Raw genomic sequence first — 57,671 nt, forward strand, 5'->3', positions numbered from 1 at the left:
AGCTTTTTTCCGCGCCATTCTCGCCAGCCGGGAACTTCCTCCAAATCTGAAATGAATCTAGATATATTTCCCCAGAGTGCGCGCAGCGCTGCATTATTTTCGTCGGCTTTAGCTTCCGAAGACAGATCAGTCGCCGTTTGAACTTTAGCATCGCTTTGTCTAACAGCTATCGGATTCTCTCGCTTACAATCAATTCATAATGATCGGACTAAATATCCAGATTCGCCACGGACAGCGCGTTGTCCTGGATGAAATTCCTGCGCGGTTCGACCTCGTCGCCCATCAGCTGGGCGAAGAGCTGGTCGGCGTCGGTGGCGTCGTTGACGCGGACCTGCAGGAGCGAGCGGGCGTCCGGGTCGAGGGTGGTTTCCCAGAGCTGTTCGGCGTCCATTTCGCCCAGCCCCTTGTAGCGCTGCATGGTGAGGCCCTTGCGGCCGAAGGCGAAGACGAGATCGATTAGCTGCATCGGGCCGGAGACGGTGTCGGCGATCTCCTTGCGGCGCAGCACCGGCGGCTCGGCATAGACCTCCATCAGGCGCGGAGCGAGCTGGTTGAGCGCGCGGGCGTCGGCCGAGGCGACAAGGGCGGCGTCGAGCGTGACGGCTTCCTTGACGCCGCGCACGGTGCGCTCGAAGACATAGCCGCCGGCGCCCTCGTTGGAGGGATTGACCCTGCCTTCCCAGCCGCGCTCTGTCTCCTCGGAGATCATGTCGAGGCGGCGGGCGACTTCGGCGGCGGCTTCGGCCGCGCGGGCCGGATCGGCGAGCACCGCCGGATCGAGCGCGCCGGCGATGGTCGCCTGCTCGACGACCGAGCGGTCGTAGCGGGTGTGCAGGCTGGAGAGCAGCGAACGCATGTGCAGCGCGGCCTCGATGACGGCGCGCAGGTCCTGGCGGGTGCGCACCTCGCCGGTGGAGAGCTCAAGCGCGGTGTCGTCGAGCGACAGGTCGATGAGGTAATCCTCCATCGCCTTCTCGTCCTTGATGTATTGCGAGGTCTTGCCGCGCGTCACCTTGTAGAGCGGCGGCTGGGCGATATAGAGGTAGCCGCGCTCGATCAGCTCCGGCATCTGGCGGAAGAAGAAGGTCAAGAGCAGGGTGCGGATATGGGCGCCGTCGACGTCGGCGTCCGTCATGATGATGATCTTGTGATAGCGCGCCTTGTCGGCGTTGAACTCGTCACTGCCGATGCCGGTGCCGAGCGCGGTGATCAGCGTGCCGATCATGTCGGAGGAGAGCATGCGGTCGAAGCGCGCGCGCTCGACATTGAGGATCTTGCCGCGCAGCGGCAGGATCGCCTGGTTCTTGCGCGAGCGGCCGCCCTTGGCCGAGCCGCCGGCGGAATCACCCTCGACGATGAAGATCTCGGACTTGGCCGGGTCCTTTTCCTGGCAGTCGGCGAGCTTGCCGGGCAGCGAGGATATGTCGAGCACGCCCTTGCGGCGGGTCAGCTCGCGGGCCTTGCGCGCCGCCTCGCGGGCGGCGGCGGCCTCGACCACCTTGCCGACGAGAATCTTGGCCTCGCCGGGATGCTCCTCCAGCCATTCGGCGAGATGCTCGTTGACGAGGCTCTCGACCACGGGGCGAACCTCGGAGGAGACCAGCTTGTCCTTGGTCTGGGAGGAGAATTTCGGGTCCGGCACCTTGACGGAGAGGACGCAGGTGAGGCCCTCGCGGGTGTCGTCGCCGGTGAGCGTGACCTTTTCCTTCTTGGTCAGGCCGGACTTCTCGGCATAGCCGGTGACCTGGCGGGTCAGCGCGCCGCGAAAGCCGGCCAGGTGGGTGCCGCCGTCGCGCTGCGGGATGTTGTTGGTGAAGGCCAGAACGTTCTCGTGGTAGCTATCGTTCCACCACAGCGCGACCTCGACGGTGATGCCGTCCTTCTCGCCGGTGATGTAGACCGGGGCCTCGATCAGCGGCTTCTTGGAGCGGTCGAGGTAACGGACGAACTCCTCCAGCCCGCCCTCGTAGAACAGTTCCGTCTCGCGGGGGTCGGCGTGGCGATGGTCGGTGAGCTTGATGCGGACGCCGGAATTCAGGAAGGCGAGCTCGCGCAGGCGATGCTCCAGCGTGTCGTATTTGAACTCGACATTGGTGAAGGTCTCCTGCGAGGGCGTGAAGGTGACTTCCGTTCCGGTGTAGGACCCGGCATCGCCTGTCACAGCGAGCGGGCCGTCGGCGACGCCGTGGGTGAAGCTCATCTCGTGGAACTTGCCGTTGCGGGCGATCTTCAGCTTGAGCGAGACCGAGAGCGCGTTGACGACCGAGACGCCGACGCCGTGCAGGCCGCCGGAGACCTTGTAGGAGTTCTGGTCGAACTTTCCGCCGGCATGCAGCTGGGTCATGATGACCTCGGCGGCGGAGATGCCCTCGCCGGTGTGGATGTCGGTCGGGATGCCGCGGCCGTTGTCGGTGACGGTCACCGATCCGTCGGCGTTGAGCGTCACGGTGACGAGGTCGGCATGGCCGGCCAGCGCCTCGTCGATGGCGTTGTCCACAACCTCGTAGACCATGTGATGCAGGCCGGAGCCGTCGTCGGTGTCGCCAATATACATGCCCGGGCGCTTGCGCACCGCGTCGAGGCCTTTCAGGACGCGAATCGAGTCGGCGCCGTACTCGGCGGGATCGCGGATGATTTCTTCAGGAATTTCAGGCGTTTCGGTCATATGGTCCGGGTCTTTTCGAAGGCGCGGCGGGCAAACCGGGGAGGCCGGCCGAATCGCGCGCAAGTTCATGACAAACATATAGGATTTCCGGGCCGAAATGCCAAATGCCGCGGGGCGATCAGGCGGCGCCGCCGATGCCGTGCAGGAAGACGTGGATCGCGAGATCGAGGCGGCGGCCGAAATCCTCCTCCAGCCTGGCGCCGGCGCGCGGCGCGATCAGCTTGTCGATGAGATTGTCATAGGCCATGTCGGCCATCAGGCTGGCGGCGGCCGTGGTGTCGGCGATGGCGATCTCGCCGCGCGCGACCGAGCGGTCGAGTTCGGCGCGGACCATGGCGCGCACCGCCTGCGGCCCCTCCTGCAGGAACTCGCGGGCGAGGTCGGGCTGGCGCTCGGCCTCGGCGACGACGGCGCGCAGGATCGCGGTGGGGATATGACCGGGCAATTCGCCGCTCGCCGGCGTCAGCAGCAGGCGCAACCGGTTTTCGAGCGGCAGATCGAGTTCGCCGCCGGACAGCGGTCGGGTGACGGCGTTGCGAATGCGCCGGACGATCGCGGCAAACAGCGCGGAGCGGTTCTCGAAGACGCCGTAAAGGGTGCGCTTCGACATGCCGGCCTCGCGGGCGATGGCCGACATGGAGGCCCGGCCGAGGCCGTCGCGCAGGATCACGGTCTCGGCGGCGTCGAGGATCATCGCCTCGCGCTCGGCCGTGTCGTACTGGCGGGGCCGGCCAGGCCCGCGGCACTCCTCGCCGCATGCATCGTTTTGCGTTTGCGCGATTATTCCGTCCTCCCCTCTTCGCAGTCGCAGCAAAACACTTGCGCGCGCCGCGAAAATCGATTTATAAAACCAACTGGTTTTCATATTAGCCGCCCAGCGCGCCCGTGCCAAGCGGCAAGATCACACAGCCAGGAGAATCCGACATGAGGCATGTGCGCAGCGCACTCCTTACCTGCCTGCTCGCCGCCGGCATCGCCGCGGCGCCGGTCGCCGGCGCGCCGGCGCTGGCGCAGCAACAGGGCCAACGCCCGCCGACGGCGGTGACCGTGGTCACGCTGCACGAGCAGAACGTGACGATCACCGCGACACTGCCGGGGCGCATCGTCGCCTCGGGCGTGGCGGAAGTCCGGCCGCAGGTCAACGGCATCATCACCGAGCGGCTGTTCCAGGAAGGCTCGCGGGTCGAGGCCGGCGACGCGCTCTTCCGGATCGACCCGGCGTCCTACGAGGCGCAGGTGGCGGCGGCCGAGGCAGCGGTCGCGCAGGCGCAGGTGGCGCTCGACTCCGCGAACCGCGAAGCCGACCGCGTCGACGCCCTGCGCACGCGCAGTGTGGTCAGCGAACAATCGGTCGACGAGGCGATCTCGACGCGCGATGCCGCAAAGGCCTCGCTGCAGGTCGCCAAGGCGCAACTGCTGGCGGCAAATATCGATCTCGAGCGCACGACCATCCGGGCGCAGCTTTCCGGCAGGATCGGCCGCACGCTGACGACGCAGGGCTCGCTGGTGACCGCCGGGCAGGCGAGCCCGCTGGCGGTGATCCGCAAGCTCGACCCGGTCTATGTCGACGTCACCCAGTCGGCCGCGGACATCATCCGCTGGAAGCGCGGCGAAACCGGCCTCGACGACTCGGCGGACACCACCGTCAAGCTGACGCTGGCCGACCGGCAGGGATACGAACACACCGGCGAACTGACCGCCGCCGAACCGCATGTCGACGAACAGACCGGCGTCGTGCTCTTACGGCTGCAGTTCCCCAACCCCGAGGAACTGCTGCTGCCGGGCATGTATGTGCAGGTGGAGTTGCCGCAGGGCATCGCGAAGGACGTCGTCCTCGCGCCGCAGGAAGGCGTCTCGCGCGACCGGCGCGGCAATCCGACCGCGCTCGTCGTCAATTCCGACAACGTCGTCGAGCAGCGCAGGCTGACCGTGCTTTCCGACCGCGGTTCGGACTGGATCGTGACCGACGGACTGAAGGAGGGTGACCGGCTGATCGTCGCGGGCTTCCAGAAGATTGCCGCCGGCGCGACCGTCGACCCGCAAGAGCGCCAGGCGGCGCAGAACTGACCCCTTTTCAGCGGAGGCCGCAATGGCACGCTTTTTCATCGACCGGCCGATTTTCGCCTGGGTGATCGCGATCATCATCATGGGCGCCGGGATTCTTTCGATCCTGACGCTTCCGGTGTCGCAATATCCGCAGATCGCGCCACCCTCGATCGCGGTGCGCGCGGCCTATCCGGGCGCGTCGGCCGAGACGGTCGCCAACACGGTGACGCAGGTCATCGAACAGCGGATGACCGGCCTCGACGGGCTGCGCTACTTCTCGTCCAGCTCCACCTCCGCCGGTTCGTCGTCGATCACGCTGACCTTCGAAACCGGTACAGACCCGGACATCGCGCAGGTGCAGGTCCAGAACAAGCTGTCGCAGGCGACGCCGCTGTTGCCGGAAACGGTGCAGCGTCAGGGCGTCACGGTGCAGAAATCGACGGCCAGCTTCCTGATGGTGATCGCACTGATCTCGGATGACGGTTCGCTCGACCAGGCCGACCTGGCCGACTACATGAACAGCAACCTCGTCGACGAATTCAGCCGGATCGAGGGTGTCGGCGAGGTCCAGGTCTTCGGCTCCAAATACGCGATGCGGATCTGGCTCGATCCCTCGAAACTCGCCGCCTACGGGCTGACCCCCAGCGACGTGGTCAGCGCCGTCTCGGCGGAGAACGCGCAGATATCGGCAGGCTCCTTCGGCTCCCTGCCGGCGGTCGAGGGCCAGCAGCTCAACGCCACGATCACGGCCCAGTCGCTCTTGAGCACGCCCGAGGATTTCGAGCAGATCGTCTTGCGCGCCGAAACCGACGGCGGCCTGGTGCTGCTCAAGGACGTGGCGCGCGTCGAGGTCGGCGCGCAGGACTATTCGACGATCGCGCGCTTCAACGACAAGCCATCGGCCGGCATGGCGATCCGGCTCGCATCGGGCGCGAACGCGCTCGACACCGCCGACCGGATCAAGAAGCGCATCGAGGAATATTCGGCGTTCTTCCCGGAGAATGTCAGCTACGTCATTCCCTACGACACGACGCCTTTCGTGCGGCTGTCGATCGAGGAGGTGGTCAAGACGCTGGCCGAAGCAATCGTGCTGGTGTTCCTGGTGATGCTGCTGTTCCTGCAGAATATCCGCGCCACGTTGATCCCGACGCTGGCCGTGCCGGTGGTGCTGCTCGGCACATTCGGCATTCTCGCGGCCGCCGGGTTCTCCATCAACACGCTGACCATGCTGGCCATGGTGCTCGCGATCGGCCTGCTCGTCGACGACGCCATCGTGGTGGTGGAAAATGTCGAGCGCATCATGGAGGAAGAGGATCTCGGGCCTCTCGAGGCGACCCGCAAGTCGATGGGCCAAATTACCGGCGCCCTGATCGGCATCGCGCTGGTGCTGTCGGCGGTGTTCGTGCCGATGGCGTTTTTCGGCGGATCGACCGGCGTGATCTACCAGCAGTTCTCGATCACCATCGTCTCGGCAATGGCGCTGTCGGTCTTCGTCGCGCTGACCCTGACGCCGGCGCTGTGCGCCACGCTCCTGCGCAAGAAGGACGCCCACCACGCCAAGCGCGGCCCGACCGGCTGGTTCAACCGCGGCTTCGACGGCGTAAGCCGCGGCTATAGCGGCACCGTCGGCTGGTTGATCCGGCGGCCGCTGCGCGTCGGCATTGTCTATCTCGCCCTCGTGGGCGGGATGGCCTGGATCTTCACCCAGACGCCGACCGCCTTCCTGCCAGACGAGGACCAGGGCATCCTGCTGACGCTGATCCAGGCGCCGACGGGCGCAACGGCCGAACGCACGCTCGAAGTGGTCAAGAAGGTGGAAAACCACTTCCTCGAAGGCGAGAAGGACAGCGTGGATTCGGCGTTCGGCGTCGTCGGGTTCAGCTTCGCCGGACAGGGCCAGAACATGGGGCTTGCCTTCGTGCGCCTGAAGGACTGGTCGCAGCGTCCGTCGCCGGCGCAAAGCGTGCAGGCGATCGCGGGTCGCGCCTTCGGCGCGCTCAGCCAGATCAAGGATGCGCTGGTGTTCCCGATCGTGCCGCCAGCCGTGCCCGAGCTGGGGATTTTGAGCGGTTTCGACTTCTATCTCGAAGCGCGCAACGGGCAGTCGCACGAAGAGTTGCTGGCCGCCCGCAACCAGATGCTCGGCATGGCGACACAGAGCCCGATGATCAGCTCGATACGTCCGTCCGGCCTCGAGGACGCGGCGCAGTTCCATCTCGATATCGACTGGCGCGCCGCCGGCGCGATGGGGCTTTCGGCGACCGATGTCGGCCGGCTGCTCTCGGTGGCCTGGGCCGGGTCCTACGTCAACGACTATATCGACCGCAACCGCATCAAGCGCGTCTACGTCCAGGGCGAAGCGGATTCACGCGCAACGCCGGAAGACCTGACGAAATGGCGCGTGCGCAACGCCAGCGGCGGCCTCGTGCCGTTCTCCAACTTCGCCGAGGGCCGCTGGACCTTCGGGCCGCAGGGACTGGACCGCTATAACGGCGTGCCGGCGATGCATATCCAGGGCAGTCCGGCGAATGGCGTCACGACCGGCGAGGCGATGAACGAAATCGAACGGCTGGCGGCACAGCTGCCGCCCGGCTTCGACATCGCCTGGACCGGCCTGTCGCTGGAAGAGCGCCAGTCAGGCAATCAGGCGCCGCTGCTCTACGCCTTGTCGCTGGCGGCGGTGTTCCTTTGCCTCGCCGCGCTCTACGAGAGCTGGTCGATCCCGTTCGCCGTCCTGCTGGCGATGCCGATCGGCGTTCTCGGCGCGCTTTTGTGGACATGGCTCGGCGGCTATCAGAACGGCGTGTTCTTCCAGGTCGGGCTTCTGACCGTGATCGGCCTGACCGGCAAGAACGCGATCCTGATCGTCGAATTCGCGCGCGACCGCTACGAGGCCGGCGAATCGCTGTTCGACGCGGTGCGCACGGCGGCGCGGCAGCGCTTCCGCCCGATCATCATGACCTCGATGGCGTTCTCGCTCGGCGTCTTGCCGCTGGTGCTTTCCACCGGCGCGGGATCCGGCGGGCGGACCGCGATCGGCACGAGCGTGCTCGGCGGCACGATCGCGGCCACCGTGTTCGGCATCCTGTTCGTGCCGTCGTTTTTCGTGCTGGTCACCCGCCGGCGCAGGAAGGCGGCGACGGAAGCAGGCGCGAAAGCGGAGACGGCATGAGTTTCAGGCGCGGGTCTGCTTCGCAAGCGCCTCATAAATCTTACGCCAGCGTTTAACGCTTTTGGCGTGCAACGCCTTGACGACGGGGGTGGCTCTCCCCGCCGCAGGCTTTTTATTAACGATACGATTCTTCTTCATGGCTGACAGAATAACATCTATCCCGCCAGCTTGTACTCCGCGAACTGCTCGCGCAGCGTCGTCTTCTTGATCTTGCCGGTGGCGGTGTGGGGGATCTCGTCGACGAAGGCGACGTCGTCGGGCATCCACCAGTCGACGATCTTGCCCTTCATGAAGGCGAGGATGTCGTCCTTTTTCGGCGAGCAGCCTTCCTTGGCGACGACGATCAGCAGCGGGCGCTCGCTCCATTTCGGGTGCGGCACTCCGATCACAGCGGCCTCCGCGACCTCCGGATGGCCGACGGCCAGGTTTTCCAGATCGATCGAGGAGATCCATTCGCCGCCGGACTTGATGACATCCTTGGAGCGGTCGGTGATCTGCATGTAGCCGAATTCGTCAATATGGGCGACGTCGCCGGTGTCGAACCAGCTTTCGTCGTCGAACTGCTCCGAACCGGCGCCGCCGTAATAGGAGGAGGCGACGGCCGGGCCGCGCACTTTGAGGCGGCCGAAGGTCTTGCCGTCCCAGGGCAGTTCGTTGTTGTCGTCGTCGGTGATCTTCATCTCGACGCCGAAGGGCGCGCTGCCCTGTTTCTGCTTGATGTCGAGCAACGCGTCGCCGCTCTTGCCGGCGTGTTCCGGCTTCATGGTGCAGAGCGACCCGAGCGGGCTCATCTCGGTCATGCCCCAGGCATGGATGACCTCGACGCCGTAGACCTTCTCGAACTTCTCGGTGATGGCGCGCGGGCATGCCGCGCCGCCAATGACGACCTTGTTCAGATGCGGCAGCATCTTTCCGGTGGTTTCGAGATAGTGCAGCAGCATCAGCCAGACGGTCGGCACGGCGGCGGAGAAGGTGACCTTCTCGGTGTCGAGCAGTTCGTAGATGGATTCGCCGTCCATCTTGCCGCCGGGCATGACCATCTTGGCGCCGATCATCGGGCAGGTCTGGCCAAGGCCCCAGGCATTGGCGTGGAACATCGGCACGACCGGCAGGACCACGTCCTTCGAGCCGATGCCCATCGCATCGGGCATGGCGGCCATCATGGCGTGGATGACGTTGGAGCGGTGCGAATAAAGCACGCCCTTGGGATCGCCCGTCGTGCCCGAGGTGTAGCACATGCCGCAGGCGGCATCCTCGCCGACATCGTTCCAGACGAAGTCGCCGTCGGCGCCTTTCAGCCATTCCTCGTAGGCGACGACGTTTTCGAGCGCGGTCTCGGGCATGTGGGCGGCGTCGGTCATGACGATGACCTTGCGCAGGGACGGCACATGCGCGGCGAGTTTCTCGACCAGCGGCATGAAGGTGAGATCGACGAAGATCGCGCGGTCGGCCGCGTGGTTCATGATCCAGGCGATCTGCTCGGGGAACAGGCGCGGATTGAGCGTGTGGTAGACGCCGCCCATGCCCATGATGCCGAACCAGGCCTCGAGATGATTGCCCGAGTTCCAGGCGAGCGTCGCGATGCGGTCACCGGGCTCGAAGCCCTCGCGGTCGAGCAGTTGCGCGATCTTCAGCGCTCGGCCGCGGATATCCGCATAGGTCATGCGGACGATCGGACCCTCCACGGAGCGCGACACGACCTCGCGGTGCGGATGCTGACGGGCGGCGAAATCAATGATCTTGTGGCAGACGAGCGGCCATTCCTGCATCAGTCCAAGCATGCGTTTCCTCCCAGAATGCATTTCAAGCGAGTGTGGCGAAACGGGCGCGAATGTCCAGTAGGGGATTTCGCGGAATATGCGGCAAGCGCATCCGCTATGGCTCCGCCCGGCATTGACGCGGATCAATGCGCCGCCGGATCGTGCAACGGAGGGTATGCAGGCACATATCCGCGCGGCAGGGGAGGCGACATCATGAGTAAAGTGCCGCCGCAGGCGCGGCTATTCCATCTGGACAATTTGCGCACGGCCCTCGTGCTGCTCGTCGTGGCGCATCACCTCGCCCTGGTCTACGGGGCTTTTGCGCCGTTCTACTATCAGGAGCCGCCATTCACGGATCCGCTGGCATTCCTGCTTCTCGGCGTCTTCGTGCTGTTCAACCAGGCATGGTTCATGGGCGCGATGTTTTTCCTGGCCGGCTATTTCACGCCGGGTTCCCATGACCGCAAGGGCGGCGGCGCCTTCCTGAGAAGCCGGCTCCTGCGGCTCGGAATTCCGGTCCTGGCGGCGATCTTCCTGATCGAGCCGGTCGCGCGGATCGGCTTTTTCCTGATGCCTTCCAGCCTGACGGGCATCACCGCGCCGCCGACACTGGCAGACTATCCGAAAATGCTCGGCCTCGGACCGCTGTGGTTCGCGCTGATGTTGCTGATCTTCGATGCCGGATACGCGCTGTGGCGCCGGATCGCCGGCGAACACCCGCCGGTGGCGGAAGAGCGGAAGGGCTTTCCCGGCATCGTGGCGGCAATCGGCGCGATCGCGGCCCTGGCGGCGGCGAGTTACCTGTTCCGCATGGCGGTGCCGATCGGCAAGGAAGTGCACCTCGTTCTGCCCTTCCTCAATTTCCCGACCATCGCCTATCTGCCGCAATATCTCGGCCTGTTCGTGCTCGGCGCCATGGCGTGGCGCCACGAATGGCTGCGCGGCCTTCCGGGCTCGGCGGGCGTGGCCGGCGCGATCCTCGCGGCGGCGGCGTCGGTGCTGCTTTTTCCGCTCTCCGTCAGCGGCGAAATGTTCTCAATCCGGTTTTCCGAGGCGGCGGAGTTCACCGGCAACGGGCACTGGCAGTCGGCCGCCTATGCGCTGTGGGATTCGACGATGGCGATCGGCATGATGCTGGGATCGATCGTTCTGTTCAGAAGGGTTTTCACCGGCGGCGGCGCGCTGTCGCGCTTCCTGTCCGGACACAGTTTCACGGTCTATATCATCCACAGCCCGCTTATCGTCTTCATCTGCTACGCGATGCGGGACATCGGGCTGCCGGCGCTGGCGAAATTCGCGCTGGCGGCGATCATCGTCATCCCGGCCTGCTATGCGGTCGCTTACGCGATCCGGAAGCTGCCGGGAGCGAAAAGGGTTCTCTAGCCGGACCCGCCGGAACGCCGGCACCGCGGCTTCTGCGGCCGGGATCGCGCAGCGGCGCCTACAGGTCCTCCAGCACCAATGATCCGTCGACGACGAGGCGGAAGCGGCCGCGGCCGCACTTGTCCATGCGAATGCCGGCGTCGCGCTCGCAGAGACGGCGCTGCAGCAGGACGAGGCGGGCCTCCAGGTTCTCGGCATATTCGGGAAGGCGCAGCGATGGATCGAGGCGCAATTCGCGGTTGGTGAACTCGACGCGGCCTTCGCCGGCGTGTTCCCTGACGAGCTTCCAGAGGATCGCGCCGGCAACGCCCTTGATGAGATAGTCGTGGCCGATAAAGACCGTGTTGTCGGCGGCATAATGGCGGACGCGGATCTTGCGGCCGGTCACCGCGCCGGAGGCGGGCGGCGTGCCGGTTGCTTCCGGGACCTCCTCCTCCTGCAGCAAGGCGATCAGTGCCGAGAGCTGGCCGGTCACAAGCGACAATGCGTCCTCCTCGTCATAGCCGAACTGGTTCGGCTCCGGGCTTTCCGCAAACAGCACGCCAATGGTCTTGCCGCAGCGCAGGATCGGCATGGCAATCTGGCTCTGCGGCGCCGGCAGGCCGGGATAGGGGATGGCGGTGTCGCCCGACCAGTCGAGGCCGGCGGCGCGGGCGCTGCCGAGGACCGCGGTGCCGTAGGAATATTCCGACGCCATGCGGCCGATGCGGATCGGCACCCCCTGCCGGGCGGCGACGCCGATGACGCCCTCGCCAAGGCCGACCTCGGAGCCGATGCCGGACACCGGATAGCCGCGCGAGGCGACAGTGTAGAGCCGGTCCGTCGTCGCGTCGAGCATCAGGACCATCGCGTGCTCGATGCCGAAATGCTGCTGCATGCCGGCAAGCACGGCGTCGAACAGATCGCCGAGTTCGTCGCAGGCAGCGATCCGGTCACAGACGCGCCGCGCGCCCGACAACAGGTTGCAGCCGACCGGCTGCGGCATCGTCAACGAGGGAATCGACTCGATTTCGCGGATGCGGAAAACGTCGGAGCCGAGCAGCCGGAAGACGCCCTGCATGCCGCTATGCGATGCGATGCCTGCGAGCTTGGCGCGCATCGCCTCGAACAACGGGCCGCTGGTCTGCGTCTCGACATAGTCGAGCGCGAGCCGGTACTGGGCGTTGGTTTCGGGATCGACGACGGCGACAGACGCCCGTTTCGTCGCCAACAGGTTGCGCCGGGTCTTGTTGAAGAACTGGTAGGAGAGCGCGACGTGCTCAGGATCGACATACTGGACATGCGAGATCATCGACACATTGGGCGTTCCGTCGGCATCGGCGGTCGCCAGAACCGACGGGACGATGCCCTCCAGGCAGTTGCGGATCGCGGAAAGCGCCGGCGCCGTCATGGCTTCAGTTCCGCGCCCGCTCCGGGACCGGGCGTCTGTACGAAGGCGGCGTCGAGCGTCAGGTCGACGGCGACAATGTCCGCGGCGTCGACGGTGCAATAGGCCGCCGCGAAGGCGGGCGGGTAATCGATCTCGACCAGTTCGCGGCGAAGGCCGTCAATTTGCCGGATGGCGGCCTCGCGATCCTCGCCGGTCGCGGCCGCCACGACGGCGCGCGCGCCCTTCACCTGGATCGAGCGGTGCGTGATCGGCTGGCTGAAGGTGGCGGCGACACCGCCGCCGCGCTGCACGACCGTCAGAAACCGTTCATTGCCCCGACGCATCATCAGGAGCCGAATTCGCCCGCCATGCACAACGCGGCAGCCGCACCCCAACCCGGCGACGGGCGCCTCTCCCGGACCGCAGGCGGCGATCAGGACGCTGACCCCCTGCTGGCAGAAAGTCGCGAGATCGGGCGTCAGCACGACGGGCGCGCCGCCTTCCGCCGCGAAGGCCCGGCGCGCCTCGATATCAATATCGGGCGTGTGCGGTTCAGGGGCGCGGGACATGGTTCATTACCAGGCTCTTATCGCGATCACCGGATCAGGTCAGACTTTTTGACGATCGGCGCAAGAACGCCGCGCGCATTCCTTTAGCATTCTTTTATGATTTCGTGCAGGACCATTTAGCGAGCGGACCAAATCGCTTTGGACTATTGACCCGCCTGTCGACACCGGGCCCGCGACCGGACCCCGGTGCATGCGATTCCAAACCAGAACAGACAGGATCAAAGACATGAAAAACCCCGCTTCCGGGCGCACGATGCCGTTCGCCCGCCTGATGCTCATCACCACCGCCCTCGCCGCCGCCGTGCCGCTCAAGGCCGAAGCCTCGGATGCCGACGTCACCGCCGCCATCGAGGAGATCAAGGCCGCGACGGCCCGCTACGCCGACGTCAATGTCGCGCTCGCCGAGGGCTATATCCAGGACCCGTCCGGCCATTGCGTCAGCGCCGCCGCCGAAGGGCTTCCGGCCGAATGGGGCGCGATGGGCGTGCATTACCTCCGCCCCGACGTCATCGGGATCACCGCGGTCGAGCCGCGCGTCTACGGCACCGGCCTCAACACCGATTTCCTGAAGCCCTCGGTGCTGCTCTACGAGCCGCAGGCGGACGGATCGATGAAGCTGGTCGGCGCCGAGAACGTGGTCTTCGAAAAGGCCTGGAAGGAAGCCGGCTTCCGTGACGGCCCCGCCTCCATGGGCCGCAACTGGGACTACATGGCCGACGACCCGAATACGCCCGGTGACGAGGCGCATGGCTTCGAGCCGCATTACGACCAGCATGTCTGGTTCGTGAACAACCCGCTTGGCCAGCTGATGCCGTTCAACCCGGCGATCACCTGCGAGCATTTCAAACACGCGGCGCACACCAACTGAACCGCACCGACTTCGAGGAAAAGACGATGAACACGAATGATCTGAAACAGGCGATCCGCGGAACGGTTACGACCCGCGCCGACGCCGGATACGAGACGGTCCGCCAGGGGCTGCTGTGGAACGGCCGCAAGCCGGACCGGTTTCCCGAAATCGTCGTCAGGGCGAAGGACGCGGCGGATGTCCGGACCGCCGTGAAGTTCGCCGCCGCGACGGGCCGGCGCGTGTCGCCGCGCGGCGGCGGGCACCAGTTTTCCGGCATTGCGCTGCAGGACTGCGTGGTGATCGACCTTTCGCAGATGAATGCGCTGTCGATCGACGCGGACGCCCGCATCGCCCGCGCCCAGCCCACGGTGACGAACGGCAAGCTCGCCGCCGCACTGGCCGAGCACGGGCTCGCCTTTCCGACCGGGCATTGCGCCAGCGTGCCGCTTTCCGGCTACCTGCTCGGCGGCGGCTTCGGCTGGAACGCCGGCGCCTGGGGCATCGCATGCCACAATGTGGACAGCGTGGAGGTGGTGCTCGCCGACGGTTCGCTGGTCAATGCCAGCGAGACCGAGAACCCGGAGATATTCTGGGCCGTGCGCGGCGCGGGACCGGAGTTCTTCGGCGTGGTGACCGAGTACCGGCTGCGGCTGCACGATCTGCCGCGCGCCATCCGCACCAGCATGTGGACCTACGAGATCGACGAGATCGGGGCGGTCGAACGCTGGATGAGCCGGGCGATGACGCGCGTGCCGCGCAATGTCGAGTTCACCGCCGCGATGTCGTCGGCGCCGCCGCCGCTGGCTGGACACGCGACCAAGACGGTGGCCGGCGTGGCGACGATCTTCGCCGCGTCCGAGGAGGAAGCCGACGAGACGCTGTCGATCATCGCGGAAGACGCGCCGGAGGGTGCGCTCGACGTGCAACTCGGCATGGAGACGCCGTTCGAAGTGCTCTACCTGATCACCGGCCAGTTCTACCCGGAAGGGCGACGCTACGCCGTCGACACGAACTGGTCCGCCGATCCGTCCGCGCTGCTGACGCGGATGGCCGAAGCGGTCAAGGACGCGCCCTCGCCGGAATCCTACGCGATCGGCGTGGTGCTGCCGCCGATGGATGGCGAAACCATGCCCGATACGGCCTTCTCGATGGCCGGCCCGGCCTTCGGTTCCGCCTATGCGATCTGGCAGGACGACGGTGACGACGCGGCGAATTTCGCCTGGCTTCGCGGGATGAGCGCGGACATCGCGCCGATCTCGATGGGCCATTACATCGGCGAGGCCGATCTCGACCTCGCGGAGCGGTCGCCGAATTCGTTTGCGGCTCCGGCCTACGAGCGGCTGCTGCATCTGCAGCGCAAATACGATCCGACCGGCCTGTTTTATCGGCCCGGACAGGTTGCGGAACCGATGCGCAGGGTCAGCTGACGGTCCGCGACCATCCCCGTCCGGCGCGCGCGGCGCCGGGCGGGGCTTTGCGTTACGCGGCCCCGCTTTCCGCGGCGCCGTCGGCGGCGACGGTGACGACGACGCTGCCGGTCTTGTGCCGGGTCTCGACGCGGCGATGGGCGTCGGCGATGCGTTCGAGCGGGTAGCGGCTGTCGATGACCGGTCGGATCGCACCCTTCTCCACGAGCTCCGCGACGTATTCCATGTCTTCGCGCGTGTCGCCGTTGACGCCGATGACGACCCTGCGGCCGCCGGTCACCGAGGTGACGAGCGCCTGCAGGATCTCGCGGGCGCCGAATTCCAGCGGGATGTAGACGCCCTTCGGCGCCAGCGCGCGCTTCACCACGGCGAAGGTCGCGATGCCGGCGGTATCGAAGATCAGGTCGTAGGTCTCCGCGCCATCCGTAACCTCCTGCTTACGATAATCGATGACACGGCCGGCCCCCAGCGACGCGACCAGGCCGACATTCGCCGTACTCGCAACGCCGGTGACCTCGGCGCCGAGATGTTTCGCGATCTGGACGGCGTAAACGCCGACGCCGCCAGAGGCGCCGAGGACGAGCACCTTCCGGCCGGGTTTCAGTTTCGCGAAATCGCGCAGGAAGACGAGCGCGGCGACTGCGCCGAATGGGATCGATGCCGCCTCGTCATAGCCGGTTCCGGCGGGCATCCTCGCGATCGCGGCATTCTCGCCGACCGCCAGATATTGCGCATGCGCTCCGCCATCGGAGAAGCCGAAGACGGCATCGCCGAGCCTGAAGCGGGTGACGTCCTTGCCGCGCGAGACCACCCGGCCGGCGAATTCGTGGCCGAGGACCTTGTTCCTCGGCGCGAAGAGCCCGAACATCATCCGGCCCGGCAGCCACATGATGCCGGGAAATGCCGAGGCGCGGAGCCGCCAGTCGGCGGTGGTGACGGTGGTCGCATGAACCTGCACGAGCACGTCGCCGTCGCCGATTTCGGGTCGCGCCACCTCGTCCACGTGGAGGACATCGGCGGGGCCGTATGTGTCGTATATTGCCGCTTTCATTGTTCCGGTTTCCAGTTGTCTGTTTCGCTGGTAGCGTTATATCCATGCATGATTACTGCATAAATTGACTAATTTCGTCGATTTGATATGCAAATTTGCATGGATTGGCGCTCGGTGAAATTCGACTGGAACCGCGCGCGGGCCTTCCTCGTCACGGCGGAGGAGGGCTCGCTGTCGGCGGCGGCGCGGGCGCTCGGCATGACGCAGCCGACGCTCGGGCGGCAGGTCGACGCGCTGGAGGCGGAACTGGGCGTGGTGCTGTTCGAGCGCGCCGGACGCGGACTGGTGCTGACGCCCGCCGGGCTGGAACTGCTCGACCACGTGCGGGCGATGGGGGACGCGGCCAGCCGCATCTCGCTGGCGGCGTCGGGCCAGGCGCAATCGATCGAGGGATCGATCTCGATCACGGCAAGCGAGATCTACTCGGCCTTCCTGCTGCCGCCGGTCGTCGAAAGACTCCGGCGCGAGGCGCCGGGCATCGAGGTCGAGATCGTCGCCTCGAACGCGACCATCGATCTGCGCCGGCGCGAGGCGGACATCGCCATCCGCTCGTTCCGGCCAACCCAGCCGGACCTGATCGCCAAAAAGATCGGCGATGATGCGGCGCGGCTCTACGGATCGGCCGGCTATCTCGACCGGATCGGCAATCCGCAAACGCCGGAGGAGCTGAGCCGGGCCGATTTCATCGGCTTCGACACGACCGGCGTGATGGTGGAAGGACTCAACAAGCTCGGGCTGAGCCTGACGCGGCGCAATTTCCCGGTGCTGACCAGCAACCACCTCGTGCACTGGGAACTGGTCAAGCAGGGCGTCGGCATCGGCATCGTTCCCGAGGCGATCGGCGACGCCGAGCGAAAAGTCCGGCGCGCCCTGCCCGGCCTCGACCCGATGATCTTTCCGATGTGGCTGACCACGCATCGCGAACTCAACACCAGCCGCCGAATCCGCTATGTGTTCGACCTGCTGGCCGAAGAACTCGGCACCACGACAAGACGGGACCCGCAATGACCGACGACGCCGGACCTCCAAGACGCCCGGAAGGGCGCGTGCCCTCGCCGGCGCATCCGCAAAAACGGCGCGAGGCGCTGCCGTGGTGCGCGCCGAAATCGCAACTCGACGATCCGGACGCGCCGGGACGCGTCGCCGCGATCCAGAACAGCGCAAGCTACAAGCCGGCCATCGAGGACGTTTCCTTCCTGAACCACGACACGGCGCGCGGGCCTCGGCTGGAGCTCGACTATCTGAAAGCGGAAACCCTGCTGGAGGAACACGGCGTCGAACACTCCATCGTGGTGTTCGGCTCGACGCGCATCGCCGAGCCGGCGACGGCCAGGCGCCATGTCGCCGAACTGCGCGAAGCGATCGCACGCGATCCCGGCAACACCGCGCTGAAACAACGGCTCGCTTCCGCCGAGCGGATCGCCGCCAAGAGCCGCTATTACGACGTCGCCCGCGCACTCGGGGAGATCGTCGGCGCGGCGGAAGGGCCGGAAGGCCACCGGCTGGTCGTGGTGACGGGCGGCGGGCCGGGAATCATGGAGGCGGCGAACCGCGGCGCCTGGCAGTCGGGCGCGCGCTCGGTCGGGCTCAACATCACGCTGCCGCACGAGCAGTTCCCCAATCCCTACATCACGCCGGACCTGTGCTTCCAGTTCCATTATTTCGCCATGCGCAAGCTGCATTTCATGATGCGGGCGCGGGCGCTGGTGGTGTTCCCCGGCGGCTTCGGCACGATGGACGAATTGTTCGAGACGCTGACGCTGATCCAGACCCGCAAGATCTCGCCGGTTCCGGTCGTGCTGGTCGGCGAGGAATACTGGCGGCGCGTGTTCGACCCCGACTTTCTCGTCGAGGAAGGCACAATCGATCCGGAGGACCGCGACCTGTTCTGGTTCGCGGAAACGGCCGAGGAGATCTGGGCCGACATATTACACTGGTACAAGCTTGCCGGCCGCCCGCTGACGGGCCAAGGCGAATAGATTTACGGGATCAGGGAGAAACACAGTGCAACTGTCATTCCACGGCGCCGACCAGGGCGTCACCGGCTCATGCCATCTCCTGACCTGCGGCGGCAAAAAGATCCTCGTCGACTGCGGGCTGTTCCAGGGCCGCCACGAAATCCATGAGGACAATGCGGAAACGTTCGGTTTCGAACCGTCTGACATCGACATCCTGCTGCTCACCCATGCGCATCTCGACCATTGCGGGCGCATCCCGCTCCTGGTCAAGCGCGGCTTTTCCGGCGAGATCATCACCACCTCGGCGACGCGCGAACTGGCGCGCCTCGTGATGCTCGATTCGGCGCATCTGCACGAGGAGGAAGCAAGGCGGCGGGCACGCAAATCGCACGACAAGCATGCCGAGGGGCCGCTCTATGACGAACTCGACGCGCTCAACAGCTTCGACTGTTTCGGCCGCACGGCGCAGTATCACAAACCGATCCAGCTGGCGCACGGCATCACCGCGACCTTCTTCGACGCCGGCCACATCCTCGGCTCGGCGAGCGTGCTGCTGGAACTGAGCGAAGGCGAAAGGCACCGGCGGGTGCTGTTTTCCGGCGATATCGGCAATTCCGGCCGACCGCTCCTGCGCGATCCGGAGGTGCCGCCGAATATCGACACGGTCATCATGGAAACGACCTATGGCGACCGCAACCACCGCGACCTGGATGCCTCCGTCGCCGAGTTCTACGACGCGATCACGGATGCGGACGAGCGCGGCGGCAACATCATCATACCGACCTTCGCGCTCGAACGCGCACAGGAACTGCTGTTCTACCTGCACGAGGGCATCCGCCGCAAAAAGATCCCCGAGGGGCTGCGGGTGTTTCTCGATTCGCCGATGGCGATCTCGGCGACCGAGATCTTCAAACGGCACCCGGAGGGTTACCGCCCGGAAATCCAGCGGCTGTTCGGCGACAAGGGCGACCCGTTCGGCCTGCCCGGCCTGCATTTCGTGCGCGACGTCTCGGAATCGATCCGGCTGAACTCGATCCGCTCCGGCGCGATCATCATGGCGGGGTCCGGCATGTGCACCGGCGGGCGGGTGCGGCATCACCTGCGCCACAATCTCGCTCACCACGACTGCAGCGTGATTTTCGTCGGCTTCGCGGCGCAAGGGACGCTGGCGCGCCAGATCGTCGACGGGGCAAGCCATGTGCGGCTGTTCGGCGACGACATCCCGGTGCGGGCGCGCATTCACACGATCAACGGTTTCTCGGCGCATGCCGACCAGAGCGAATTGCTGGACTGGCACGCCAGGACGGGCAATCCGGAAACCACCTTCCTGGTGCATGGCGAGGCGGACACGATGGAACACTTCGCGCGCAAGCTGAAGAACACCAAGGTGGTGATGCCGAAATTCGGCGAGACCCGGGAGTTGTAAGCCGGCAAAACGATTTGCGCCGCGCGCCGCCCACGGGGGTGGTGGGCAGGCGCGCGGCGCAGACGAACCGGCCGAGGGGGAGCCGGTTACTCTTCCCCGAAGAAGCCCTGTTCGGCTCCCCGATGGCAGGCGGCGCAATTGGCCCTGGAGCCAACGCGCGGATTGTCGAAGGCCGCCGGATTGACCTCGCCGTTATGGACGCGCGTCCACCATGTCGTCTCGGTGATGCGCATCGGCGTGTCGCCGCCGTCGGCTGCGTTGGTCATCCAGCGGCTCGGCTGCGCGGCGTTCCCGGTCAGCCAGTCGCGGATCGCGGCGGTCGTCTTGTCGTCAAGCGAGGCGTCCTCGCCGAAATGGTTCGACAGGTCGCCGAGAATGGCGGTCCAAGACGAGGCAGGCAGCATGCCGGCCGAAAACGCCATGTGGCAGGCCGAGCATTCCTGCTTGACCGTCGGGTCGGTGACCGCTCCGAAATAGACGCCCTCACCCTCCTCGGCGGTGGCGGCGGAAGCAAAGCCGGCGGCAAGCGCCAGCGAGAGGGAGGCGGCGCGCAAGCTGCCCGGGAGAATATTGGCCATGGGAATTCCTTTCAAAACTAGAGCGAGGAGAGCCACGTGATCACATCGCCCTTTTCCTTCGCGGAGCACTCGCGGCCGAGAACGGACCTGCAGTTGCGCCCGAACCATTTCTCGACCTTGGCGGGATCGGTGAAGCGCTGCGGATTGGCCGAGACCGCCATCGGCTCGATCACCTTGCCGGCGCGGGTTTTCCCGGGGCCGGTCAGATTGCCGGTGTGACAGGTGGTGCAGGACGGCGTCTCCGGCTTGCCGCCGGTATGCGTTCCGGTGAACAGCGCCTTGCCGGCGGCGGCATCGAACGCCGTCACGCCCGCCTCAGCCGCGTAGCCGGCGAGAATGTCGTCGCGCGGACCGGCCATGACCGCCGTCGCGCCGGCCAGGGCGGCGATCGCGGCCAGGACGGCGAGCTTGCGTTTATGCATCATCGGGTAATCTCCTGTGGAATATCGATGCGTCGGGGATCGAAGCGGCCGGTGGCCGCATCGCGATGACAGGCGGCGCAATTGCCGCGCGCGCCGACGGCCGGGGACTTGAACACCGCATCCGAGATGCCGGCATGCATCCACTTCCAGAACCGCGTCGCGGTGATCTGATAGGGCGCGTCGGCGGCGGTGCGGCGGAAGGCGTTGGCGGGCAGTGTGTCGAAGTCCTCCGCCGCGTTGGCGGTGACATAGGCCTCGAGCTTCGCCACGGTCTCGGGCGGCAGCGTGGCGTCCTCGCCGAAATGGTCGCCGAGGTTGGCGAAGAGCGCCCGCCAGGACGCCGCGGGAAGCAGGCTCGGGTGATAGGCGGTGTGGCAGGCGCCGCATTCGTCGGCATAGACTGCATCGAGCGGCGCCGTCGGCACGCCGAGCGGCGGTCTGGAGGCAAGCGTGGAGACGGATGCGGCGCCGCCGCCGAGAAACACCACGCCGACGGCGAGGCCGAGCATCGGACGGGCGGCAAGGCGCGGCGCGGGATAATCGCCGGGGCGGCGCTGTTTGGCGCCGGTGACCATGGCGCGCATGAGATTGTCGCGCGTGCGCCAGCCCTCGAAAACGGCGCCGGCGACATGCAGCGCGACCAGCAGGACGAGGCCCCATGCGAGAAGCGAATGGAGTTCGCGCGCCAGACGCCCGGATGCGAAATCCGCCAGGAAGGCGAAGGGGCCGAACTTGAACATGCCGCCGAGCGCGACCGCGCCGGTGAGCGCGAGCAGGGCGGCAGTGGCGAGCAGTGCCACGATCATCAATGCGCCGAGCGGGTTGTGGCCGATGTGCCGGCCTTCGGTGCCGTCGACGATGCCGCGCAGGTGGGAGATGACCTGGCGGGGACCGCGAATGAAGGCGGAGAAGCGGGCATAGGAGCCGCCGGTGAAGCCCCAGACGACGCGCGCGACGACCAGCGCCGCCATCGCCGTCCCGGCCCAGACGTGAACCTGAAGCCACGACGCGCCGGCAAAGAAGCCGGTCAGCGCCGCCGTCGCGACAACCGCGACGAGCGACCAGTGGAACAAGCGGACGAAAGGATCCCACACCTTGACGCTGGCACGCGCGGCATCCGCCGCGGCCATGCCGTGTTCCTGCGTGTCGTGTGTGGTCGTCGTCGCCATTGCCAGTTCCGTTTCAGCAAGGGCGACGCTAGCGGCGCGAAAATTACAGTTCGCTGACAATCAAAACCCGCGGAGCTCTCGCCCCGCGGGTCGCGGCGTTTCGAGGGTTTTTCGCCGGATCAGAAATCCATGCCGCCGGCGGGCATCGCCGGGGCCGTTTCCTTCTTCGGCAGTTCGGCAACCATCGCCTCGGTGGTGATCAGCAGGCCAGCCACGGAGGCTGCGTCCTGCAGCGCGGTGCGCACCACCTTGAGCGGGTCGATCACGCCGGAGGCGAAGAGATCCTCGAAGGCATCGGTCTGCGCGTTCCAGCCCCAGGAGAAGTCATTCTTCTCGCGGACCTTTCCGACGATAACCGAACCTTCGGCGCCCGCGTTCTCGGCGATCTGGCGCAAGGGCGCCTCGATGGCGCGGCGCACGATGTTAACGCCGACCTCCTGGTCGTGGTTGGCGAGTTCGAGACCTTCAAGCGCCCCGACAGCGCGCAGAAGCGCCGTGCCGCCGCCGGGCAGGATGCCTTCCTCGACGGCAGCGCGGGTCGCGTGCAGGGCGTCGTCGACGCGGTCCTTCTTCTCCTTGACCTCGACCTCGGTCGCGCCGCCGACGCGGATGACGGCAACGCCGCCGGCCAGTTTCGCAAGACGTTCCTGCAGCTTCTCGCGATCGTAGTCGGAGGTGGTTTCCTCGATCTGGGCCTTGATCTGGTTGACGCGGCCCTCGATTTCCGTCTTCGAGCCGGCACCGTCGACGATGGTCGTGTTTTCCTTCTCGATGACGACCTTCCTGGCCGTGCCGAGCATCGGAAGCGTGACGTTTTCAAGTTTCACGCCGAGATCCTCGGAGATGAAGGTGCCGCCGGTGAGGATCGCGATATCCTGCAGCATGGCCTTGCGGCGGTCGCCGAAGCCCGGCGCCTTGACCGCGGCGATCTTGAGGCCGCCGCGCAGCTTGTTGACCACGAGAGTGGCCAGTGCCTCGCCCTCGACGTCCTCGGCGATGATCAGCAGCGGCTTGCCCGACTGCACCACGGCCTCGAGGACCGGAAGCATCGCCTGCAGGTTGGAGAGCTTCTTCTCGTGCAGGAGGATATAGGGATCCTCGAGCTCGACGCGCATCTTGTCCTGGTTGGTGACGAAGTAGGGCGAGAGGTAGCCACGGTCGAACTGCATGCCTTCGACGACTTCCAGCTCGGTTTCGGCGGTCTTGGCTTCCTCGACGGTGATGACGCCCTCATTGCCGACCTTATCCATGGCCTCGGCCAGATACTTTCCGATCTCGGCATCGCCATTGGCCGAAATCGTGCCGACCTGGGCGATCTCGGAGTTCTGGGATACCCTGCGGACGTTTTTCTTCAATTCCTCGACCACCGCATCGACGGCCCGGTCGATGCCGCGCTTCAGGTCCATCGGGTTCATGCCGGAGGCGACGGCCTTGGCGCCTTCCTTGACGATCGCCTGGGCGAGAACGGTGGCGGTGGTGGTGCCGTCGCCGGCCAGATCGTTGGTCTTGGACGCGACCTCGCGCACCATCTGGGCGCCCATGTTCTCGAACTTGTCCTCGAGCTCGATGTCCTTGGCGACGGTGACGCCGTCCTTGGTGATGCGCGGCGCGCCGAAGGACTTGTCGATGACGACGTTGCGGCCCTTCGGACCGAGCGTCACCTTGACGGCATTGGCGAGAATGTCGACGCCGCGCAGCATCTTCTCGCGGGCTTCGGAGTGGAACTTGACTTCCTTTGCAGCCATTTTCGTTGCTCCCTACTAAGCTCAGGCGGCTTTCTTCGCCGCGGCTTCGGACTCGATGACGCCCATGACGTCGGATTCCTTCATGATGAGGTAATCCTCGCCATCGAGCCTGATCTCGGTACCGGACCACTTGCCGAACAGGATGCGGTCGCCGGCCTCGACGTCGAGCGGCTGGACGACGCCCTTGTCGTCACGCGCGCCCGGCCCGGCGGCGATGACTTCGCCCTCGGACGGCTTTTCCTTCGCGGTGTCGGGGATGATGATGCCGCCGGCCGTCTTTTCCTCGGCCTCGATGCGGCGGACCAGAATGCGGTCATGCAGTGGACGGAACTTCATGTCTTGTTTTCCTCCTTTGGACAAACATGGTTTGGAAAAGTCCCGCCGGCCGCCGTTCAGTCACGAACCGGCGGCTGGCGCGCGACCCGGCGAAGCGGCTTCGCGCGCGGAAAATCTGGTTTTGCGGTTTTTTCGATTCAAGAGGCTTGCGCGAAAAAATCAGCACTCACTCGAAATGGCTGCTAATAGACTGTTATTGTTGACAGAATCATATTTTTTCGTAGCGTTTGACAGGTGCGACACTTGGAAAAGGAGCACCAATGCAGGTCAAGAGCGCTTTGGAACTTCAACTGGAGGGGTACGGGCTGACGACCGCCCATATCCTCTACCGCATGCCCGACCACATGGAGATCCTGCAGACCTATATCTGGCAGGATTACGATCTCGCCCCGGATTTCCCGCAGATGTTCGGCTTCCTCGACTTCTGGGAGGAAAATCTCGACGGTCCGCTGCATTCGGTGCGCTACACGCACCAGAAGCTGATCAAGCCGGGCGAGTTCCGGCGCGTCGACGGCGAAATCGTGCTGCACTAGGCGCCATCATCTAGACGCCGCACCAGGTCGAGGCCGGTTCGCGCCGGCCATGCCAGCGCGCGGCGAGATGTCTGCCGACGAGGGCTTCGCCAACATCACCCTCGGGCGTGACGACGGCGGCGAGCGTGCGGCCGTAGCGGTCCTCGCCCTGGCGGACGAGGCGGATCGGGCGGTTCGCGACAAGACGCGCAAGCGCCCGCGTCGCATAGGCTGCGCGCGCACTCTCCGCGCGGCAACGGCCCTTCACCTCCGGCGCGTCGATATTGACGAGGCGGATCTTTTCGCCGTCGAGCCACAGCGTGTCGCCATCGACGACGCAATCGATCCGCCTGGCCGAACCGCAAAGCGGCATGGGGCGCGGCGCGACACCGCCACGGAAATCCGGTTCAGGCTCCGGCGCATAGGCGCTGGTCGTCATCGTATCGACAAGGCCGGTAAACCGGCGCACTTCGAGGCCGCCGGTCTGGCGCCAGAGAAGCGCGGCGCCGGCGCCAATGACGACCAAGGCCGCAAGCAGGGACATGCGGCGCACATGGCCGACAGCCCCGCGCGAGCGCGTCCGGAAAGTCGCCGATCTCGCCATCACTTGCCGTCCCCGTTGTCCATGGAAGGGCTAAGATCGCGGCAAGGCGTTACCTTTCCGTTCAGGTGCCGGGTTTCCGGCGCGATACCGTCCTGTGAATTTCGGCACATGCGGCAGGGACCGTTTCGGCAATAAACGGCGCCGACGGGCGATCAACCCGATAACCGAGAAAGGAAATACGACAATGACGACTTCAATTCTTGCATCTCGCCGCACCGCAGCCCTGTCGGGGCTTCGTTCGCTTGCCGCCGTCGCGGTTCTCGCCATCGTCCTGCCGGGACAGGCCGCCGCCGCGCACTGGGACCGGCCCTCCTGCTATATCGACGTGCATGACGGCTGCTTCAACAATACCAACCACCCCTGCACGGACGAGGAATATCAGGGCTTCCTCGAGAACTGCGACACCGCCTATCCGAACAAGCCGGTCCGCCCGACGCGCGGCCCCAAGACGCTGAAAATGAACTGACAGAACGATGCGGCCGGGCAACCGGCCGCATTTTCGATTCCGGCGGGCCGGCGGCGCGGTTAGGATGCGCGGCGCAAACAAGGACCCGCCGATGCCGATGCCGCAGGAATATTTTTCCGCCTCGCGCGATTTCGACGCGTTCATGCAGGATGCCAAAGCGGCGCTGGGGCACCAATCACATCACCAGACATACACGACGATCGACGCGGTTCTGACCGTGTTCCGCCGGCGGCTGGCGGCGGCGGATGGCCTGCGCTTTGCCAGCGCGCTGCCGCCGGTGCTGCGGGCGATCTTCGTCAAGGGCTGGGACCCGGAGGAAGCGCGCCCGCAATTCGGACCGCGCGACGCGCTCGAGGCCGAGGTGAAGACGGTCCGCCGGCACCACAATTTCGCGCCCGACGGGGCGATCGGCATCGTCGCGGGCGTATTGCGCCGGCATGTGAACGGCGAGGACTTCGACCGGGTGCTGGCGACACTGCCGGCGGGCGCGCGCGACTACTGGTCCGTCCGGACCTAGCCGCACCAGTCGGTGTCCGGCTCCTTGCCGCCATACCAGGGCACGGCGACCTTGAAGCGGATGAGGTTGCGACCGACGTCGCCTTCCGGCGTCTTGATGGTGGCGAGCAGGCGGCCGTAGCGGTCGCGGCCTTTCGCCCGGATCTCGATCGGCTGGCGGTCGAGCAGTCCGGCGAGCGTATCGGCCGCGTCGCGGGCGTGGGCGGCCTCGGCCGGGCACCGGGCCTTGTCGCTGTTGGGCGCGTCTATATTGGCGAGGCGGATCTTGCGGCCGGACAGCCAGAATGTCTCGCCGTCGATTACGCAGTCCTCGCCCGGGCCATCGCCGCAAACCGGCATCGGGCGCGGACCGGCGCCGTTGAAATCGTCATAGCCCCTCGCCGCGTCGCCCGAATAGGCGCTGGTGAAGATCGAGTCCGCCTTTCCGGCGGCGACCGTGTCGGCGGAGGACGGCGCGAAGACGGCGTAGAGGATGCCCGCGCCGGCCGCGAGGACGGCCGCGACCGCCCCGGCGACAATCGCCAGACGGACAGGTGAATGTCCTTCCTGCTGCCCGCTGTCGCCGGCAAGGTCGTTCAATGCCGGTTTTCCCTGACGCATCGGATCTGCCTGAGCCCCTGTGGTTTCACCTTATTGTCGGAGCTTCGGCTTACGATTCGGTTTTGGAGCACATGCAAATTTAAGGGGGTCAAGACGCGCAATGCCGATCGCCTCCCGTAACGCCAATTCGTTGCGCCGGGGCGGCCATCCGGTCTAAGACTCATCGCGAGGGAGAACGGCATGCCGCACAAGGCGCTCATCGTCATCGACGTCCAGAACGATTTCTGCCCCGGCGGCGCGCTCGCGGTCGCGGGCGGCGACGAGATCGTGCCGCTGGTCAATCACCTGATCGCCAGCCACGACCACGTGGTGATGACGCAGGACTGGCACCCGGCCGGGCACTCCTCCTTCGCGTCCAGTCACGAGGGCAAGGCGCCGTTCGAGACCATCGAGGCGGATTACGGGCCGCAGACGCTGTGGCCCGACCACTGCGTGCAGGGCTCGGCGGGCGCAGAGTTCCATGCCGGGCTCGAATGGACCAGGGCCGAACTCGTCATCCGCAAGGGATTCAGGCGCGAGATCGACAGCTATTCGGCCTTCTTCGAGAACGACCACGCAACGCCGACCGGGCTTGCCGGCTATCTGAAGGATCGCGGCCTGACCGAGGTCGTGTTGTGCGGCCTGGCCACCGATTTCTGCGTCGGCTTCTCGGCGCTCGACGCGGTCACATGCGGCTTCAAGACCTCGGTCGTGATGCCGGCCTGCCGGGCGATCGACCTGGAAGGCTCGCTCGCGGCGATGACCGAAAAGATGCGCGCCGCCGGCGTGCACCTGCTTTAGGATTTTCAGATGGTCTTTCGCGTTCTCGACATCGCAAGGCGGGTGCACGACCACACCTGGAAGCTCGACCCGATCATAAGGTCGCTGCTCGACACCGATTTCTACAAGCTGATGATGCTGCAGATGATCTGGAAGCAGCACCGCGGCGTCGACGCGACCTTCTCGCTGATCAACCGCACGACCTCGATCCGGCTGGCCGAGGAGATCGATATCGGCGAATTGCGCGACCAGCTCGATTACGCCCGCACGGTGAAGCTGGGCAAGAAGGAGATGATCTGGCTCGCCGGCAACTCCTTCTACCGCCGCAAGCAGATCTTCGAGCCGGAATTCCTCGCGTGGCTCGCCGACTTCCAGTTGCCGGACTACGAGATCGACATCCGGGACGGGCAGTTCGAGCTGCATTTCCACGGGCCCTGGACGCACACGACGATGTGGGAAATCCCGGCGCTCGCCATCATCAACGAGTTGCGCTCACGCGCGGCGATGCGCGGCATGGGGCCGTTCGAGCTCGACGTGCTCTATGCGCGGGCGAAGGCGAGGATGTGGGAGAAGGTGGAGCGGCTGAAGACTCTCGACGGGCTGTCGATCTCGGATTTCGGCACAAGGCGGCGGCACTCGTTCCTGTGGCAGCGCTGGTGCGTGCAGGCGCTGCAGGAAGGCATTCCGGACGCATTCACCGGCACCTCGAACGTGCTGCTCGCCATGGACAACGACCTCGAGGCCGTCGGCACCAACGCGCATGAGCTGCCGATGGTCTATGCGGCGCTGGCGAAGACCGACGAGGGCATCGCCGCGGCGAATTACCGGGTGCTGGAGGACTGGAACAAGCTTTACGGCGGCAATCTGCTGATCGTGCTGCCGGACACGTTCGGCACGGCGGCGTTCCTCGCCGACGCGCCGTCCTGGGTCGCCGACTGGACCGGGTTCCGGCCGGATTCGGCGCCGCCGGTCGAGGGTGGCGAGCGGATCATCGAGTGGTGGCGCGAACAGGGTGAGGATCCGCGCGACAAGATCCTGATCTTTTCCGACGGGCTCGACGTCGACACGATCGTCAAGACCTTCAGCCATTTCAACGGAAAGGTGCGCATGGCGTTCGGTTGGGGCACCAACCTGACCAACGATTTCGTCGACTGCGCGCCGCGCCGGAACGACCAGCTGCGCGCCATCTCGCTGGTCTGCAAGGTGACCGAGGCGAACGGGTTGCCGGCAGTGAAGCTGTCGGACAATCCGAACAAGGCGACCGGCGAGCCGGACGAGATCGCGCGGTATCTGAAGATATTCGGCTCGGAAGAGCGGGTGGAGAAGCCGGTTTATGTTTGAGACGTCTCCCGCCCCGCTCCGGCGAGAATGTGCGCGACGACCGCGGCGAGGACGATCGCGCCGCCGATGACCGTGGCGAGGCCCGGGGTCTCGCCGAAGGCGATCAGAACCCAGACCGGGGCGAGCGGCACTTCCAGCGCGCCGATCAGCGCGGTCTCGACCGGCGGAAGCAGCCGCGCGCCGAAGGTGAAGAGCGACAGGCCGAGCGCCGAATTGACGAAGCCGAAGGCGGCGAGCAGCGCCAGGTCGTGACCGGTGACGGCGAGCGGATCGCCGAAGGGCCAGCAGGCGAGGCCGCTGGCGAGCGCCGACAGACAAGCGGCGGGCAGGATCGAGATGTCGCGGCTGCGCCGCGCGATCACCATCATCGCCGCCATGGCAAGCGTCATGCAGAAGGCGAGGCCGTCGCCGAACAGGCTTCCCTCGCGGCCGAAGCCGACCATGACGACGACGCCGGCAAGCGCGGCAAGGCTGGCGATGACGGCGGACCGGCCCGGCCGTTCGCGCAGGACCAGCCAGCCGAGCCCGGCGGCGACGAAGGGAGCGGTGGCGTAGATCACCGAGACATGGGCGACGGTGGTGTGGCGCAGCGAGGAGATGAAGAACACCATGCCGACGGCGGAGACCGCGACGAAGAGCCATCCGGCCGGGCGAAGCGCGATCAGGCGGGCGAAGGGATTGCCGCGCTCGACGGCGGCGATCACCGCGAACAGGCCCGCCGCGCCGAACAGGCCGCGCCATGCCAGCAATGTCCACAAATCGAGCGGAATGAGACGGGTGAAGAAACCGGCCGTGCTCCAGGCCGCCGCCGAGGCAACCGCCAGGGCGACGCCGAGCCGCCAGGCCGAGCGTTCGGCCAGGGCCGTGTCCGCCGCCATACTGTCCATCGCCTCACCGCCTCCGTTTCGCCGGCCAGCATAGGAGGGCGGTGCTGACAGCGTGGTGTCAGGAGGGAGCGGCCGCGCGGCCTTGTTTCCGGCCGCCCGGATCGGCTAAGCGGACGACGGCGCCAGCTGCGGCGCGGCCTTTTCGGGGATTTTACATGCAGGAACCGCTCTATCTGGACGATTTCAAGGTGGGCCAGCGCTTCGAAAGCGCCACCCACGCGCTCGACGCGGCGCAGATCAAGCGGTTTGCCGCCGAATTCGACCCGCAGCCGTTCCATCTCGACGAGGCGGCGGCGGAAAACTCCCTCTTCGGCGGGCTGGCGGCGAGCGGCTGGCATGTCGCGTCGCTGACGATGCGGCTTCTCGTCGACGGGACGATCCCCATCGGCAGCGGCAATATCGGCGCCGGGGTGGACATCACCTGGCCGAAGCCGACCCGGCCCGGCGACGTGCTGCAGGTGTTCAGCGAGGTTACCGAGGTCAGGCCGTCGAGATCGAAGCCGGACCGCGGCATCGTGACGATCCGCAGCGAGACGCGCAACCAGCATGGCGACGTGCTGCAGGTGCTGACATCGAGGATGCTGGTGCTCAGAAAGGCGGAGTGAGGTCCGTTCCCGGCCGACCTGGCGCCCGTCGTTTCCGACGTCCTGTTTTCGCCAGTGGTCAAGGCTCGGAAATCCATGCCAGGGCTTTTCCGCCTCGCCTGTCGTCACCGGCTCGCCGGCGATCTCGAGCGTGACGGATTCCGGGCGGCAGGCCGAGAATGGCCGCGATGAGGCGGATGCGAAATATTTTATTGTATTTCTGGCCGCACTTTCCGTCGAAATTCTTGTTTGCTTGCGGTTGCAGACTTCAAATACCCAGGAAAAGCCAACCGGGGCGTTTAAAACCGTCCCTGAACACATCTCTTGATCAGTCACCCGCAGCAGAGGCCTCTGTGCTGACCCCACGGAAACAAAAAACCGAAACGGTTATTTGCCCTGCGACAGAAATTCACAGTGCAAATAAAGAGATTCGTAATGCCCATATGCTGAACTGCAAGTTCATCAGCCGTGGGCCATAGACCATGAAACTGGAGGCGCAACTCAAGCTCTCCGCTTTTCAGAGCACGATCCTCGAGGCCGTCGCGACCGGCGGAGATTTCGACTCCATCGCGGAGCTGTTGTGCACGGGCGCCGAACAGCTCGCTCCGGGCACGATCTGCACCATCGTGCGCATCGACGGCGAGGGGCTCATCCGCCCCGTTTCGGCACCGAGCCTGCCGGACAGCTACGGACAGGAGCTGAACGGCGTGGCGATCGGCCCCGATGTGGGCTCCTGCGGCACCGCCGCCTATTACGGCAAGCCGGTCCAGACCACCGATATCGAGACCGACCCAAAGTGGCAGCCCTATCTCGAACTGGTGCGGCCGCTCGGGCTGAAGGCCTGCTGGTCGACGCCGATCAAGGCGCGCGACGGCCGCACGGTGGCGACATTCGCGTTCTACTTCCGGGAAAAGCGCGGCGCGACCGAGATCGAGCGCGAACTCGTCAAGCGCTGCACGCATCTGTGCGCCATCGCCTACGAGCACACCGAGATCAACGCGCGCAACGAGTACCTCGCCTATCGCGACCAGCTGACCGGGCTCGCCAACCGCCGCTCCTTCGACGCGACGTTCAACGCGCAATCCCTTTTCGACACGCCGTTCGGGCTGCTGGTGGTCGACATCGACAATCTCAAGATCATCAATGACAGCCTCGGACACTATGCCGGCGACAAGCTGATCGACACGGTCGCAAAACGGCTGAACGGGCTGGCCGGGCCCGACGGCGCCTACCGGCTGGGCGGCGACGAGTTCGCCATCATCTGCCGCGACTGCCGCGATCACGACGCGCTGCAGGAGAAAGCGTGCAAAGTGCTCAACACCGTGATGGACCCGTTTGTCGCGCAGGGCACCACGATCACGCCGAGCGTGACGATCGGCGGCGTCGTGAGCGGCGTGGACGGCGACACGCCGGAACAATTGCGCCAGAACGCCGACCTCACGCTCTATCACGCCAAGGAGACCATCCGCGGCTGTTACCTGCGCTTCGATCCCTGCCACAAGACGTCCATCGTGCGCCGGATCGACCAGTCGCGCCAATTGCTCGAGGCGCTCGACGAGGACCGGCTGATCGCCTATTTCCAGCCGGTCGTACGCCTCGATACCGGCCGGATCGCCGGCGTGGAAGCGCTGGCGCGCATCCGCGGCCGCGACGGACGCATCGCCGAAGCGCGCGAATTCGAATTGGCGTTCGCCGATTCGCGCAACGCCACGCGCCTGACCGACCGGATAATCGATCTCGCCGTGACGGAATACCGGTCGTGGCTCGACGCGGGTCTTCCGATCGAACACATCGCCATCAACCTGTCGCCGGCCGACTTCCAGTCCGAGGACCTGAACGAGCGGCTGGCGAGGCCGTTCGACCGCGCCGGTATCGCGCTGTCGCACCTGCATCTGGAAGTGACCGAGACGGTGCTGATGGATAACCGCCTGATTCCCCCGCTGGCCGCGCTGCGCGCGCGCGGCGTTCGCGTGGCGCTCGACGATTTCGGCACCGGCTTCGCGTCGCTGACGCATCTCATCAGCTTCCCCGCCGACGTGATCAAGATAGACATGTCCTTCGTCAGGCGGCTGCTGACCGACCGGCCGAGCGCCGCGATCGTCGAGGCGCTGATCGATATCGCGCGCAAGATCGGCGTCGACATCGTCGCCGAGGGCGTCGAGACCATCGCGCAGGCCGAAAGGCTGGCCGCGCTCGGCTGCGATTTCGGACAGGGTTACCTGTTCTCGCGGCCGACCGATGCCGCGACAATCGCGCGGCTGTTGCGCGCGAGCATGCCTGCGGCCAGGGTCCCCGCGAAAAAGCGCCGCCGCAGCAGTGCCTGACAGGCCTTACATCGGGACCGGGTATTGCTTGTAGACCTCGAGGATGTCGTCCAGCACGGCGCCGGAGAGTTCGACATCGACCGACGCGATGTTGGTCTTCAGCTGATCCATCGAGGTGGCGCCGATGATGACGGCGGTCATGAAGGGGCGCGACAGGCCGAAGGCGAGCGCCATCTGCGCCGGATCGAGACCGTATTTGTCAGCGATCCCGATATAGGCGTCCAGCGCCGGCTTCGAGCGCTCGGTGTAACGGCCGTTGATGTCGCCCTGCAATTCGAGGCGCGAGCCGGCCGGCACGACCCCGCCGCGATACTTGCCCGACAGCAGCCCGCCGGCGAGCGGCGAATAGGCGAGCAGGCCGACATCCTCATGCGCCGAGAGTTCGGCGAAATCGGTGTCGTAGATGCGGTGCAGCAGCGAATATTCGTTCTGCATCGACTGGGCGCGCGGCAAGCCCCGGTCCTCTGCGAGGCGCAAATAGTTCATGGCGCCCCAGACAGATTCGTTCGACAGACCGAAATGGCGGACCTTGCCCTCCTTTATCAGCGCGCCGACGGTCTCCAGCGTCTCGGCGAAATCGTCCTTCGCCCTGTCGCCGTCATGGGTATGCGGCGCCCAGGTCCAGGTCTGGCGGAAGTGGTAGGAGCCGCGGTTCGGCCAGTGGATCTGGTAGAGATCGATATAGTCGGTCTGCAGCCGCTTCAGCGAGCGTTCGCAGGCGCGGCGGATCCTTTCGGCCGACAGCGGCGCCGCGTCGTCGATATGCGGCCGGCCCGGGCCGGCCACCTTGGTCGCCAGCACGATGTCGTCGCGCTTCTTCCTGCTGGCGAACCAGCTGCCCACGATCTCCTCGGTGCGGCCATAGGTTTCCGGGCCTTGCGGCGTCGTCGGATAGAGTTCGGCGGTGTCGAAGAAATTGACGCCCTGGCCGGCGGCATAGTCCATCTGCTCGTGGCCTTCGGCCTCGGTGTTCTGCGAGCCCCAGGTCATGGTGCCAAGGCAAATCGCGCTCACGTCCAGGCCGGTGCGGCCGAGCTTGCGGTATTTCATCGTTGAAGATCCGGATTGTTCGAAACGGGAGGTTTTTCGCGACGACACTATAAGGCGGCAAGGCGCGAGCGCAAGTTACGCCGGTGTGGCGGATTTGCGGGCCAGGTAGACGGTCTGGGTGAATTTTCGCTCGCCCTGGAGAGGGTTTCTGAAGGTAACGAGCTCGGCGCGCGCCTCGCCAAACACGGATGCAAGCAGCGCGGTGAAGGTGTCGTCGGGCCGGTCGTCCGACCAGAGGCCCATGATGCCGCCCGGATGCAGATGGGCGGCGAGACGGGTCAGACCTTCCGGCGAATAGAAACTGCCGGAGCGCTGGTCCAGCAGGCGGTCGGGCGCGTGGTCGATGTCGATGAGGATGGCGTGAAACCGGCGTCCCGGCGCGTCGGGATCGAAGCCCTCCGGCGAGGCGGCAAGGGCGAAGAAATCGCCGCGCACGAAACGGCAGCGCGGATCGGCGGCGAGCGGCGGATCAAGCGGCACCAGGTTTTCCTCGTGCCAGTCGACGACCGGGTCGAGCATCTCGACGACGATCAGGGAGCCGACAGTGTCATGTTCGAGGACCGCTCCCGCCGTGTAACCGAGCCCGAGTCCGCCGACGATCACATCGACGGTCTCGCCGGCGAGACCGTCGAGGCCAAGCCGGGCAAGCGCGATCTCGGACGCCGTGAACAGGCTCGACATCAGATGTTCCTCGCCGAGCAGGATCTCGAAGACATCCTCGCCGAGCGAAAGAATGTGGCGGCGGCGCAGGATGACCGGGCCGATGGGCGTCGGACGATAATCGAGTTCCTCGAAGAGTTTGCTCATCCGAAATTCCGATCTTCGTGACAGGCCGCATGCGGCGGCAGGTTCCCGGCCTGTCACGGCCGGGTTTCAGTCTTCGCCGATGCCGAGCGAATCGCGCCACTGCTTCAGGAACAGGCGGCGCTTCATCTGGTCGAGACCGACCATCAGCGCCGGACCGAGCGCGATCGGACGGATGGTGCGGTTCTGGCCGCCGCTGGCGCCAAGCTCGCGGAACAGGTGTTCGGCGCCGTCAATCGGCGAGAACAGCAGCGCCTCGTCATTGAGGATGCGCCGTCCCTCGGTCGCTTGCGTGAATTCGAGGAAGTCGGCGGCATCGGTCCTGTTTTGCGCCTGGCGCGGAACATAGGCGGCGCGGGTCAGGACCAAGGTGTAGTCGGAGGGCACAGCGACGGCAAGGTCGGGCTTCTCCCGGGCCTGGGCGAGCGCATAGGAACCGAGGACGTTGTAGCCGAGCGTCAGGCGGCCGTCGGCGACGCGGTCGAGGATTTCCGAAGTGCAGCAATAGAGCTGGACGTCGTTGCGGCCCATGCCCTCGATCAGGCGGCCCCATGTCGATGAGCGTTGGTCGTCGAGCGTGGCGAAGAGATAGCCGAGGCCGGAGGATTCAATGTCGTAGGTGCCGATGCGGCCGCGAAAGCGCTCCGGCTGGCGCAGCAGGTCGAGCAGCGCGAAGTGGTCGACCGGGGCTTCCCAGGACGCGATGGCGCGGCGGTTGTAGACGATGACCGAGGGCTCGTAGGTGAGGCCGAAAAGCTGACTGCGCCAGCGGGCGTAATCGGGCAGCGCATTGAGGCCCGGCCGGTCGACCGTGGCGGCGCAGCCGTCATTGACGAGCTTGACCTGCAAATCCATCGCCGAGGACAGGACGACGTCGTCGGCCGGCTTGTCGCCGGCGCAGGCGGCCTGCGCCTCGGCGAACAGGACGCGGGTGGTCAGTTCGCGGTAACGGATGGCGACGGCGGGATTGGCTTTCTGATAGGCCGCGATGACCGGGCGGATGATGCCGATATCCGTCGTCGAGCCGATGGTGAGCGTGCGCGCGGGCGAGATTTTCGCCGGGAAATCGTAATCGTCGGCGCGCGCGGCCGGACTGGTTGCCAGCAGCGCCAGAAGCACCGGGACGACGAGGCCGCGGATCATGGCAACGCCTCCACCAGCGGCAGCGACAGCGAGACCTCGAAACCGCCATCCCCGACGTCGCCGAATTGCAGTTCGCCGCCATGCGAGACGGCGACCTCGTGGGCGATGGCGAGGCCGAGGCTGGCGCCCCTGGAGGACGCGGCGCGGTTGCGGCGAAAGCGGGTGCCGGCCGATGCGCGCTCGACAGGCGGGATGCCGGCGCCGTGATCGACCACCGCGATGCGGGCGCTGCCGCCGCCGGCCGTCACGCGGATGGCGACCGGCGGTTTTCCATGTTCGAGCGCGTTGTTGGCGAGATTCTTGACCGCCTCGCGCAACGAGAAGCGGTCACCGGCGACGATGACGGGCTCTTCCGGTAAATCGAGCAGCGGCAGTTCGGCATCGGCGTCAGCGAAGCGGCGGGTTTCCTGCTCGGCCTCGATGGCGATGCGGCGCAAATCGACCAGTTCGCGCGGCTCGGCATCGGTGCGATGCGTCACCATGGCGTGACTGAGCAACTGGTCGGCAAGCCGGCTGACGGCGACGGAACGGTCGAGGATGCGCCGGTTGATGCGCCTGAGGCGGTCGGGCGATTCCTCGCCGGCGGCAAGCTGGGCCTGGGCGCGGATGGCGGTGATCGGCGTGCGCAACTGGTGGGCGGCATCGGCGACGAAGGACTGCACGGCGGAAACGCGCCTGTCGAGGCGGCGGGTGAAGCGGTTGATCGCGTCGACAACGGTCTCGATCTCGCGCGGCGTCTCGATGTCGAAGGGCGAGAGGTCGTTGGGATCGCGCGACAGCAAGGCCCGCTCGACGCGGGTCAGCGGCGCCAGCGCATAGCGGACGGCGAACCAGGCGAGCAGCACGATCGCCAGCGCGGCGGCGCCGACGAGGATCGCCGCCTTGGTGGCGATGTCGCGGGCGAGCGCGATGCGCGCCTGCACGGTGTGGGCGACGACGACGCTGACATTGCCGCTCATGCCGCGCTCGGCGATCGGCCGCGTCGTCATCACCGCGCGCACGGTCTCGCCGGAATAGGTGGCCTCATAGGCCGACTGGCCCGCCGCGCCGACGTCCGACGGCAGCGGCAGGTCGGGATAGCCGGTCAGCGTTTCGCCGTCGGTGCCGATGACGCGATAGAAGACGCGGTCGTTGCGGGCGAGCGACAACAACTCGAAGGCGGAGGACGGCAGGTCGACCAGCACCTCGCCGTCGGCGACGCTGACGCGCTCGGCGATCTGCAGCGACGCGCCGGTCAGGAGCCGGTCATAGGCCTCGTTGGCGGCCTGGATGCCGTAGTTCCAGGCCGACCACAGCGCGGCGGAGGCGGCGAGCAGAAGGATCAGGGTGACGGCGAGCGTCAGGCGCAGCGCGATCGACGGGCGGCGGCGGGCGTGAAGGGCGGGCGCTGCGGCCGGAGCGTCAAGCACGGCGGGCGGTTCCGGAAACGAAGGCCTGGTAGCCGAGACCGCGCAGCGTCCGGATTTCCAGCGAAGCGGACGGGAGCTTCTTGCGCAGGCGCGCGATGTAGAGTTCGACCGCGTTTAGACCGGCCTCCTCGCCGAGGCCGAAGAGGCGCGAGTGCAATTCCTCCTTGGCGATGACGCGGCCGCGCGACGACAAGAGGATTTCGAGCAGCGATTGCTCGCGCCGCGTCAGCTCGCAGATTTGTTCTCCGACGGTGACCTGACGCGTCGCGGTGTTGAACCGAATGTCGCCGGCTTCGAGGATGGCGTCGGTCTCGCCGTGACGCCGCCGCGCGACGGCGCGCAGGCGGGCCTCCAGCTCGCGGATGTCGAACGGCTTTACGAGATAGTCGTCGGCGCCGGCGTCAAGCGCGTCGACGCGGTCGTCGACGCCGAGACGGGCGGTCAGCATGATGACCGCCAGCGTCTCGCCGCGGGCGCGGATTTCCTTCAAAAGGTCATAGCCGGAGCCGTCGGGCAGGTTGATGTCGAGGATCATCAGGTCGAAGGGCTGGACGCCGAGGAACTGGCGCGCGTCGGCCAGCGTGCGGGCCTTGTCACAGACATGGCCCAGCCGCGACAGGCTTTCGGCAATGGCATCGCAGACGTCTTCGGCGTCCTCGACAATCAGCAGCCGCACTCACTCCTCCCACCGTGTCTCCCGCCGTGACAGCTGGGTGACAGCTTCATGCACTATACGGATCGCCAGCAACGGTGCGCAACGCCCGTTCGCACGATGGGAGGATTACCTATGAAGAAACTGATCGGCCTCGCGGCCGCTTTCACGCTTGCATCCAGCATCGCGGCTTTCGCCTTCGAGCCCGGCAACACCGAGTGCATCGCACCGGCCAATCCCGGCGGCGGATGGGACTTCACCTGCCGCCAGGTGGGTAAGACCATGCAGGACCTCAAGCTCGTTCCCGGCACCATGCAGGTGACCAACCTCGCCGGCGGCGGCGGCGGCGTGGCCTATGCCGAAGTCGCCAACAAGCGCATGGACGACAACAATCTGATCGTCGCGGCGTCGTCGGCGACGGCGACCCGCTTGGCGCAGGGCGCCTATCCGGGCAACACGATGGACCAGATGCGCTGGGTCGGCGCTGTCGGCGCCGATTACGGAATCATCGCGGTGGCGGCAAATTCCGACATCAGCACGCTTCCGGAGCTGATGGACAAGATCAAGGCCGACCCGACCTCGGTGTCGATCGCGGGCGGCTCGGCCGTCGGCGGCTGGGACCACCTGAAGGTGCTGCTCGCGGCCCAGAAGGCCGGCATCGATGACGTGCGCCAGATCAAGTATGTCGCCTTCGACGGTGGCGGCGAGGCGGTGACGCAACTTCTCGCGGGTTCGGTGCAGGCGTTCACCGGCGACGCGTCGGAAGCCAAGGGCTTCGTCGACTCGGGCGACATCAAGGTGATCGCGGTCCTTTCGCCGGAACGGCTGGAAGGCGACTTCGCCTCCTTCCCGACGGCGAAGGAACAGGGCATCGACGTGATCGGCGCCAACTGGCGCGGCTTCTACGCCCCGGGCGGCATGTCCGACGACGCCTACGCGTTCTGGACCGACGCCGTCAGCAAGGTCTATGCTTCCGACGAATGGAAGCAGGTCATGGCCCAGAACGGCCTCGCGCCGCTCAAGCTGTCGGGCGACGAATTCGAGGCCTTCGTGGAAGAGTCGGTCGCAAGCATCACCGATCTCTCCAAGCAGATCGGCCTGATCAAGTAAGCAACGACTTACGGATACAAGCCGGCATCCGGCGGCTGCGCGCTGCCGGATGCCCTTTCAGATCCAACGGGAGGGGATCATGGGCGACCGTATTTTCGGCATTATCGGACTGCTTCTGGCCGGGTTCTACGCCTGGCGGGGCACGCTGATCCAGGAAAGCTTCATCCAGGATCCGGTCGGCCCGAAAGCCTTCCCCTTTATCATCGCGGGCGTGCTCGCGCTGTCGAGCCTCGTCTTCGTGCTGAAACCCGACCCGGCGCCCGACTGGCCGGCGGCGGGCCGCATCTTCGAAATCGCGGTCTCGGTCGCCATGCTCATCGCCTATGCGCTGGCGCTGCCCGAAGCCGGCTTCGTTCTCTCGACGGCGGTGGCCGCGAGCTATCTGTCATGGCGGCTCGGCGCGGCGCCGTTGCATTCGATCATCGCCGGCATCGCGATCGCCGTCGGCATCTATGTCGTCTTCCATCTCATTCTCGGCCTGTCGCTGGCCAGAGGTCCCTGGGGGTTCTGAGCAATGGACGCACTTTCCTCGCTTGTCGACGGGTTCGCCGTCGCCCTGACCCTGCAGAACCTGCTGCTGGCGCTGCTCGGCTGTTTCCTCGGCACGATCATCGGCGCGCTGCCGGGCCTCGGGCCCTCCAACGGCGTGGCGATCCTGATTCCGCTCGCCTTCACGCTGGGCCTGCCCGCAACACCGGCGCTGATCCTGCTCACCAGCGTCTATTACGGCGCGATGTATGGCGGCCGGATCTCGTCGATCCTGCTCAACATCCCGGGCGACGAACCGGCGCTGATGACGACGCTGGACGGCTATCCGATGGCGAAACAGGGCCGGGCCGGCGAGGCGCTGGCGCTGTCGGGCATCGCCTCCTTCGTCGGCGCGTTCTTCGCGACCTGGGGGCTCGTCTTTCTGGCGCCGCAACTCGTCAAGGTGGCGCTGCTGTTCGGCCCGGCGGAATATTTCGCGCTGTTCACGCTGGCCTTCGCGACGCTCGGCGGCATCTCAAGCCGCAACCAGGCGAAAGCGGCATTCGCCGCCGCGCTCGGCCTCGGCATCGCGACGATCGGCGTCGACGGCCAGACCGGGGTGCCGCGCTTCTCCTTCGGCGAGGTGCATCTCTATGACGGGATCGATTTCCTGGTCGCCATTGTCGGGCTGTTCGCGCTGTCGGAGGTCTTCGTCTTCCTGGAAAATCACCATGGCGCCTCGGACGCCGATTCCAGCAAGATGAAGATCGGGCGGGTCACGCCGCCGCTGAAGATGCTGCGCGAGACATCGGGCGCGATGGCGCGTTCGACGGTGCTCGGTTTCATCGCCGGCGTGCTGCCGGGGGCCGGCGCGTCGCTCGGCTCGTTCATGGCCTATTCGGTGGAGAAGCGGCTTTCCGACAAGAACGGCACTTTCGGCAAGGGCGATCCGCGCGGCGTCGCGGCGCCGGAAGCCGGCAACAATGCGGCGGCCGGCGGAGCACTGGTGCCGATGCTGGCGCTGGGCGTGCCCGGTTCGGGCACGACGGCGGTGCTGCTGGCGATGCTGCTGGCGCTCAACATCACGCCGGGGCCGCTGCTGTTCCAGCAGAACCCGGACGTGGTCTGGGGCCTGATCGCGGCGCTGTTCATCGGCAATTTCATGCTGCTCCTGATGAACATCCCGATGGTGAGCCTGTTCGTGCGGGTGCTCCTGATCCCGCCGAAATACCTGATGCCGGCGGTGGCGATGATCTCGTTCGTCGGCATCTACGGAATCTCGGGCTCGACCTTCGACCTGATGGTGATGGTGATCTTCGGGGTGCTCGGCTGGGTACTACGCAAACTCGACGTGCCGCTGGTGCCGGTGATCCTCGGCGTGCTGCTCGGCGACCAGATGGAGAAGAACCTGCGCCGGGCGATGACGATTTCGGACGGTGACTGGACGGCGCTGTTCCACTCGCCGCTGGCGATCGGCCTGTGGGCGTTCGCGATCCTCGGCTTCGTCGCGCCGATCCTGTTCGGCCGGTTCTTCCGGGTCAAGAAGCGCGACGAGGAGTTCGTCGGCGACTGATCATCCGTGAACTTGCCGCAGTTCGACCCTATATGAAGCGAGTGGACGGGCGGAGCGCGCCGGTCCATACTCGCCCATGGGTTGCAACCGACGCGCGATACAATCATGGATACAAAACCGCAGTCCTTCGTCCCGCCGCATCCGACGCCGCGCACCGAACCGCCGACGCGGCTGGAAATCGTGCGCACGGTCATGCGCAATCCGCTCGAATTGTGGGGCGAGATCTCCTACACGAAGCCGTTCATCCAGGCGAAGTTCCTCGCTGACCGGACGCTGATCGCCAACCACCCGGCGCTGATCCGCCACATCCTGATCGACAACGCGAAGAACTACCGCATGGCGCGGGTGCGCCAGCTGATCCTGCGGCCGATCCTGAAGGACGGGCTGCTGACGGCGGAAGGCGAGGTGTGGAAACGGTCGCGCAAGGCGATGGCGCCAGTGTTCACGCCGCGCCACATCCAGGGCTTCGCCGAGATGATGCAGGCGCGCGTCGAGACCTTCCTCGAACGCTACCGCAACGGCGCGGGCGCGGTGCATGACATCAGCCACGACATGACGGAGCTGACCTACCAGGTGTTGGCGGCGACGCTGTTTTCCGACGAGATTTCCGCCGACGGCACGGATTTCGCCGACGACGTCGACAGGCTCCTGTCGACCATGGGCCAGGTCGATCCGCTCGATCTCCTCAAGGCGCCGGAATGGCTGCCGCGGTTCCGGCGGATGCGCGGACGCGGCGTGCTGGCGAAATTCCGCGGCGTGGTGCGCGACACGATGGCGGCGCGGCGGCAACGGATGAAGGACGACCCGGACTCGGTGCCGGAAGACTTCCTGACGCTGCTACTCAACGCGGAAGGCCCGGACGGGCTGACGGCGGACGAGGTCGAGGACAATCTGATCACCTTCATCGGCGCCGGTCACGAGACGACGGCGCGCGCGCTCGGCTGGACGCTCTATTGCCTTGCCAACGCGCCGCATGAGCGGGCTCTGGTGGAAGAGGAAATCACGAAAGTGCTGGCGGACAACCCGCCGCCGGTCGAATGGCTGGACCGGATGCCGAAGACGCGCGCCGCCTTCGAGGAGGCGCTACGACTCTATCCGCCGGCGCCGACGCTCAACCGCGAGGCGATCACCGACGAGGTCTTCACCTTCGACGACGGCACCAAGCTCGAGATCGCGAAGGGCACGACGGTGCTTGTGATGCCCTGGGTGCTGCATCGACACCGGCTCTACTGGGACAATCCGAACGCCTTCCAGCCGTCGCGCTTCTGGCCCGAAAACCGCGACAGGATCGACCGGTTCCAGTATCTGCCCTTCGGCGCCGGGCAGCGCATCTGCATCGGCGCGACCTTCGCACTGCAGGAGGCGGTGATCGCCTTGGCGCTGCTGCTCAACGAATTCCGCTTCGAGGCGACGCCGGGGCTCAATCCCTGGCCGATCCAGAAACTGACGGTGCAGGCGCGCAACGGCCTGCCGATGCGGGTGGTGAAGCGGTAGCGCCTATTCCGCCACGGCGGCGCAGGTCTGCTCGCCGACATTGTCGCAGGGCCTGTAGACCATGACATCGCTCTCCGTGCCGTCGTCCCAGACGACCTGGACGGCGACGGTTTCGGCTGTGCCGGGGGCCAGGGTCAGATAGACCTGTCCGGGCTTGACGTCCGGCGGCATGGCGAAGGCCATTTGCGGGTTGCAGGGCACCAGCTCGAAAGTCTTGTCGAGCGCGTTCGAGTTGATCGAATAACGGATCGCGGAAAGCCGGCAATGCATGGTCTGCAGCGCGGTGAAATAGACGAGCTGGTTGCCGCCGTAGTTGCGGAAGGCTACCCAGCCCGAGGCGCGATTGGCATTCAGCATCGCCTCGTAGACCGCCTTCGGCGGCAAATCCTGCGCCAGCGCCGGGGCCGTCGCGGCGAACATCAGGGCAAGGGCGGCAAGACGAACCGGGTGACGCGACATCGGAATCCTCCTCGATTTCCCCGATCCTAACCGGCGACGCCACGGCAGCAAAGCCATTGCTCTTCGCTTCCGGCGCCCGTAAGGGAGCGCACCAAACCGGAACGAACCTCGCATGTCTCTTTCCCTCGGCATCGACACCGGCGGCACCTATACGGACGCCGTCATTCACGACGCGGCGCGCGGCGTTCTCGCCAAGGCGAAGGCGCTGACGACGCGGCATGACCTTTCGATCGGGCTCGGCGAAGCGATGGCGGCGGTAATCACCGCGGGTGGCATCAACGCGTCCGACATCGGCCTCGTCTCGATCTCGACGACGCTTGCGACCAACGCGCTGGTCGAGGGCCAGGGCGGACGCATCGCGCTGGTGATGATCGGTTTCGGCGAGACCGACCTCGACAAGGCCGGGCTGAAGGACGCGCTCGGCGGCGACCCGGTGATCTTCGTGCCGGGCGGCCACGACGCGCATGGCCGGGCGGCACTGCTCGACCTGTCGGCGCTCGAAGCGGTTCTCGACGATCTCGCCACCCAGGTCTCGGCCTTCGCCATCGCCGGCTATTTCGCCGTGCGCAATCCGGAGCACGAAATCGCGGCGCGCGACCTGATCCGGGCGGCTACCCACCTGCCGGTGACGGCGAGCCACGAGCTTTCGGCCAAGCTTGACGGACCGCGCCGGGCGCTGACGACGGTGCTCAATGCGCGGCTGATCTCGATGATCGACCGGCTGATCGACGCGGCGGACAACCGGATGGCGGCGAGCGGCATCGACGCACCGCTGATGGTGGTGCGCGGCGACGGATCGCTCGTCTCGGCGGCGTTCGCGCGGCAGCGGCCGATCGAAACGATCCTGTCAGGGCCGGCGGCGAGCCTCGTCGGCGCGCGGCATCTGGCCGATATCGACGACGCGATCGTGTCCGACATCGGCGGAACGACGACCGATATCGCGATCCTCGACAACGGTCAGCCACGCATCGACCCGCAAGGCGCCACCGTCGGTGGTTACCGGACCATGGTCGACGCCGTGGCGATGCGGACCTTCGGGCTCGGCGGCGACAGCGAAGTGGCGATCGAGGACGGGGCGCTGAGGCCGGCGATCCGGCTCGGGCCGCGTCGACTGGTGCCGCTGTCGCTGCTGGCGCATCTGCACGGCGAAACCGTCATCCGCGATCTCGACCGGCAGCAGCGCGCGACGATCCCGGTGCGCAACGAGGGCCGGTTCGCGCTGCGCGCCGGCGTGCCGGACCGGCTTGCTGCCGGCCTGACACGCTCGGAGAACGATCTCTTCAGCCGGCTAACGGATATGCCGCAACCGCTCGACAAGCTGCTGTCGGCGAATTCGGAACTGGCGACGCTGAGCCGTCTGGCCGCGCGCGGCCTGGTACTGGTCTCGGGCTTCACGCCATCGGACGCGCAGCATGTGCTCGGGCGTTTCACGCATTGGGACCGCCAGGCGGCGGCGCTCGGCGCGGCGCTGTTCGCGCGCAAGAAGGATGGCTACGGCAATCCGCTGGCGGGCGACGCCGAGACGATCAGCGCGCGCGTCGTCGACCGGCTGATCCGGCTGTCGGCGGAAAGGGTGCTGGAAACGGCCTTCGCCGAGGACGGGCTCGACGGCGCCGCGGTGGCGGCATCGGTGCTGGCGCAACGCGCGCTCGACCGGACCGCCGGCATCGCGCGGCTGGCGCTGTTCCTCGACCGGCCGGTGATCGGGCTCGGCGCGGGCGCGGCGGCCTATTATCCGGGCGCAGGCGACGTCCTGGGGGCGCAGGCGATCATCCCCGACCATGCCGACGTCGCCAATGCGGTCGGGGCGGTGGTCGGCCAGGTCCGCATCGTGGTAACGGCGGAGATCGTCCAGCCTGTCGAGGGCCGGTTCGAAATCGCGGGGCTCGCGGATGCCGGCCACCTCGCCTTCGCGGACGCGGACGCCGCTATGGAAACCGCCGAGGCGCTCTGCCGCACGGCCGCCGAAAGGCGCGCCAACGAGGCGGGCGCGGCCGAGGCGACGGTTTCGGCCACGCGCGACCTGAAGACGGCCATGGTGGAGGGCCGCGAGTTTTTCGTCTCCGCGACGGTAACGGCGATCGCCGGCGGACGGCCGGCGACGACGTCCTGACCGGCGGACGCCCGACCGGTCCGCGGCGATGCCATCATGATTAACCAATGCTTAATGCGGCGCCTCTAAATTTCCCTTCGGGCAATTGCGGGGACGGCGCCGATGCACATCAATTCCTTCCACATGCGCGCGACGGCGTCGGGCGATATCGCACGGCTGTTCGGATCGAGTAACAACGATGCGTCGAAATCCGACGAGATGTCCAAGTCGCACGGTCATCGCCATGGCATGCCCGACCGGGCGGGGTCGTCGCGGGCGATGCGCGAGGCGGTCAATACCATCTTCGACGTGCTGACGAGCCAGAATCCGAACGGCATGACCGCGGTGACGGCGACGCGCGGTGACCATACGTTTACCGCCGTCAAGGGATCCGGCGGCGCCGATACGATCAGCTATGCCAATTCGGACACGTCGCGCGTGGTGTCGGCCTATATCGATGCCGGCGGCGGTGACGACGTCATCTCGTTTGCGTCCACGTCCGAGGGCTCAAACCGGATATATGGCGGCGACGGCAACGATGCGATCGGCGCCGCGGCGCCTCGCATCCGGACCGTGGACGGCGGAGCCGGAAATGACGTCATCTCGGTGGCGGGTGAACGGATCGGCTCCGTGCGTGGCGGGTCGGGCGACGACACGATCGCGGTCGCCGGGAAAAGCGTTTCGCGGGTGTCGGGCGGCGACGGCAATGACATGATTTCCGTGACCGGCAGCCGTGTCGGCCGGATTTATGGCGGTGACGGAGACGACACGATCGCCGTGACGGCCGACCGCGCCGGATGGATTTCCGGCGGTGCCGGCAACGACAATATCAACCTGAACGGCGAAGGCCTCGTGGCATTCAAGGCCGGCGACGGCCAGGATATGGTGACGATCGCGGACCGGACGGAGTTCGCGATCTTCGGCGAAAGCTGGGGCGACGACGTCATGACGCTCGACAAAGCCAACTTCACCTTCGAGAACGGCGCGCTGACCGTCAGTTTCGACGGCAGGGACGAGACGATCACTATCCTGTCGGGCGGCGGCGACATGAAGCTGGAAATGACCAGCGACCGCACCTTCGTCGTTACGCCGGGCTGACGCCTCTCTCGGTTGCGCGCGCCATGGCCGGGCGCGTCGTAGAATGGCTGACTCTCGGGCATAAAACACCGGTCATTATTTCCCTTTTGGAAAAGATCCTTGTCACTTTGTCCAAGTTGACTCGCCAAGACCGTCCATGCTTTGCCGCAGGCATTGAAAAAGCGGAGAGAACGGCATGGCCGAGACGGTTACGATTGACGGTTTGACGATCGACAAGGGTCTTTACGATTTCATCACCGACGAGGCGATGCCCGGCACGGGCGTCAAGGCGAAAGACTTCTGGCCGGCGTTTGCGGCAATCGTGCACGATCTGGCGCCGAAGAACCGCGAACTGCTGGCGAAACGCGATGACCTGCAGGCCAAGCTCGACGCCTGGTACCGCGACCATCGCGAAGACGGTTACGAGATGCCGGAATACAAGGCGTTTCTGGAAGAGATCGGCTATCTCGTCCCCGAGGGCGACGCCTTCGCGGTGACGACCGAAAACGTCGATCCGGAAATCGCCGATGTCGCCGGGCCGCAGCTCGTCGTGCCGATCATGAATGCGCGCTTCGCGCTGAACGCGGCGAACGCCCGCTGGGGCTCGCTCTACGATGCGCTCTACGGCACCGACGCGCTGGGCGACCTGCCGCAAGGCAAAGGTTACGACCCGGAACGCGGCGGCCGCGTCATCGCTTGGGCGAAAGCGTTTCTCGACGAAGCCGTGCCGCTTGCCGATGGTTCCTGGGCCGACGTGACGGAAATCCAGGTGGGCGAAAGCCTCGTAATGAATACAGCCGGCGGTGAGACGGCGCTTCTCCAGCCCGGGAAATATGCCGGACATGCCGAGAATGGCGATTGGAAGCACATTCTGCTGAAGAACAACGGCCTCCTGATCGAAATCCTGATCAACCGGGACCACGAAATCGGGAAAACCGATCCCGCCGGTATCGCCACCGTCAATCTCGAAGCGGCCCTGACGGCGATCATGGATTGCGAGGACTCTGTCGCCGCGGTCGACGCAGAGGACAAGACGCTGGTCTATCGCAACTGGCTCGGCCTGATGAAGGGCGATCTCGAAGAGACGTTCGAGAAGGGCGGCAAGACTGTCACGCGCAAGATGTATGACGACTTCGTCTACACGGCGCCGGACGGAACGCCCTTCCCCGTCAGATGCCGTTCGCTGATGCTGATCCGTAATGTCGGTCACCTGATGACCAATCCGGCGGTCGTCGACCGTGACGGCAACGAGGTGCCGGAAGGCATCATGGACGCGATGATGACGGCGCTGATCGCGCTGCACGATATCGGGCCGAAGGGGCGCAAGGCCAACTCGACGAAAGGCTCGATGTATGTCGTCAAGCCGAAGATGCACGGGCCGGAGGAAGTGGGCTTCGCCGTCGAACTGTTCTCCCGCGTCGAGGACGCGCTCGGCATGGCGCGCAACGCCATCAAGATGGGCATCATGGACGAGGAACGCCGCACCACGGTCAATCTCAAGGAATGCATCCGCGCCGCGAAGGAGCGGGTCGTCTTCATCAATACCGGCTTCCTCGACCGCACCGGCGACGAGATCCACACCTCGATGGAACTCGGGCCGATGATCCGCAAGGGCGACATGAAGCAGGCCGCATGGATCCATGCCTACGAGAACTGGAACGTCGATATCGGGCTCGAATGCGGCCTTTCCGGCCATGCCCAGATCGGCAAGGGCATGTGGGCGATGCCCGACCTGATGCACGACATGCTGGAACAGAAGATCGGCCATCCGAAGGCCGGCGCCAACACGGCATGGGTGCCCTCGCCGACGGCGGCGACGCTGCACGCGACGCACTACCACCAGGTTGATGTCAAGGCCGTGCAGGAGACGCTGAAGTCGCGCGGGCGTGCCAAGCTCGACGACATCCTGTCGGTGCCGGTCGCGCGTCGTCCGAACTGGACTCCGGAAGACATCCAGCGCGAGCTGGACAACAACGCCCAGGGCATTCTCGGCTACGTGGTGCGCTGGGTCGACCAGGGCGTCGGCTGCTCCAAGGTGCCGGACATCAATGACGTTGCGCTGATGGAAGACCGCGCGACGCTGCGCATCTCCTCGCAGCACATGGCGAACTGGCTGCATCACGGCATCGTCGCCGAGCACGAGATCGTCGAGACGATGCAGCGCATGGCCAAGGTCGTCGACCGCCAGAACGAGGGCGACCCGGCCTACCGGCCGATGGCGCCCGACTACGACAAGTCGATCGCCTTCCAGGCGGCGCTCGATCTGGTGCTGAAGGGCCGCGAACAGCCGTCCGGCTATACCGAGCCGATCCTGCACAAGCGGCGCCTCGAACTGAAGGCGAGCGAAGCGTAACAAAAAAGCGGGCCTTTCGGCCCGCTTTTCGTTTCAGGCGATGCCGTTCACGGCCTCACATAGGAATAGCCTTCCGACTGCAGTTCCATCAGGCGGACGACGCCGGACGGGACGACATTGGCTTCCGACAGAAGCGCGATTTCGTGGCCGGCCTTCTCGGTCATCTTCTTGAGCGTGTTGCCGCAGGCCGAGAAATGCATCTCGGGATTTTCCAGCGCCATGGCGGAAATGCGGTCCTTCACCGGGCTCTTGGCGAAATACATGTTGAGGCCGGGCCCGTAGGCAACGATCTCGATGTCGACCGCCTCGCCCTTGGCGGCGTAAAAGGCCTTGACGTTGGCGGCGTTGTTGAGCGCCAGGTTCATCACCGCCGGGTCGTTCTGGTCGACATGGATGGCGAGCCTGTGGGGATCGGCGGCGAACGCCCCGGTCACGGACAGAAACAGCGCGGCCAGCGCCGCAATCGAAATGCGCAAATTCATGATGGTCTCCTCCACTTTGCGACAATCGCACATGCAAACATGCGCTTTCATCTATGTGAAGGCAAGCGGCCGGTTGCGCGCCGGCATCTGCGGACGAACCAGCGGCGTTCGCGATAGCGCGGGGCATCGCCCGCTTGCATGACGGCGCAAGGGCGGTAGAAATGGGCGCTGCCGCCGCGCAATCGATCCGCGAGGGCGCCGTCCATCTGCGACTGCGGGCCGACCGCGGTCCAACCGAAAGACCCGGAATGTATCTGTGCTGCGGCGATAGCCTTTTCGACATGTTCTCGAGCCCGTCCACCGATCCGCACGGGATCGTCCTTGACGGGCATGTGGGCGGATCGCCGCTGAACGTCGCGCTGGGGCTGGCGCGCATGGGCAACCATTCGCGCTTCTTCACCCGCATCTCGACCGACATGTTCGGCCGGCGCATCGCCGCCTTCATGGCCGATAACGACATCGATGCCGGGCCCTGCGTGACGACAGAGCAGAACACGACACTCGCCATGATCGGACTGAAAGAGGACAACAGCGCCGATTACGTCTTCTATACCGACGGGACGGCCGATTGCTCGGTGACGGTCGGCGACCTTCCCGCCACTCTCGACGCGTCGGTGCGGGTGATCCATTTCGGCTCCTATTCGACCGTGATGGAGCCGACGGCCACGGCGCTCGCGACGCTGGCGGCGCGCGAGGGAAAGAGCCGCTTCGTTTCCTACGACCCGAACCTGCGCACCATGGTCGAGCCGGATATCGACCTCTGGCGCGAACGGGTGAAGACGATGTCCGAGGCGGCAAGCTTCATGAAGGCGAGCGACGAGGATGTCGCGCAGCTCTATCCCGGCAAGACGCCGGAAGCGTTCGCCGCCGAGGCCATCGCGCGCGGCGTCGAACTGGTCTGCGTGACGCTCGGACAGGACGGCGCGTTCGCCTTTTCCGCCGACGGACGCGAGATACGCGTGCCGGGCCTTGCCGTCTCCGTCGCCGACACGGTCGGGGCGGGCGACACGTTCCAGGCCGCCTGCCTGCACTGGCTCGGCGCGCAAGGCCTGACGAAAAAGGGCGCGGCGCGCACAGCCGATCTCGCCGCGATGGCGAATTTCGCCGTCAAGGCGGCGGCGCTGACTTGCTCGCGGCGCGGCGCCGACCTGCCGACGCTTGCCGACATCGACGCGTTCAATCCGTGACGCGTCGATTGCATGCCATCGGCCGTTCGCATAGATACGGACACAACGAGAGCACAGTTCTGATTCCATGTTGCTGTTCCACCATCCGATTTCCGCACCGTCCCGTTTCGTCCGGCTGTTGCTCGACGAGTATGGCGAGACGCCGGAACTGCAGGAGGAACACCCCTGGGCGCGGCGGCCGGAATTCATGCAGCTCAACCCGGCCGGAACGCTTCCCGTGCTGATCGGCGACGCCGGCGTGGCGATCGTCGGGGCCTTCGCGATCTCCGAATATCTCGACGAAACGCGCGGCCCGATGATGCGCGACCGCCGGCTGATGCCGGGTTCGTCGCTGGAACGCGCCGAGGTGCGCCGCCTGATCGACTGGTTCCTGGCCAAGACGGAAGCCGACGTGACGCGGGCGCTGGCGCGCGAGCGGGTGTTCAAGCTGCAGATGTCACCCGCCGAAGGCGGCGGCGCGCCGGATTCGGCGGTGCTGCGCGCGGCGCGCAGCAATATACGCCAGCACATGCGTTATCTCGGCTGGCTGGCGCAGAGCCGCAACTGGCTTGCCGGCGACGCGTTCACCTGCGCCGATCTTGCCGCGGGCGCGGCAGTCAGCGTGCTCGACTATCTGGGCGAGATCGACTGGGCGTCCGAACCGGCGGCGCGCGAATGGTATTCCCGCGTCAAGTCGCGACCGTCCTTCCGCGGCCTGCTCACCGACCGGGTGCGGCGGCTGCCGCCGGCCTCGCATTACGCCGATCTCGATTTCTGATCCCGATGACCCGGGCAGTTGCCCCGCGCCCGCTCCGGCGGGCATGATCGCGCGATGACGGCAAAGACAGCCAAAGACCGACTGATCGATGACCTCAAGGCCGAGGGTTTCACGGCCGTGGGGGTGACCCGCGCCGACGCGATTCCCGAGGCGCGGGACCGGCTGCACGCATTTCTCGCCGGGGGCTTGCACGGCACGATGGCCTGGATGGCGGAGACGGAAGCACGGCGCGGCGATCCACTGGTGCTGTGGCCGGCGGCGAAATCGGTCGTCATGGTGGCGATGAATTACGGCCCGGAGGACGATCCGCTCGAGGCGCTGACACGGCGCGACCGGGTGACGATCTCGGCCTATGCGCGAAACCGCGACTACCACGACATCGTAAAGGGCAAGCTGAAACAGGCGGCAGGGCGCTTCGCGGTGAAGACGGGGGCGGACGTCAAGGTGTTCGTCGACACCGCGCCGGTGATGGAAAAGCCACTCGGCGAGGCGGCGGGGATCGGCTGGCAGGGCAAGCACACCAATCTGGTGAGCCGCGACCTCGGCTCGTGGTTCTTCCTCGGCGCGATCTTCACCGACATGGACCTGCCCGCCGACGAACGGGAGAGCGACCATTGCGGCTCGTGCCGGAACTGCCTCGACATCTGTCCGACCGATGCCTTTCCGGCGCCCTACCGGCTCGATGCGCGGCGCTGCATCTCGTATCTGACGATCGAGCACGCGGGGCCGATCCCGGTCGAATTCCGAAAACCGATGGGCAACCGCATCTATGGCTGCGACGACTGCCTTGCCGTCTGTCCGTGGAACAAGTTCGCCGCCGTTGCGTCGGAAGCGAAGCTGAAAGCGCGCGAAGACCTGAAAAGCCCGGCGATCATCGAGCTTCTCGGCCTTGACGACACGGCGTTCCGCGCGAAATTCTCCGGCTCGCCGATCAAGCGGATCGGGCGCGACCGCTTCATCCGCAACGTGCTGATCGCGGCGGGCAACAGCGGCGACGAAACCGTGGCCGGCGCAGTCGAAGCGCATTTGCGCGATCCCGACGCGACGGTGCGCGGTGCGGCGGTGTGGGCGCTCGGCGAACTGACGGACGAGAACCGTTTCGCCGCCGCCCGCGAGGCGCACCGGAAACAGGAAACGGCCGAAACCGTGATCGGGGAATGGGACAGGATGTCAGGATGACCGGCACCGTAAAGAGCTTTTTCATCTTCGGCGCCGGCTATTCCGGCCGCGCCTTCGGACGGCTAATGGCGGCGCAGGGCATCCCGGTCGCTGGCACGACGCGGTCACCGGACAAGGCGGAGGCCCTACGCGCTGAGGGGATCGCGCCACATCTCTTCGACGCGACGGGCGTTTCGCCCGACCTCCTTGCCGCGCTCGCCGCGACGACGCATCTCATCGTCTCGATCGCGCCGGACGAAAACGGCGACCCGGTGCTCAACGCGCTGCGCGGCGTACTCGAAGCGCTGCCGCTGCTGGAATGGACCGGCTATCTCTCAACCGTCGGCGTCTACGGCGATCATGACGGCGCCTGGGTGGACGAAGAGACCGAATGCCGGCCGGTGTCGCAGCGCTCGATCCAGCGCCTCGCCGCGGAGATGGCGTGGCAGGACTTCGCCGACAGCGTCGGGAAACCGCTGGCGATCCTGCGGCTGTCGGGGATCTACGGGTCCGGCCGCAACGCTTTCGTCAACCTCGACAGGGGCATGGCGAAACGCCTGATCAAGCCCGGACAGGTGTTCAATCGTATTCATGTCGAGGATATCGCGCGGGCGCTGGAATTTCTGTCCGGGCGCCATGCAGAAGGCATCTACAATATCACGGACAACGAGCCCGCACCGCCGCAGGATGTTGTCGAATATGCAGCCTCTTTAATGAAAATTGATCCGCCGGCGGCAATCGACTTCGAAACCGCCACAATTTCGCCCATGGCCCGCTCCTTTTACGGAGAAAACAAGCGCGTCTCGAACGCAAAGGTCAGAAAGGCCGGCTTCGAATTCCGTCATGGCGATTACAGGAAGGCCCTGGATCGCATGTGGGCGGAAGACAGCTGGCGATAGAGCGGAACCCGTATCCATCGGAAACGGTCCGCCCAAACCGGGGTCAGAAATTGAAATCGAGCATTACCGGCACGGCCCTCGTGGCCGCGACACTTTCTCTTTGCGCATGTTCAACGATCACACCCGCTTCCGCCCAGTGCGGCGGGGCCTCCTGGTATGCGCTGCATTCGCGCACCGCATCGGGAGAAATGATGAACCCGGCCCAGATGACGGCTGCGCATCGCAGCCTGCCCTTCGGCGCCAAGGTGAAGGTGACGAATTCGCGTACCGGAAAATCTGTCATCGTGCGGATCAACGACCGCGGCCCGTTCGTGAGGGGCCGGATCATCGATCTGTCCAAGGCCGCGGCCGGCAAGATCGGCATGGTGCGGTCGGGCCACGCCCCGGTCTGCATCGCGGCGCTCGGCTAGCGCCACAAACATCTCAAGGCCATAGTGACGATCATCGTTTCACAGAGCCGATGATCGTCTCCAGCTGTTTGTTTTGTCGCAATTGCGGACGGAAAACCGGTTTCCGCTTTTCCTGGAATTGCTTTAGGAGTCGGCGCTCTCGCGCACCTTGTGCAGGGCTTCCAGCGCCTTTTCGAGATGGCTGTCACGGCCATAGATGTCGGCGAAATACTCGACCTCTCCGGTGTCGGTCGGCCAAGCCGTGAAATAGGCAACGAAGACCGGAACCTGCTGCGGCAAATCCTCCGACGTTTCGCGGCCGCCGCCGATTCGCGACGATATGTAGTCGACATCGGTGCCGAGCACCGCGGCCGCCATCTCGCGCGGCTTCTGCAGGCGCACGCAGCCGTGGCTGAGGGCGCGCACATTGCGCGAGAACAGGTTCCGCGACGGCGTGTCGTGCATGTAGATGTCATGCTTGTTCGGGAACAGGATCTTGATGTCGCCGAGCGCGTTGCTCGGGCCCGGCAACTGGCGAACGTTGAACGGCACCTTGCCGCCATATTGCCACCAATCGACGCTGGAGGACGACACACGCTGGCCGGACGCGGTCGTGACTTCATAGCCGGCACGGTCGAGATAGCTCGGGTCCTGGTACAGCTTCGGCAGCATCTCGTTGACGATGATCGATTGCGGCACGCCCCAATAGGGATTGTAGACCACCGTTTCGATCTTATCGAAGAAGAAGCTGGTCTGGTTCGTCCGCTTGCCGATGATAGCGCGCGTCGACAGCTTGACGTGATCGTTCTCGTAATAGCTGGCGCGGAACGCCGGCTGGTTGATCACGACATGGCGGGTGCCGAATTCCTCCGGATGCCAGCGCAGGCGCTCCATCGCCAGCTTGACGCGCTCGACCTTGGAGGAATGCGTGTCGTTGGCGAGGTGGCCAAGTGTATTGCGACCGATAATGCCGTCGGCCGACAGGCCGTTGTCACGCTGGAAATCCTTCACCAGGGCGGCGATCGCATCGGTATATTCGGGGGTGCCGAAATATTCGGCGAACGTCGCCGCGTGCTTGTCGCGGGTCTCCTCCGTGACATGCTTGCGCAGCGCCTTCATGATCTGCGGCAGCGCCTCGTCCGATCCGCCCGGCTTGAGCAGGATCTTGTCCGGCAGGACGATATCCTCGACGTCCATGGCCTCGAGCGCCGCCAGTTCCTTCTTCAGCGCGGCGTATTCGGGCTGGTGCGGCTCGAGCGTCTTCATCCACTGCACCGGATCACCCGCTTCGGCGAGGCCCTCAATGGCCTTGGCCGCGGTCATGCGCGGCAGCGGGAAGTCGTGATAGCCGGACAGCTTGTTCGGATTGATCTCGCCGTCCTTCATGTCCATGGCGTAGCGTATCGCGCGCGCCGAAAGGGCAATGTCGAAGGCCAGGAGGTTCGCCGTGCGGGCGGCCGGATTGTCCATCGACCAGCCGTCGCTCGGCACGGTCACCGTATATTCTGTCGTCGAGAGGCCGTGTTCGTCGGCGGCCTGCATCAGGGCGACGAGGCTCTTGGCCTGATCGGTGACGCTGTTGCCGCGCGACCACAGGAAGGCCGGATGCTTCGCGTAATGCGCCTTGAGCGCATCGGCGATGTCCTTTTCCATGGCGATGGCGGTATCGGGCGCGAGCCTCAGCGCTTCGGCGAAACGGCTGGCCTCGAAATCGAGGCTCGGCTGCAACGTGCCGTCGGCGGACGGCGCGGGCAGAAGCGACGCGACCGTGACGGTCGTCAGCGCGGCGGGCTTGTAGGTGTAGTAGCGCGGGCTCGACACGCGCCTGACCTGCGGCGGGGCTTGCGGAACTTCCTGGACCTGGCGCTCGCGCAGGCTGCGCCGGTTGCGGCCGAAGAGAAAGTCCTGCAGCGTCATCGTCTGGGCTTTCCCGGAAACCGTCATGGCGGGCACCACCGGAATGGCGACCGTCATGGCCAGGAATAAGCTCAAAATACGTCTCGATTTCACGGTCAACCCCGTCATGTTCGCTGTCTGGCCCCTATGCTGGACAATAACCAACCAATTAGGGTTTAAAAAGGGTAAGCAATAGAGACGAATTGATCACGATTTCTTTAGATCCCGCCTTTCAGACGGCCGCGTTTTCCGTGGACGCCCCTGCCTGCCCGCGCTATGGCTTTGCCCCATGAAAAAAGACGATCACCTGTTCCTGGTCGACGGATCGGCCTATATTTTCCGGGCTTTTCATGCACTTCCGCCGCTGACCCGCAAATCCGACGGGCTGCCGGTGGGCGCAGTCGCCGGTTTCTGCAACATGCTGTGGAAGCTGCTGCAGGACGCGCGCGACACCGATGTCGGGGTGACGCCGACGCATTTCGCGGTGATCTTCGATTATTCGTCGAAGACCTTCCGCAAGGAACTCTACCCCGAATACAAGGCCAACCGGTCCGAACCACCGGAGGATCTGGTCCCGCAATTCGGACTGATTCGCGAGGCGACGAAGGCGTTCAACCTGCCCTGCATCGAGGTCGAGGGCTATGAGGCCGACGACATCATCGCGACCTATGCGCGGCAGGCCGAGGCCGTCGGCGCGCATGCGACGATCATCTCGTCGGACAAGGACCTGATGCAGCTCGTCACCGACCACGTGTCGATGTACGACTCGATGAAGGACAAGCAGATCGGCATTCCGCAAGTCGTCGAGAAATTCGGCGTCGCGCCGGAAAAGATGATCGACCTGCAGGCGCTGACCGGCGATTCGACCGACAACATTCCGGGCGTGCCCGGCATCGGGCCGAAGACGGCGGCGCAATTGCTCGACGAATATGGCGATCTCGACACGCTGCTGGAGCACGCCGCCGAGATCAAGCAGAACAAGAGGCGCGAGAACCTGATCGAGTTCGCCGACCAGGCGCGTCTGTCGCGCGAGCTGGTGACCCTGAAGACCGACACGCCGCTCGACATCGATCTCGACGGCCTGAAACTGGAGCCGCAGGACGGGCCGAGGCTGATCGCGTTTCTGAAGGCGATGGAGTTCAACACGCTGACGCGGCGCGTCGCCGAGGCGACGGGCACAGAGGTCAACGAGGTGGAGGCGGCGTCTGTCGAAGTGGAGGCCGGGCGCGCGGCGCACGGGCCGGATCTCGACGAGGGCACGGCGAAGGAACCGAAGCCCGCCGAACCAGAGGAGATCGAAAGCGGCGCGCTGACGCCGGCGACGCACGCGGCCGAACGCGCGAAAGCCGCCGCTTCGGCGAAATTCGACACGGACGCCTATGTCTGCATCCGCGACACCGAGACGCTGGACGCCTGGATCGCCAGGGCGCGCGAGGCCGGCGTCGTCGCCTTCGACACCGAAACAAATTCGCTCGACGCCATGCAGGCCGAACTGGCCGGCTTCTCGCTGTGCTCGACCCCCGGCGAGGCGGCCTATGTGCCGCTCAACCACAAGTCCGGTAACGGCGACCTCCTGGGCGGCGGACTGGTCGAGAACCAGATCCCGGCAGACGATGCCTTAAGCCGGCTAAAGATGTTGCTGGAAGACGATTCGATCCTCGTCGTCGGTCAGAACCTGAAATATGACTGGCTGGTGATGCGGCGCTACGGCATCGAGATCGCCTGCCTCGACGACACGATGCTGCTCTCCTATGTCGTCGACGCCGGAACCGGCGGGCACGGCATGGACGCGCTGTCGGAACGCTGGCTCGGCCACCAGCCGATCGCATTCAAGGACATCGCCGGGACCGGCAAGAAGGCGCTGACCTTCGACATGATCGACCTCGAAACGGCGACGCGCTACGCCGCCGAGGACGCCGACATCACGCTGCGCCTGTGGCAAGTGCTGAAGCCGCAGGTTCTCACCAAGGGCCTGATGAATGTCTACGAGCGTCTGGAACGGCCGCTGGTGGCGGTATTGGCGCGCATGGAGGCGCGCGGAATATCGGTCGACAGGCAGATCCTTAGCCGGCTATCAGGCGAATTCGCACAGAAGGCTGCTGCGATCGAGGACGAGATCTACGAGCTGGCCGGCGAACGCTTCAATGTCGGGTCGCCGAAGCAGCTCGGCGAAATCCTGTTCGGAAAAATGGGCCTGCCGGGCGGCAGCAAGACGAAGTCCGGGCAATGGGCGACCGGCGCGCAAATGCTGGAAGACCTCGCCGCCGAGGGTCACGAACTGCCGCGCCGCATCGTCGACTGGCGCCAGCTGACCAAGCTGAAATCGACCTATACCGACGCGCTGCCGGGCTACATCAACCCGGAGACGAAACGCGTCCATACCTCCTATTCGCTGGCCGCGACCTCGACGGGGCGCCTCGCCTCGTCGGAGCCGAACCTGCAGAACATCCCGATCCGCACGACGGAAGGAAGGCGCATCCGCACCGCCTTCGTGGCGGAAAAGGGCAACAAGCTGATCTCGGCCGACTACAGCCAGATCGAATTGCGCGTGCTCGCCCATGTCGCCGACATCGCGCAGCTGAAACAGGCCTTCGCCGACGGCATGGACATCCATGCGATGACGGCGTCCGAGATGTTCGGCGTGCCGGTGGAGGGCATGCCGCCGGAGGTGCGCCGGCGGGCGAAAGCGATCAATTTCGG

The 57,671-nt window shown here is 65.8% G+C and carries 52 protein-coding genes (2 of these 52 only partly in view); 29 read left to right on the forward strand and 23 right to left on the reverse strand.

Annotated features, from left to right (window positions below; translation table 11 throughout):
* The 3 genes from IG169_RS00275 to IG169_RS00285 form a co-directional block, all read right to left on the reverse strand.
* Positions 1–44: the start of a hypothetical protein gene (locus tag IG169_RS00275; RefSeq protein ID WP_193174146.1), read on the reverse strand. 604 nt of this gene lie to the left of the window's left edge; 44 of the gene's 648 nt are visible here — the first part of the coding sequence; its start codon is at positions 42–44; its stop codon lies beyond the left edge, outside the window.
* Positions 45–208: 164 nt separating this feature from the next.
* Positions 209–2,665, reverse strand: coding sequence for a DNA topoisomerase (ATP-hydrolyzing) subunit B (gene gyrB / locus IG169_RS00280; protein WP_193174147.1), 2,457 nt, complete (start codon positions 2,663–2,665; stop codon positions 209–211).
* 118 nt (positions 2,666–2,783) lie between these two features.
* A complete protein-coding gene (locus IG169_RS00285; RefSeq protein WP_193174148.1) occupies positions 2,784–3,359 on the reverse strand; it encodes a TetR/AcrR family transcriptional regulator in 576 nt (191 codons plus the stop codon).
* A 230-nt stretch (positions 3,360–3,589) separates the two neighbouring features.
* On the opposite strand from IG169_RS00285, the gene IG169_RS00290 reads away from it, so the two are divergent.
* Complete coding sequence (locus IG169_RS00290; protein ID WP_193174149.1) at positions 3,590–4,732, forward strand: efflux RND transporter periplasmic adaptor subunit; 1,143 nt, start codon at positions 3,590–3,592, stop codon at positions 4,730–4,732.
* Positions 4,733–4,754: 22 nt separating this feature from the next.
* The gene (locus tag IG169_RS00295) at positions 4,755–7,883 is read left to right on the forward strand and encodes an efflux RND transporter permease subunit (RefSeq protein WP_193174150.1); all 3,129 of its coding nucleotides are present in this window, start codon (positions 4,755–4,757) and stop codon (positions 7,881–7,883) included.
* 155 nt (positions 7,884–8,038) lie between these two features.
* On the opposite strand, the gene IG169_RS00300 is transcribed toward IG169_RS00295, so the two are convergent.
* Entirely contained in the window at positions 8,039–9,664 is a 1,626-nt protein-coding gene (locus IG169_RS00300) for a long-chain-fatty-acid--CoA ligase (RefSeq protein ID WP_193174151.1), read from the reverse strand.
* Between the two features lie 192 nt (positions 9,665–9,856).
* Here IG169_RS00300 and IG169_RS00305 point away from each other — a divergent pair, with 192 nt between their 5' ends.
* Positions 9,857–11,026: an acyltransferase family protein gene (locus tag IG169_RS00305; protein WP_193174152.1), complete on the forward strand. Its 1,170-nt coding sequence runs from the start codon at positions 9,857–9,859 to the stop codon at positions 11,024–11,026.
* 58 nt (positions 11,027–11,084) lie between these two features.
* On the opposite strand, the gene IG169_RS00310 is transcribed toward IG169_RS00305, so the two are convergent.
* Positions 11,085–12,416, reverse strand: coding sequence for a GAF domain-containing protein (locus IG169_RS00310; protein WP_193174153.1), 1,332 nt, complete (start codon positions 12,414–12,416; stop codon positions 11,085–11,087).
* On the reverse strand, positions 12,413–12,964 hold the full coding sequence (locus IG169_RS00315) for a hypothetical protein (protein WP_193174154.1): 552 nt from the start codon (positions 12,962–12,964) through the stop codon (positions 12,413–12,415). The genes IG169_RS00310 and IG169_RS00315 overlap by 4 nt, the downstream gene beginning before the upstream one ends.
* 226 nt (positions 12,965–13,190) lie before the next feature.
* Here IG169_RS00315 and IG169_RS00320 point away from each other — a divergent pair, with 226 nt between their 5' ends.
* Entirely contained in the window at positions 13,191–13,832 is a 642-nt protein-coding gene (locus IG169_RS00320) for a hypothetical protein (RefSeq protein WP_210325798.1), read from the forward strand.
* 26 nt (positions 13,833–13,858) lie between these two features.
* Entirely contained in the window at positions 13,859–15,241 is a 1,383-nt protein-coding gene (locus tag IG169_RS00325; protein ID WP_193174155.1) for an FAD-binding oxidoreductase, read from the forward strand.
* Between the two features lie 52 nt (positions 15,242–15,293).
* Here the strand turns inward: IG169_RS00325 and IG169_RS00330 are convergent, their stop codons facing one another.
* On the reverse strand, positions 15,294–16,292 hold the full coding sequence (locus tag IG169_RS00330) for an NAD(P)-dependent alcohol dehydrogenase (RefSeq protein WP_193174156.1): 999 nt from the start codon (positions 16,290–16,292) through the stop codon (positions 15,294–15,296).
* Between the two features lie 99 nt (positions 16,293–16,391).
* Here IG169_RS00330 and IG169_RS00335 point away from each other — a divergent pair, with 99 nt between their 5' ends.
* The 3 genes from IG169_RS00335 to IG169_RS00345 are packed head-to-tail and all read left to right on the forward strand — an operon-like array spanning position 16,392 to position 19,676.
* Positions 16,392–17,300: a LysR family transcriptional regulator gene (locus IG169_RS00335; protein ID WP_193174157.1), complete on the forward strand. Its 909-nt coding sequence runs from the start codon at positions 16,392–16,394 to the stop codon at positions 17,298–17,300.
* Complete coding sequence (locus tag IG169_RS00340) at positions 17,297–18,271, forward strand: LOG family protein (protein WP_193174158.1); 975 nt, start codon at positions 17,297–17,299, stop codon at positions 18,269–18,271. Before IG169_RS00335 ends, IG169_RS00340 begins: the two co-directional genes overlap by 4 nt.
* A gap of 25 nt (positions 18,272–18,296) precedes the next feature.
* Positions 18,297–19,676, forward strand: a complete 1,380-nt coding sequence (locus IG169_RS00345) for an MBL fold metallo-hydrolase RNA specificity domain-containing protein (protein ID WP_193174159.1) — start codon at positions 18,297–18,299, stop codon at positions 19,674–19,676.
* Between the two features lie 86 nt (positions 19,677–19,762).
* Here IG169_RS00345 and IG169_RS00350 read toward each other — a convergent pair whose 3' ends face one another.
* From IG169_RS00350 to IG169_RS00370, 5 genes are all read right to left on the reverse strand, one after another.
* A complete protein-coding gene (locus tag IG169_RS00350) occupies positions 19,763–20,254 on the reverse strand; it encodes a diheme cytochrome c (RefSeq protein WP_193174160.1) in 492 nt (163 codons plus the stop codon).
* 17 nt (positions 20,255–20,271) lie between these two features.
* Complete coding sequence (locus tag IG169_RS00355; protein WP_210325799.1) at positions 20,272–20,679, reverse strand: DUF1924 domain-containing protein; 408 nt, start codon at positions 20,677–20,679, stop codon at positions 20,272–20,274.
* Positions 20,676–21,845 (reverse strand): cytochrome b/b6 domain-containing protein, encoded by a 1,170-nt coding sequence (locus IG169_RS00360; protein WP_210325800.1) that lies wholly within the window; start codon positions 21,843–21,845, stop codon positions 20,676–20,678. Before IG169_RS00360 ends, IG169_RS00355 begins: the two co-directional genes overlap by 4 nt.
* Positions 21,846–21,964: 119 nt before the next feature.
* Positions 21,965–23,590, reverse strand: a complete 1,626-nt coding sequence (gene groL, locus IG169_RS00365; protein ID WP_193174161.1) for a chaperonin GroEL — start codon at positions 23,588–23,590, stop codon at positions 21,965–21,967.
* A gap of 21 nt (positions 23,591–23,611) precedes the next feature.
* Complete coding sequence (locus IG169_RS00370) at positions 23,612–23,926, reverse strand: co-chaperone GroES (protein ID WP_193174162.1); 315 nt, start codon at positions 23,924–23,926, stop codon at positions 23,612–23,614.
* 260 nt (positions 23,927–24,186) lie between these two features.
* Here IG169_RS00370 and IG169_RS00375 point away from each other — a divergent pair, with 260 nt between their 5' ends.
* The gene (locus tag IG169_RS00375; RefSeq protein WP_193174163.1) at positions 24,187–24,459 is read left to right on the forward strand and encodes an usg protein; all 273 of its coding nucleotides are present in this window, start codon (positions 24,187–24,189) and stop codon (positions 24,457–24,459) included.
* Between the two features lie 10 nt (positions 24,460–24,469).
* Here the strand turns inward: IG169_RS00375 and IG169_RS00380 are convergent, their stop codons facing one another.
* Positions 24,470–25,042, reverse strand: coding sequence for a thermonuclease family protein (locus IG169_RS00380; protein ID WP_193174164.1), 573 nt, complete (start codon positions 25,040–25,042; stop codon positions 24,470–24,472).
* 184 nt (positions 25,043–25,226) lie between these two features.
* On the opposite strand from IG169_RS00380, the gene IG169_RS00385 reads away from it, so the two are divergent.
* A complete protein-coding gene (locus IG169_RS00385) occupies positions 25,227–25,508 on the forward strand; it encodes a hypothetical protein (protein ID WP_193174165.1) in 282 nt (93 codons plus the stop codon).
* 64 nt (positions 25,509–25,572) lie between these two features.
* Positions 25,573–26,025, forward strand: coding sequence for a DUF2267 domain-containing protein (locus IG169_RS00390; protein WP_246717039.1), 453 nt, complete (start codon positions 25,573–25,575; stop codon positions 26,023–26,025).
* Here the strand turns inward: IG169_RS00390 and IG169_RS00395 are convergent.
* Positions 26,022–26,603 carry a thermonuclease family protein gene (locus IG169_RS00395; RefSeq protein WP_193174166.1) on the reverse strand — a complete coding sequence of 194 codons (582 nt, stop codon included), beginning with the start codon at positions 26,601–26,603 and terminating at the stop codon, positions 26,022–26,024. The two genes, IG169_RS00390 and IG169_RS00395, sit on opposite strands and share 4 nt — an antisense overlap.
* 201 nt (positions 26,604–26,804) lie before the next feature.
* On the opposite strand from IG169_RS00395, the gene pncA reads away from it, so the two are divergent.
* Together pncA and pncB are read left to right on the forward strand one after the other, a co-directional pair.
* Complete coding sequence (pncA, locus tag IG169_RS00400; RefSeq protein ID WP_193174167.1) at positions 26,805–27,404, forward strand: bifunctional nicotinamidase/pyrazinamidase; 600 nt, start codon at positions 26,805–26,807, stop codon at positions 27,402–27,404.
* 9 nt (positions 27,405–27,413) lie between these two features.
* Entirely contained in the window at positions 27,414–28,724 is a 1,311-nt protein-coding gene (gene pncB, locus IG169_RS00405) for a nicotinate phosphoribosyltransferase (RefSeq protein ID WP_193174168.1), read from the forward strand.
* On the opposite strand, the gene IG169_RS00410 is transcribed toward pncB, so the two are convergent.
* Positions 28,715–29,611, reverse strand: coding sequence for a DMT family transporter (locus IG169_RS00410; RefSeq protein ID WP_193174169.1), 897 nt, complete (start codon positions 29,609–29,611; stop codon positions 28,715–28,717). The two genes, pncB and IG169_RS00410, sit on opposite strands and share 10 nt — an antisense overlap.
* 155 nt (positions 29,612–29,766) lie before the next feature.
* On the opposite strand from IG169_RS00410, the gene IG169_RS00415 reads away from it, so the two are divergent.
* The 3 genes from IG169_RS00415 to IG169_RS00425 all read left to right on the forward strand — a co-directional run bounded on the left by IG169_RS00415 (position 29,767) and on the right by IG169_RS00425 (position 32,519).
* On the forward strand, positions 29,767–30,216 hold the full coding sequence (locus tag IG169_RS00415; protein ID WP_193174170.1) for a MaoC family dehydratase: 450 nt from the start codon (positions 29,767–29,769) through the stop codon (positions 30,214–30,216).
* Positions 30,217–30,346: 130 nt separating this feature from the next.
* Positions 30,347–30,523: a hypothetical protein gene (locus IG169_RS00420; RefSeq protein WP_193174171.1), complete on the forward strand. Its 177-nt coding sequence runs from the start codon at positions 30,347–30,349 to the stop codon at positions 30,521–30,523.
* A gap of 154 nt (positions 30,524–30,677) precedes the next feature.
* Positions 30,678–32,519, forward strand: a complete 1,842-nt coding sequence (locus IG169_RS00425) for a putative bifunctional diguanylate cyclase/phosphodiesterase (RefSeq protein WP_193174172.1) — start codon at positions 30,678–30,680, stop codon at positions 32,517–32,519.
* 6 nt (positions 32,520–32,525) lie between these two features.
* Here the strand turns inward: IG169_RS00425 and IG169_RS00430 are convergent, their stop codons facing one another.
* From IG169_RS00430 to IG169_RS00450, 5 genes are all read right to left on the reverse strand, one after another.
* Complete coding sequence (locus IG169_RS00430; protein WP_193174173.1) at positions 32,526–33,569, reverse strand: aldo/keto reductase; 1,044 nt, start codon at positions 33,567–33,569, stop codon at positions 32,526–32,528.
* A gap of 75 nt (positions 33,570–33,644) precedes the next feature.
* Positions 33,645–34,376 (reverse strand): polyamine aminopropyltransferase, encoded by a 732-nt coding sequence (locus IG169_RS00435; RefSeq protein ID WP_193174174.1) that lies wholly within the window; start codon positions 34,374–34,376, stop codon positions 33,645–33,647.
* Positions 34,377–34,442: 66 nt separating this feature from the next.
* Complete coding sequence (locus IG169_RS00440) at positions 34,443–35,516, reverse strand: ABC transporter substrate-binding protein (RefSeq protein WP_193174175.1); 1,074 nt, start codon at positions 35,514–35,516, stop codon at positions 34,443–34,445.
* Positions 35,513–36,925, reverse strand: a complete 1,413-nt coding sequence (locus tag IG169_RS00445; protein WP_193174176.1) for a sensor histidine kinase N-terminal domain-containing protein — start codon at positions 36,923–36,925, stop codon at positions 35,513–35,515. Before IG169_RS00445 ends, IG169_RS00440 begins: the two co-directional genes overlap by 4 nt.
* A complete protein-coding gene (locus IG169_RS00450; RefSeq protein ID WP_193174177.1) occupies positions 36,918–37,601 on the reverse strand; it encodes a response regulator in 684 nt (227 codons plus the stop codon). Before IG169_RS00450 ends, IG169_RS00445 begins: the two co-directional genes overlap by 8 nt.
* Before the next feature lie 111 nt (positions 37,602–37,712).
* On the opposite strand from IG169_RS00450, the gene IG169_RS00455 reads away from it, so the two are divergent.
* The 4 genes from IG169_RS00455 to IG169_RS00470 all read left to right on the forward strand — a co-directional run bounded on the left by IG169_RS00455 (position 37,713) and on the right by IG169_RS00470 (position 42,222).
* Positions 37,713–38,687: a Bug family tripartite tricarboxylate transporter substrate binding protein gene (locus IG169_RS00455; RefSeq protein WP_193174178.1), complete on the forward strand. Its 975-nt coding sequence runs from the start codon at positions 37,713–37,715 to the stop codon at positions 38,685–38,687.
* A 79-nt stretch (positions 38,688–38,766) separates the two neighbouring features.
* Positions 38,767–39,198, forward strand: a complete 432-nt coding sequence (locus tag IG169_RS00460) for a tripartite tricarboxylate transporter TctB family protein (protein ID WP_193174179.1) — start codon at positions 38,767–38,769, stop codon at positions 39,196–39,198.
* 3 nt (positions 39,199–39,201) lie between these two features.
* Positions 39,202–40,728: a tripartite tricarboxylate transporter permease gene (locus IG169_RS00465; RefSeq protein WP_193174180.1), complete on the forward strand. Its 1,527-nt coding sequence runs from the start codon at positions 39,202–39,204 to the stop codon at positions 40,726–40,728.
* A 105-nt stretch (positions 40,729–40,833) separates the two neighbouring features.
* A complete protein-coding gene (locus IG169_RS00470) occupies positions 40,834–42,222 on the forward strand; it encodes a cytochrome P450 (protein WP_193174181.1) in 1,389 nt (462 codons plus the stop codon).
* Positions 42,223–42,225: 3 nt separating this feature from the next.
* Here the strand turns inward: IG169_RS00470 and IG169_RS00475 are convergent, their stop codons facing one another.
* Positions 42,226–42,681 carry a hypothetical protein gene (locus IG169_RS00475; protein ID WP_193174182.1) on the reverse strand — a complete coding sequence of 152 codons (456 nt, stop codon included), beginning with the start codon at positions 42,679–42,681 and terminating at the stop codon, positions 42,226–42,228.
* 112 nt (positions 42,682–42,793) lie between these two features.
* Between IG169_RS00475 and IG169_RS00480 the strand changes: the two genes are divergently transcribed.
* The 3 genes from IG169_RS00480 to IG169_RS00490 all read left to right on the forward strand — a co-directional run bounded on the left by IG169_RS00480 (position 42,794) and on the right by IG169_RS00490 (position 48,203).
* Entirely contained in the window at positions 42,794–44,794 is a 2,001-nt protein-coding gene (locus IG169_RS00480; RefSeq protein ID WP_193174183.1) for a hydantoinase/oxoprolinase family protein, read from the forward strand.
* Positions 44,795–44,896: 102 nt separating this feature from the next.
* Positions 44,897–45,871: a hypothetical protein gene (locus IG169_RS00485; protein WP_193174184.1), complete on the forward strand. Its 975-nt coding sequence runs from the start codon at positions 44,897–44,899 to the stop codon at positions 45,869–45,871.
* A 175-nt stretch (positions 45,872–46,046) separates the two neighbouring features.
* Positions 46,047–48,203 (forward strand): malate synthase G, encoded by a 2,157-nt coding sequence (locus tag IG169_RS00490; protein ID WP_193174185.1) that lies wholly within the window; start codon positions 46,047–46,049, stop codon positions 48,201–48,203.
* Positions 48,204–48,250: 47 nt separating this feature from the next.
* Here IG169_RS00490 and IG169_RS00495 read toward each other — a convergent pair whose 3' ends face one another.
* A complete protein-coding gene (locus IG169_RS00495) occupies positions 48,251–48,685 on the reverse strand; it encodes a DsrE family protein (protein WP_193174186.1) in 435 nt (144 codons plus the stop codon).
* A gap of 161 nt (positions 48,686–48,846) precedes the next feature.
* Here IG169_RS00495 and IG169_RS00500 point away from each other — a divergent pair, with 161 nt between their 5' ends.
* The 5 genes from IG169_RS00500 (at position 48,847) to IG169_RS00520 (ending at position 53,096) form a co-directional block, all read left to right on the forward strand.
* On the forward strand, positions 48,847–49,872 hold the full coding sequence (locus IG169_RS00500; protein WP_246717040.1) for a carbohydrate kinase family protein: 1,026 nt from the start codon (positions 48,847–48,849) through the stop codon (positions 49,870–49,872).
* A 67-nt stretch (positions 49,873–49,939) separates the two neighbouring features.
* The gene (locus IG169_RS00505; protein ID WP_193174187.1) at positions 49,940–50,629 is read left to right on the forward strand and encodes a glutathione S-transferase family protein; all 690 of its coding nucleotides are present in this window, start codon (positions 49,940–49,942) and stop codon (positions 50,627–50,629) included.
* A 54-nt stretch (positions 50,630–50,683) separates the two neighbouring features.
* Positions 50,684–51,808 (forward strand): tRNA epoxyqueuosine(34) reductase QueG, encoded by a 1,125-nt coding sequence (gene queG, locus IG169_RS00510; protein WP_193174188.1) that lies wholly within the window; start codon positions 50,684–50,686, stop codon positions 51,806–51,808.
* Positions 51,805–52,686, forward strand: a complete 882-nt coding sequence (locus IG169_RS00515) for an SDR family oxidoreductase (protein ID WP_193174189.1) — start codon at positions 51,805–51,807, stop codon at positions 52,684–52,686. The genes queG and IG169_RS00515 overlap by 4 nt, the downstream gene beginning before the upstream one ends.
* 80 nt (positions 52,687–52,766) lie before the next feature.
* Positions 52,767–53,096, forward strand: coding sequence for a septal ring lytic transglycosylase RlpA family protein (locus tag IG169_RS00520; protein ID WP_343225534.1), 330 nt, complete (start codon positions 52,767–52,769; stop codon positions 53,094–53,096).
* 123 nt (positions 53,097–53,219) lie between these two features.
* On the opposite strand, the gene IG169_RS00525 is transcribed toward IG169_RS00520, so the two are convergent.
* Positions 53,220–55,067, reverse strand: a complete 1,848-nt coding sequence (locus IG169_RS00525; protein ID WP_193174191.1) for a L,D-transpeptidase family protein — start codon at positions 55,065–55,067, stop codon at positions 53,220–53,222.
* Between the two features lie 193 nt (positions 55,068–55,260).
* Here IG169_RS00525 and polA point away from each other — a divergent pair, with 193 nt between their 5' ends.
* Positions 55,261–57,671 carry the 5' portion of a DNA polymerase I gene (gene polA / locus IG169_RS00530; protein ID WP_193174192.1) on the forward strand. Its footprint extends 511 nt past the window's final position, so only the first 2,411 of its 2,922 coding nucleotides appear in the window; it begins with the start codon at positions 55,261–55,263; its stop codon lies off the right edge, out of view.

Origin of the sequence: Oricola nitratireducens, assembly GCF_014904745.1 — a bacterium.
GTDB lineage: Bacteria > Pseudomonadota > Alphaproteobacteria > Rhizobiales > Rhizobiaceae > Oricola > Oricola nitratireducens.

Coding starts and splice junctions, on each gene's coding strand:
- IG169_RS00485 (WP_193174184.1), top strand. CDS start 44,897: ATGCACATCAATTCCTTCCACATGCGCGCGACGGCGTCGGGCGATATC.
- queG (WP_193174188.1), top strand. CDS start 50,684: ATGACGGCAAAGACAGCCAAAGACCGACTGATCGATGACCTCAAGGCC.
- IG169_RS00475 (WP_193174182.1), bottom strand. CDS start 42,681: ATGTCGCGTCACCCGGTTCGTCTTGCCGCCCTTGCCCTGATGTTCGCC.
- IG169_RS00305 (WP_193174152.1), top strand. CDS start 9,857: ATGAGTAAAGTGCCGCCGCAGGCGCGGCTATTCCATCTGGACAATTTG.
- IG169_RS00290 (WP_193174149.1), top strand. CDS start 3,590: ATGAGGCATGTGCGCAGCGCACTCCTTACCTGCCTGCTCGCCGCCGGC.
- IG169_RS00465 (WP_193174180.1), top strand. CDS start 39,202: ATGGACGCACTTTCCTCGCTTGTCGACGGGTTCGCCGTCGCCCTGACC.
- IG169_RS00490 (WP_193174185.1), top strand. CDS start 46,047: ATGGCCGAGACGGTTACGATTGACGGTTTGACGATCGACAAGGGTCTT.
- IG169_RS00375 (WP_193174163.1), top strand. CDS start 24,187: ATGCAGGTCAAGAGCGCTTTGGAACTTCAACTGGAGGGGTACGGGCTG.
- IG169_RS00430 (WP_193174173.1), bottom strand. CDS start 33,569: ATGAAATACCGCAAGCTCGGCCGCACCGGCCTGGACGTGAGCGCGATT.
- IG169_RS00370 (WP_193174162.1), bottom strand. CDS start 23,926: ATGAAGTTCCGTCCACTGCATGACCGCATTCTGGTCCGCCGCATCGAG.
- pncA (WP_193174167.1), top strand. CDS start 26,805: ATGCCGCACAAGGCGCTCATCGTCATCGACGTCCAGAACGATTTCTGC.
- IG169_RS00300 (WP_193174151.1), bottom strand. CDS start 9,664: ATGCTTGGACTGATGCAGGAATGGCCGCTCGTCTGCCACAAGATCATT.
- IG169_RS00415 (WP_193174170.1), top strand. CDS start 29,767: ATGCAGGAACCGCTCTATCTGGACGATTTCAAGGTGGGCCAGCGCTTC.
- IG169_RS00505 (WP_193174187.1), top strand. CDS start 49,940: ATGTTGCTGTTCCACCATCCGATTTCCGCACCGTCCCGTTTCGTCCGG.
- IG169_RS00515 (WP_193174189.1), top strand. CDS start 51,805: ATGACCGGCACCGTAAAGAGCTTTTTCATCTTCGGCGCCGGCTATTCC.
- IG169_RS00390 (WP_246717039.1), top strand. CDS start 25,573: ATGCGCGGCGCAAACAAGGACCCGCCGATGCCGATGCCGCAGGAATAT.
- IG169_RS00460 (WP_193174179.1), top strand. CDS start 38,767: ATGGGCGACCGTATTTTCGGCATTATCGGACTGCTTCTGGCCGGGTTC.
- IG169_RS00360 (WP_210325800.1), bottom strand. CDS start 21,845: ATGGCGACGACGACCACACACGACACGCAGGAACACGGCATGGCCGCG.
- IG169_RS00425 (WP_193174172.1), top strand. CDS start 30,678: ATGAAACTGGAGGCGCAACTCAAGCTCTCCGCTTTTCAGAGCACGATC.
- IG169_RS00410 (WP_193174169.1), bottom strand. CDS start 29,611: ATGGACAGTATGGCGGCGGACACGGCCCTGGCCGAACGCTCGGCCTGG.
- IG169_RS00310 (WP_193174153.1), bottom strand. CDS start 12,416: ATGACGGCGCCGGCGCTTTCCGCGATCCGCAACTGCCTGGAGGGCATC.
- IG169_RS00480 (WP_193174183.1), top strand. CDS start 42,794: ATGTCTCTTTCCCTCGGCATCGACACCGGCGGCACCTATACGGACGCC.
- IG169_RS00330 (WP_193174156.1), bottom strand. CDS start 16,292: ATGAAAGCGGCAATATACGACACATACGGCCCCGCCGATGTCCTCCAC.
- IG169_RS00500 (WP_246717040.1), top strand. CDS start 48,847: ATGGGCGCTGCCGCCGCGCAATCGATCCGCGAGGGCGCCGTCCATCTG.
- IG169_RS00355 (WP_210325799.1), bottom strand. CDS start 20,679: ATGATGCATAAACGCAAGCTCGCCGTCCTGGCCGCGATCGCCGCCCTG.
- gyrB (WP_193174147.1), bottom strand. CDS start 2,665: ATGACCGAAACGCCTGAAATTCCTGAAGAAATCATCCGCGATCCCGCC.
- IG169_RS00455 (WP_193174178.1), top strand. CDS start 37,713: ATGAAGAAACTGATCGGCCTCGCGGCCGCTTTCACGCTTGCATCCAGC.
- IG169_RS00295 (WP_193174150.1), top strand. CDS start 4,755: ATGGCACGCTTTTTCATCGACCGGCCGATTTTCGCCTGGGTGATCGCG.
- IG169_RS00495 (WP_193174186.1), bottom strand. CDS start 48,685: ATGAATTTGCGCATTTCGATTGCGGCGCTGGCCGCGCTGTTTCTGTCC.
- IG169_RS00435 (WP_193174174.1), bottom strand. CDS start 34,376: ATGAGCAAACTCTTCGAGGAACTCGATTATCGTCCGACGCCCATCGGC.
- IG169_RS00380 (WP_193174164.1), bottom strand. CDS start 25,042: ATGGCGAGATCGGCGACTTTCCGGACGCGCTCGCGCGGGGCTGTCGGC.
- IG169_RS00385 (WP_193174165.1), top strand. CDS start 25,227: ATGACGACTTCAATTCTTGCATCTCGCCGCACCGCAGCCCTGTCGGGG.
- IG169_RS00470 (WP_193174181.1), top strand. CDS start 40,834: ATGGATACAAAACCGCAGTCCTTCGTCCCGCCGCATCCGACGCCGCGC.
- IG169_RS00285 (WP_193174148.1), bottom strand. CDS start 3,359: ATGATCCTCGACGCCGCCGAGACCGTGATCCTGCGCGACGGCCTCGGC.
- pncB (WP_193174168.1), top strand. CDS start 27,414: ATGGTCTTTCGCGTTCTCGACATCGCAAGGCGGGTGCACGACCACACC.
- IG169_RS00315 (WP_193174154.1), bottom strand. CDS start 12,964: ATGTCCCGCGCCCCTGAACCGCACACGCCCGATATTGATATCGAGGCG.
- IG169_RS00440 (WP_193174175.1), bottom strand. CDS start 35,516: ATGATCCGCGGCCTCGTCGTCCCGGTGCTTCTGGCGCTGCTGGCAACC.
- IG169_RS00320 (WP_210325798.1), top strand. CDS start 13,191: ATGAAAAACCCCGCTTCCGGGCGCACGATGCCGTTCGCCCGCCTGATG.
- IG169_RS00350 (WP_193174160.1), bottom strand. CDS start 20,254: ATGGCCAATATTCTCCCGGGCAGCTTGCGCGCCGCCTCCCTCTCGCTG.
- IG169_RS00325 (WP_193174155.1), top strand. CDS start 13,859: ATGAACACGAATGATCTGAAACAGGCGATCCGCGGAACGGTTACGACC.
- groL (WP_193174161.1), bottom strand. CDS start 23,590: ATGGCTGCAAAGGAAGTCAAGTTCCACTCCGAAGCCCGCGAGAAGATG.
- IG169_RS00340 (WP_193174158.1), top strand. CDS start 17,297: ATGACCGACGACGCCGGACCTCCAAGACGCCCGGAAGGGCGCGTGCCC.
- IG169_RS00335 (WP_193174157.1), top strand. CDS start 16,392: ATGGATTGGCGCTCGGTGAAATTCGACTGGAACCGCGCGCGGGCCTTC.